This is a genomic window from Microbacterium sp. LWH7-1.2, assembly GCF_038397755.1.
Classification (GTDB): domain Bacteria; phylum Actinomycetota; class Actinomycetes; order Actinomycetales; family Microbacteriaceae; genus Microbacterium.
Genome location: NZ_CP151637.1, coordinates 3,575,934 through 3,633,604 on the forward strand (window position 1 = coordinate 3,575,934; position 57,671 = coordinate 3,633,604).

The 57,671-nt window shown below is 67.3% G+C and carries 50 protein-coding genes and 3 tRNA genes (2 of these 53 cut by a window edge); 43 read left to right on the forward strand and 10 right to left on the reverse strand.

The features are described from left to right. The 4 genes from MRBLWH7_RS16530 to MRBLWH7_RS16545 all read right to left on the reverse strand — a co-directional run. Positions 1-284: the 5' end (the start) of an LLM class flavin-dependent oxidoreductase gene (locus MRBLWH7_RS16530; RefSeq protein ID WP_341996440.1), read on the reverse strand. The gene continues 781 nt to the left of window position 1, outside the view; the window shows 284 of its 1,065 coding nt (coding positions 1-284); it begins with the start codon at positions 282-284; the stop codon falls past the left edge of the window. A 76-nt stretch (positions 285-360) separates the two neighbouring features. After that, positions 361-1,035 (reverse strand): NAD(P)-binding domain-containing protein, encoded by a 675-nt coding sequence (locus MRBLWH7_RS16535; RefSeq protein WP_341996442.1) that lies wholly within the window; start codon positions 1,033-1,035, stop codon positions 361-363. A gap of 35 nt (positions 1,036-1,070) precedes the next feature. Further along, the gene (locus MRBLWH7_RS16540; protein ID WP_341996444.1) at positions 1,071-2,426 is read right to left on the reverse strand and encodes a deoxyribodipyrimidine photo-lyase; all 1,356 of its coding nucleotides are present in this window, start codon (positions 2,424-2,426) and stop codon (positions 1,071-1,073) included. A 66-nt stretch (positions 2,427-2,492) separates the two neighbouring features. Next, positions 2,493-3,860 carry a diacylglycerol kinase family protein gene (locus tag MRBLWH7_RS16545; RefSeq protein ID WP_341996446.1) on the reverse strand — a complete coding sequence of 456 codons (1,368 nt, stop codon included), beginning with the start codon at positions 3,858-3,860 and terminating at the stop codon, positions 2,493-2,495. A gap of 97 nt (positions 3,861-3,957) precedes the next feature. Between MRBLWH7_RS16545 and serS the strand changes: the two genes are divergently transcribed. From serS to MRBLWH7_RS16580, 7 genes are all read left to right on the forward strand, one after another. Beyond that, positions 3,958-5,223, forward strand: a complete 1,266-nt coding sequence (gene serS, locus MRBLWH7_RS16550; protein ID WP_341996448.1) for a serine--tRNA ligase — start codon at positions 3,958-3,960, stop codon at positions 5,221-5,223. Next, positions 5,220-6,128 carry an HAD family hydrolase gene (locus MRBLWH7_RS16555; protein WP_341996449.1) on the forward strand — a complete coding sequence of 303 codons (909 nt, stop codon included), beginning with the start codon at positions 5,220-5,222 and terminating at the stop codon, positions 6,126-6,128. Before serS ends, MRBLWH7_RS16555 begins: the two co-directional genes overlap by 4 nt. Positions 6,129-6,278: 150 nt before the next feature. Beyond that, a tRNA-Ser gene (locus MRBLWH7_RS16560) sits at positions 6,279-6,363 on the forward strand. A gap of 48 nt (positions 6,364-6,411) precedes the next feature. Beyond that, positions 6,412-7,698 carry an LCP family protein gene (locus MRBLWH7_RS16565; RefSeq protein WP_341996451.1) on the forward strand — a complete coding sequence of 429 codons (1,287 nt, stop codon included), beginning with the start codon at positions 6,412-6,414 and terminating at the stop codon, positions 7,696-7,698. Positions 7,699-7,778: 80 nt separating this feature from the next. Beyond that, positions 7,779-9,014: an LCP family protein gene (locus MRBLWH7_RS16570; protein ID WP_341996453.1), complete on the forward strand. Its 1,236-nt coding sequence runs from the start codon at positions 7,779-7,781 to the stop codon at positions 9,012-9,014. Positions 9,015-9,172: 158 nt separating this feature from the next. Continuing rightward, on the forward strand, positions 9,173-10,462 hold the full coding sequence (locus MRBLWH7_RS16575; RefSeq protein WP_341996455.1) for a diguanylate cyclase: 1,290 nt from the start codon (positions 9,173-9,175) through the stop codon (positions 10,460-10,462). Positions 10,463-10,551: 89 nt separating this feature from the next. After that, positions 10,552-10,640: transfer RNA gene (locus tag MRBLWH7_RS16580), tRNA-Ser, on the forward strand. A gap of 310 nt (positions 10,641-10,950) precedes the next feature. Here MRBLWH7_RS16580 and MRBLWH7_RS16585 read toward each other — a convergent pair. Further along, on the reverse strand, positions 10,951-11,364 hold the full coding sequence (locus MRBLWH7_RS16585; RefSeq protein WP_341996459.1) for a hypothetical protein: 414 nt from the start codon (positions 11,362-11,364) through the stop codon (positions 10,951-10,953). A gap of 21 nt (positions 11,365-11,385) precedes the next feature. Here MRBLWH7_RS16585 and MRBLWH7_RS16590 point away from each other — a divergent pair, with 21 nt between their 5' ends. Then, a complete protein-coding gene (locus tag MRBLWH7_RS16590) occupies positions 11,386-11,724 on the forward strand; it encodes a hypothetical protein (protein ID WP_341996465.1) in 339 nt (112 codons plus the stop codon). A gap of 373 nt (positions 11,725-12,097) precedes the next feature. Here the strand turns inward: MRBLWH7_RS16590 and MRBLWH7_RS16595 are convergent, their stop codons facing one another. After that, positions 12,098-12,628, reverse strand: coding sequence for a TetR/AcrR family transcriptional regulator (locus MRBLWH7_RS16595; protein WP_341996467.1), 531 nt, complete (start codon positions 12,626-12,628; stop codon positions 12,098-12,100). A 219-nt stretch (positions 12,629-12,847) separates the two neighbouring features. Between MRBLWH7_RS16595 and MRBLWH7_RS16600 the strand changes: the two genes are divergently transcribed. The 15 genes from MRBLWH7_RS16600 (at position 12,848) to MRBLWH7_RS16670 (ending at position 28,531) form a co-directional block, all read left to right on the forward strand. Continuing rightward, positions 12,848-13,807, forward strand: coding sequence for a VOC family protein (locus MRBLWH7_RS16600; protein ID WP_341996469.1), 960 nt, complete (start codon positions 12,848-12,850; stop codon positions 13,805-13,807). After that, positions 13,804-14,811: an amidohydrolase family protein gene (locus MRBLWH7_RS16605; RefSeq protein WP_341996472.1), complete on the forward strand. Its 1,008-nt coding sequence runs from the start codon at positions 13,804-13,806 to the stop codon at positions 14,809-14,811. Before MRBLWH7_RS16600 ends, MRBLWH7_RS16605 begins: the two co-directional genes overlap by 4 nt. Then, positions 14,705-15,928: an FAD-dependent monooxygenase gene (locus MRBLWH7_RS16610; protein WP_341996475.1), complete on the forward strand. Its 1,224-nt coding sequence runs from the start codon at positions 14,705-14,707 to the stop codon at positions 15,926-15,928. The genes MRBLWH7_RS16605 and MRBLWH7_RS16610 overlap by 107 nt, the downstream gene beginning before the upstream one ends. A gap of 78 nt (positions 15,929-16,006) precedes the next feature. Beyond that, positions 16,007-16,945, forward strand: a complete 939-nt coding sequence (locus tag MRBLWH7_RS16615) for a LysR family transcriptional regulator (RefSeq protein WP_341996479.1) — start codon at positions 16,007-16,009, stop codon at positions 16,943-16,945. Positions 16,946-17,159: 214 nt separating this feature from the next. After that, a complete protein-coding gene (locus MRBLWH7_RS16620; protein ID WP_341996482.1) occupies positions 17,160-18,185 on the forward strand; it encodes a cyclase family protein in 1,026 nt (341 codons plus the stop codon). 27 nt (positions 18,186-18,212) lie between these two features. After that, positions 18,213-19,190: a fumarylacetoacetate hydrolase family protein gene (locus MRBLWH7_RS16625; RefSeq protein ID WP_341996484.1), complete on the forward strand. Its 978-nt coding sequence runs from the start codon at positions 18,213-18,215 to the stop codon at positions 19,188-19,190. Continuing rightward, positions 19,187-19,984 carry an SDR family oxidoreductase gene (locus MRBLWH7_RS16630; RefSeq protein ID WP_341996486.1) on the forward strand — a complete coding sequence of 266 codons (798 nt, stop codon included), beginning with the start codon at positions 19,187-19,189 and terminating at the stop codon, positions 19,982-19,984. Before MRBLWH7_RS16625 ends, MRBLWH7_RS16630 begins: the two co-directional genes overlap by 4 nt. Positions 19,985-20,008: 24 nt before the next feature. Further along, on the forward strand, positions 20,009-21,193 hold the full coding sequence (locus MRBLWH7_RS16635) for a prolyl oligopeptidase family serine peptidase (protein ID WP_341996488.1): 1,185 nt from the start codon (positions 20,009-20,011) through the stop codon (positions 21,191-21,193). A 265-nt stretch (positions 21,194-21,458) separates the two neighbouring features. After that, entirely contained in the window at positions 21,459-22,622 is a 1,164-nt protein-coding gene (locus MRBLWH7_RS16640) for a substrate-binding domain-containing protein (RefSeq protein ID WP_341996490.1), read from the forward strand. A gap of 5 nt (positions 22,623-22,627) precedes the next feature. Continuing rightward, complete coding sequence (locus MRBLWH7_RS16645) at positions 22,628-24,172, forward strand: sugar ABC transporter ATP-binding protein (RefSeq protein WP_341996492.1); 1,545 nt, start codon at positions 22,628-22,630, stop codon at positions 24,170-24,172. After that, entirely contained in the window at positions 24,169-25,167 is a 999-nt protein-coding gene (locus MRBLWH7_RS16650; RefSeq protein WP_341996494.1) for an ABC transporter permease, read from the forward strand. The genes MRBLWH7_RS16645 and MRBLWH7_RS16650 overlap by 4 nt, the downstream gene beginning before the upstream one ends. Positions 25,168-25,347: 180 nt before the next feature. Continuing rightward, positions 25,348-26,142: an amidohydrolase family protein gene (locus MRBLWH7_RS16655; RefSeq protein WP_341996496.1), complete on the forward strand. Its 795-nt coding sequence runs from the start codon at positions 25,348-25,350 to the stop codon at positions 26,140-26,142. A 58-nt stretch (positions 26,143-26,200) separates the two neighbouring features. Beyond that, on the forward strand, positions 26,201-27,193 hold the full coding sequence (locus MRBLWH7_RS16660; protein WP_341996498.1) for a zinc-binding alcohol dehydrogenase: 993 nt from the start codon (positions 26,201-26,203) through the stop codon (positions 27,191-27,193). Between the two features lie 9 nt (positions 27,194-27,202). Then, positions 27,203-28,162: an NADP-dependent oxidoreductase gene (locus MRBLWH7_RS16665; RefSeq protein WP_341996500.1), complete on the forward strand. Its 960-nt coding sequence runs from the start codon at positions 27,203-27,205 to the stop codon at positions 28,160-28,162. A 276-nt stretch (positions 28,163-28,438) separates the two neighbouring features. After that, positions 28,439-28,531, forward strand: a tRNA-Ser gene (locus MRBLWH7_RS16670). Between the two features lie 15 nt (positions 28,532-28,546). Here the strand turns inward: MRBLWH7_RS16670 and MRBLWH7_RS16675 are convergent. Together MRBLWH7_RS16675 and MRBLWH7_RS16680 are read right to left on the reverse strand one after the other, a co-directional pair. Next, positions 28,547-28,807 (reverse strand): acyl-CoA dehydrogenase family protein, encoded by a 261-nt coding sequence (locus tag MRBLWH7_RS16675; protein WP_341996501.1) that lies wholly within the window; start codon positions 28,805-28,807, stop codon positions 28,547-28,549. A 204-nt stretch (positions 28,808-29,011) separates the two neighbouring features. Next, entirely contained in the window at positions 29,012-30,010 is a 999-nt protein-coding gene (locus MRBLWH7_RS16680) for a PHB depolymerase family esterase (protein WP_341996504.1), read from the reverse strand. 701 nt (positions 30,011-30,711) lie between these two features. Between MRBLWH7_RS16680 and MRBLWH7_RS16685 the strand changes: the two genes are divergently transcribed. Further along, positions 30,712-31,125, forward strand: a complete 414-nt coding sequence (locus tag MRBLWH7_RS16685) for a hypothetical protein (protein ID WP_341996506.1) — start codon at positions 30,712-30,714, stop codon at positions 31,123-31,125. Between the two features lie 557 nt (positions 31,126-31,682). On the opposite strand, the gene MRBLWH7_RS16690 is transcribed toward MRBLWH7_RS16685, so the two are convergent. Next, a complete protein-coding gene (locus MRBLWH7_RS16690) occupies positions 31,683-32,234 on the reverse strand; it encodes a hypothetical protein (RefSeq protein WP_341996508.1) in 552 nt (183 codons plus the stop codon). A gap of 180 nt (positions 32,235-32,414) precedes the next feature. Further along, positions 32,415-33,566, reverse strand: a complete 1,152-nt coding sequence (locus tag MRBLWH7_RS16695; protein WP_341996510.1) for a flavin reductase — start codon at positions 33,564-33,566, stop codon at positions 32,415-32,417. A gap of 299 nt (positions 33,567-33,865) precedes the next feature. Between MRBLWH7_RS16695 and MRBLWH7_RS16700 the strand changes: the two genes are divergently transcribed. From MRBLWH7_RS16700 to MRBLWH7_RS16790, 19 genes are all read left to right on the forward strand, one after another. Then, a complete protein-coding gene (locus tag MRBLWH7_RS16700; RefSeq protein WP_341996512.1) occupies positions 33,866-34,447 on the forward strand; it encodes a nuclear transport factor 2 family protein in 582 nt (193 codons plus the stop codon). Continuing rightward, positions 34,411-35,769 carry an NtaA/DmoA family FMN-dependent monooxygenase gene (locus tag MRBLWH7_RS16705; protein ID WP_341996514.1) on the forward strand — a complete coding sequence of 453 codons (1,359 nt, stop codon included), beginning with the start codon at positions 34,411-34,413 and terminating at the stop codon, positions 35,767-35,769. Before MRBLWH7_RS16700 ends, MRBLWH7_RS16705 begins: the two co-directional genes overlap by 37 nt. A gap of 22 nt (positions 35,770-35,791) precedes the next feature. Then, complete coding sequence (locus MRBLWH7_RS16710; RefSeq protein WP_341996516.1) at positions 35,792-37,459, forward strand: CocE/NonD family hydrolase; 1,668 nt, start codon at positions 35,792-35,794, stop codon at positions 37,457-37,459. 108 nt (positions 37,460-37,567) lie between these two features. Then, a complete protein-coding gene (locus MRBLWH7_RS16715; protein WP_341996518.1) occupies positions 37,568-38,512 on the forward strand; it encodes an ABC transporter permease in 945 nt (314 codons plus the stop codon). Next, entirely contained in the window at positions 38,509-39,384 is an 876-nt protein-coding gene (locus MRBLWH7_RS16720) for an ABC transporter permease (RefSeq protein ID WP_341996520.1), read from the forward strand. The genes MRBLWH7_RS16715 and MRBLWH7_RS16720 overlap by 4 nt, the downstream gene beginning before the upstream one ends. After that, complete coding sequence (locus MRBLWH7_RS16725) at positions 39,381-40,385, forward strand: ABC transporter ATP-binding protein (RefSeq protein ID WP_341996522.1); 1,005 nt, start codon at positions 39,381-39,383, stop codon at positions 40,383-40,385. Before MRBLWH7_RS16720 ends, MRBLWH7_RS16725 begins: the two co-directional genes overlap by 4 nt. Continuing rightward, entirely contained in the window at positions 40,382-41,212 is an 831-nt protein-coding gene (locus tag MRBLWH7_RS16730) for an ATP-binding cassette domain-containing protein (protein ID WP_341996524.1), read from the forward strand. The genes MRBLWH7_RS16725 and MRBLWH7_RS16730 overlap by 4 nt, the downstream gene beginning before the upstream one ends. A gap of 142 nt (positions 41,213-41,354) precedes the next feature. Next, positions 41,355-42,992, forward strand: coding sequence for an ABC transporter substrate-binding protein (locus MRBLWH7_RS16735; RefSeq protein WP_341996526.1), 1,638 nt, complete (start codon positions 41,355-41,357; stop codon positions 42,990-42,992). 51 nt (positions 42,993-43,043) lie between these two features. Continuing rightward, the gene (locus tag MRBLWH7_RS16740) at positions 43,044-44,462 is read left to right on the forward strand and encodes an amidase (protein ID WP_341996528.1); all 1,419 of its coding nucleotides are present in this window, start codon (positions 43,044-43,046) and stop codon (positions 44,460-44,462) included. Between the two features lie 38 nt (positions 44,463-44,500). Beyond that, on the forward strand, positions 44,501-46,156 hold the full coding sequence (locus MRBLWH7_RS16745) for a CocE/NonD family hydrolase (protein ID WP_341996530.1): 1,656 nt from the start codon (positions 44,501-44,503) through the stop codon (positions 46,154-46,156). 51 nt (positions 46,157-46,207) lie between these two features. Continuing rightward, positions 46,208-48,283, forward strand: a complete 2,076-nt coding sequence (locus MRBLWH7_RS16750; RefSeq protein ID WP_341996532.1) for an FAD-dependent oxidoreductase — start codon at positions 46,208-46,210, stop codon at positions 48,281-48,283. 55 nt (positions 48,284-48,338) lie between these two features. Next, positions 48,339-49,865 (forward strand): o-succinylbenzoate--CoA ligase, encoded by a 1,527-nt coding sequence (gene menE / locus MRBLWH7_RS16755; protein WP_341996534.1) that lies wholly within the window; start codon positions 48,339-48,341, stop codon positions 49,863-49,865. After that, entirely contained in the window at positions 49,862-50,638 is a 777-nt protein-coding gene (locus tag MRBLWH7_RS16760; RefSeq protein WP_341996536.1) for an electron transfer flavoprotein subunit beta/FixA family protein, read from the forward strand. The genes menE and MRBLWH7_RS16760 overlap by 4 nt, the downstream gene beginning before the upstream one ends. 10 nt (positions 50,639-50,648) lie before the next feature. Further along, positions 50,649-51,614 carry an electron transfer flavoprotein subunit alpha/FixB family protein gene (locus MRBLWH7_RS16765; protein ID WP_341996538.1) on the forward strand — a complete coding sequence of 322 codons (966 nt, stop codon included), beginning with the start codon at positions 50,649-50,651 and terminating at the stop codon, positions 51,612-51,614. A gap of 6 nt (positions 51,615-51,620) precedes the next feature. Continuing rightward, complete coding sequence (locus MRBLWH7_RS16770; protein ID WP_341996540.1) at positions 51,621-53,330, forward strand: cytochrome b/b6 domain-containing protein; 1,710 nt, start codon at positions 51,621-51,623, stop codon at positions 53,328-53,330. Positions 53,331-53,377: 47 nt separating this feature from the next. Then, on the forward strand, positions 53,378-53,662 hold the full coding sequence (locus MRBLWH7_RS16775; RefSeq protein ID WP_341996542.1) for an SDR family oxidoreductase: 285 nt from the start codon (positions 53,378-53,380) through the stop codon (positions 53,660-53,662). Between the two features lie 413 nt (positions 53,663-54,075). After that, positions 54,076-55,128, forward strand: coding sequence for a substrate-binding domain-containing protein (locus MRBLWH7_RS16780; RefSeq protein WP_341996544.1), 1,053 nt, complete (start codon positions 54,076-54,078; stop codon positions 55,126-55,128). 332 nt (positions 55,129-55,460) lie between these two features. Continuing rightward, positions 55,461-57,656, forward strand: a complete 2,196-nt coding sequence (locus MRBLWH7_RS16785; RefSeq protein ID WP_341996546.1) for an alpha-galactosidase — start codon at positions 55,461-55,463, stop codon at positions 57,654-57,656. Further along, on the forward strand, positions 57,653-57,671 hold the 5' portion of the coding sequence (locus tag MRBLWH7_RS16790; protein WP_341996548.1) for a sugar ABC transporter permease. It continues 884 nt past the right edge of the window; the window shows 19 of its 903 coding nt (coding positions 1-19); the start codon lies at positions 57,653-57,655; its stop codon lies beyond the right edge, outside the window. Before MRBLWH7_RS16785 ends, MRBLWH7_RS16790 begins: the two co-directional genes overlap by 4 nt.

The window sequence follows — 57,671 nt, forward strand, 5'->3', positions numbered from 1 at the left end:
TCGGCGACCACCAGCGGGGAGTGGTTCGGCAGCATGACGCCGCCCGACCCCAGCCGGATGCGCGACGTCCGCGCGGCGGCCGCCGCCGCCAGCACCGGCGGCGTGGTCGAGGCGACGGCCGGCATGTTGTGGTGCTCGGCGAACCAGTACCGGCGATAGCCGAGCCGATCCGCCGCATCCACGACGGACAGGGATGCTGCGACCGCCTGCGCGCTCGTCTGCCCGGTGCGCACCGGAACGAGGTCGAGAACGGACAGGGCCGGGGCGGGGGTCGCAGTGCTCATCGTCGTCTGCAACCACGCGCCCCGGCGTCCGCATTCCGCATTCGGACTCATTCGCCGGATCCGCGGTGAGGGGGCGTCAGGGCAGGCGGTTCGCCTTCGCGAGGTTCTCGCGCAGTTCGTCGGCGGTCTGCGCGACGACGTAGGCGGGGCGGTCGCGCTCGAGACGCCACGATTCGCTCAGCGGACCCGCGCTCACGGTGTCGAAACCCAGCGCGTCGTAGACGCCGGTGACGAACTCGATGGCCTCGGGGTCGTCGCTCGCGGTGCCGAGCGCACGGCGCCGCGGGTCTCCCGCGGCGAGACCGCCCGCGTTGATGTCGGACGCGAAGAGGTGATTGAAGGCCTTGACGACCTTCGACCCCGGCAGGTGCTGCTGAAGGAGTCCGGAGGTCGTGGCCTCGCCGCGGTCGAGAGCGTCGACGTGGCCGTCGCGCTCGAAGTAGTAGTTGTTCGTGTCGAGGACGATCTTCCCGGCGAGCGGCTCGACGGGAACGTCCTTCAGCGCCTTGAGCGGCACCGTCACCACGGCGATGTCCGCCGCTGCGGCCGCTCCGACGGCGGTCGCCGCACGGACATTCGGGCCGAGGTCGTCGACGAGTCCGGCGAGGCTCTCCGGTCCGCGCGAGTTCGAGATCACGACGTCGTAGCCGAGTCCCGAGAAGGCGCGGGCGAGCGCGCTGCCGATGTGTCCTGCACCGATGATTCCGATCGTGGTCATGACGGGGCGCAACCGCGGGGCGCAGCATCCCATTCCGCACTTCCGTCACAGGACGACATCCGCCGGCCTCAGGAGCGGGCGGCCCGCTTGACATGCTCGTAGGCGGCCAGGGCGGCCTTGCGCGTATCACCGAGGTCGACGAGAGGCTCGGGAGCGTCCTCGCCCAGCGTGTCGGGAGCCCACTCGCGCACGTAGTGCCCGTCGCCGTCGAACTTCTTCGCCTGCAGGTCGGGATTGAAGATGCGGAAGTACGGCGCCGCGTCGGCGCCCGAGCCGGCGACCCACTGCCAGTTGAACGGGTTGCTGGCCTCGTCCGCGTCCACGAGCGTGTCCCAGAACCATTCCTCGCCACGCCGCCAGTCGATGAGCAGGTTCTTGACGAGGAAGGATGCCGTCACCATCCGCACGCGGTTGTGCATGTAGCCGGTCGTCCAGAGCTCCCGCATCCCCGCGTCGACGAACGGGACGCCCGTGCGGCCCCGCTGCCATGCCTCGAGGTGCGTCGGCTTCAGCCGAGGCCACGGGAACGCGTCGAACTCGGGCCGGAGGTTCTGCGTCGCGAGCTGCGGGAAGTGGAACAGCGTGTGCCACGCGAATTCGCGCCAGCCCAGCTCCGAGAGGAACCGGCCCCCGTGCCCGGCCTGGACCGTGTCGTGCCACACGGTGAAGGGGCTGACCTCGCCCCAGCGCAACCGCGGCGACAGCAGCGACGTCGCGCCGGCCGCGGGCTCGTCGCGCGCCCGGTCGTACGCGGCGAGGTCGTCGTCGAGGAACTCCCGCAGACGCCGCCGGGCCGCGGGTTCGCCCGGCTCCCACGCCTCGCGCAGCCCACCCGCCCAGTCCGGGTTGCGGGGGAGCAATCCCCAGTCGTCGAGGGAATCGGATGCTGCGCCCCGCCGCGCGCGGTCGACCTCACGCGGCTCGGGCAACGGTGCCCGGGGCGACTGCAGCGCGAGGCACGCGCGCCAGAACGGCGTGAACACCGAGAAGTGCGTGCCGCCACCCGTCTTCACCGTCCAGGGCTCGAACAGCAGCGACCCGGCGAAGGAGGCGACCTCGACGCCGTCGTCCCGCAGCCGCGCCTTGAGGGCCGCGTCGATCTCGCGCTCGGGCCCCCCGTACCGCCGGTTCCAGAAGACGGCGCCGGCTGCCGCATCCGTCACGAGATCGCTCACCACGCGCGCGGCCGGGCCGCGCCGCAGGACGAGGGCCGCGCCGCGCTCGCGCAGCCGATCGCCGAGGGAGGCGAGCGAGTGGTGCAGCCACCAGCGGGCGGCGCCGCCGAGAGGCCGGATTCCCGGCGACTGCTCGTCGAGCACGTAGAGCGCGATGATCGGCTCGCCACGGTCGATCGCTGCGCGCAGCGCGGGGTTGTCGGCGAGGCGGAGGTCATCGCGAAACCACACGATCGACGGGCTGGCCATGGGTTCATCCTCGCCCGTCGTCGCTGCGCGCGACCGGCATTGACAGGCGGGCGCGCACCTGCCTCGTCAGAGGCCGTCGGTGGTGTGACCCTTGGGGACGACGACACGGAGCGCCGAAGCCTCGACCCGGGTCTTGACCGAGAGGGCCTCGCCGAACTCGTCGCCGTCCAGCTGGACGGGACGCGCCTCGTGCGTCGCGAGCTCGATGCCCGCGCCGCGGGAGTAGACGACCGCGTTGTCCTTCGTGCGCAGCGACAGCACCCGGCGCCCGGCGCGGAAGCGGCGGAGGAAGCTGTTGTCCCACGCGACGCGACGCCACACGAAGAGCCAGCCGAACGGGCCTTTGGGCTGGAAGATCACGATGTCGAGCGCACCGTCGGCGACGGAGGCCTCCGGGATGAGGTCGAGGCCGGCCGGGAGCTTGCCGCAGTTCGCGAACAGCACGCTCTGCACCCGCGACGAGTGCAGCCGGTGCCCGGGCAGCTCGTACACGACGCGGAACGGCTTGGCGGCCGGAAGCGACCGGGCGGCCCCGTCGACGTAGGCGACCCAGCCCACGGTCTTCTTCAGCTGTGGGTTGGTGTTGGCGATCATCGCGGCGTCCAGGCCGATGCCGCCCATCACCACGAACGCGTGCTCGGCGGTGGTTCCGTCCGGGCGGGCGAGCTCCGTCCAGCCGACGTCGATCGACAGCTCATCGCCGTCGAAGACGGCGCGGATCATCGTCTCCGGCTCGGCGAGCGGCAGCTTGAGGTTGCGGGCGAGCAGGTTGCCGGTGCCGCTGGGCACGATGGCCAACGGCACCCCCGAGCCGCTCATCGCCTCCGACACCGCACGCACGGTGCCGTCGCCGCCGGCGACGAGCACCGTGTCGACGCCTTCTTCGAGCGCCTCGCGGGTCACGTCGTCGCCGAGGTCGTCGACGGTCGTCTCGTAGAAGAGAGGTTCCGACCAGCCGGCTTCGGCCGCGAGCCGGGTGACCGTGTCCCGCAGGGTCGCGGCATCGACCTTGATCGGGTTGTAGACGAGCGCGGCCTTCGGGGTGGGGCGGCCGCTGCTCTCCATGGGCCGCGTCTCGCCCTCGGGACCGACGCGGCGGGCGCGTCCGCCCTCGTCGTCGGTGGTGTCGGATCCGATGTCATCGGGTTCACGGATGATGTGGTCGGGCTCGGCGGCCTTCTGGGGATCCGGGGCTTCCGCCTCCCTGTCGGAGGCGGCGGGCGCGGGGTCATCCGCGGAGGAAGGGGCGGCAGCATCCGTCCCCTCCGCCGTCACGTCAGCGAGGTCGAGCTCGGAAGTCGATGGCCCATCGGCGTAGATGGCATCAGCCGGGTGCGGATTCAGGTCGGTCGGGATCTCGCCGGTGGGAACATCGTCGACAGGACCGTCGCCGCCGCTGGGAAGGTCTTCGCCCGATCCGGATGCCGCCGCCATGAGGTACAGATTAGGACCCGAATCGCCCGGCGGGAGCATCCGCCGTGGGGCTTGACAGTCCGGGTGTCCGCTTGCGGGCGCCGACTAAGCTTGCAGGGTGATCGATCCCCTGCTTCTTCGCGACAATCCCGAGCTGGTCAAGCGGTCGCAGGAGGCGCGGGGCGAATCACCCGGCACCGTCGACGCCGCCGTCGAGGCCGACCGCGCGCGACGCGCCGCCATCACGGCCTTCGAAGAGCTCCGCGCGGCGCAGAACGCGCACGGCAAGAAGGTCGCTCAGGCGCCGAAAGAGGAGAAGGCGGCCCTCGTCGCCGAGGCCAAGGAGCTCAGCGAGAGGGTGAAGCAGGCCCAGCACGCGGTCGCCGCGGCGGAGGAGGCGTCCGCCGAGGTCTTCGGTGCGCTCGAGAACATCGTGATCGACGGTGTGCCCGCGGGCGGCGAAGACGACTTCGTCACGCTGCGCACGCACGGCGAGGTCCCGGCGTTCGGCTTCGAGCCGCGCGACCACCTCGAGCTCGGCGAGAAGCTCGGCGCGATCGACATGGAGCGCGGCACCAAGGTGTCGGGCAGCCGCTTCTACTTCCTCACGGGGATCGGCGCGCGGCTCGAGATCGCCCTCATGAACCTTGCGCTCGACCGGGCGCTGCAGGCCGGCTTCACGCCCATCATCCCGCCGACGCTGGTGCGGCCCGAGGTGATGCAGGGCACCGGGTTCCTCGGCAAGCACTCGGCCGAGGTCTACCACCTCGAAGACGACGACCTCTACCTCGTCGGCACGAGCGAGGTGCCGCTGGCCGGCTACCACATGAACGAGATCCTCGACCTCTCGCGCGGGGCCAAGCGCTACGCGGGCTGGTCGACCTGCTACCGCAGCGAGGCCGGCTCGTACGGCAAGGACACCCGCGGCATCATCCGCGTGCACCAGTTCAACAAGCTCGAGATGTTCGTCTACACGACCCCTGAGGAGGCCGAGGCGGAGCACCTGCGCCTGGTCGCGATGCAGGAGGGGATGCTGCAGGACCTCGGCCTGTCGTATCGAGTGATCGACGTCGCCGCCGGCGACCTCGGCTCGAGCGCTGCCCGCAAGTACGACATCGAGGCCTGGGTCCCCACGCAGCACGCCTATCGCGAGCTCACCTCGACCTCGAACTGCACGACCTACCAGGCGCGCCGGCTCGACATCCGCTACCGGCCGGAGGGCGGCAAGACGCAGCCCGTCGCAACCCTCAACGGCACGCTCGCGACCACCCGTTGGATCGTCGCGCTGCTCGAGACGCACCAGCGGGCGGACGGCTCCGTGACGGTCCCCGAGGTGCTGCGACCATTCCTCGGCGGGCTCGAGGTGATGGAGCCGATCGCGTGAGCGAAGCGCACCTGCCGAAGACCGGGTCGATCAAGGTCGTCGCGCCGAAGAAGGCCGCGAAGATCGTCGAGCAGGTGGCGCGCGACACCGAGAACCCCGCGGTCGCGACCGAGCAGCTGCTGATCGCCCTCGACATCGACGGCACCGTCCTCCTCGAGGACGAATCGCTCAGCCCCGGTGTCGTCGACGCCGTCGAGCACGCCCACCGGTCCGGTCACGAGGTGATGGTCGCGACCGGACGCAGCTGGGAGGGCACACGCGGCATCCTGCGCGTCCTCGGCATCGCTCCCGAGTTCGTCGTGTGCTCGAACGGCGCCGTGGTGCTCAAGCGCGTCGAGGCCGACGAACTGCGCTACGACCGCTGGCACGTCGAGACCTTCGACTCGCGCGCGGTGCTCGAGCAGCTGCGCGTGCACCTGCCCGACGCGCGCTACCTCGTCGAGCTCGCCGACGGGCAGCGTCTGTACACCGAGTACCTCGAGGACTGGAACCTCACGCACGCGCGCCGAGTGCCGTTCGAAGAGCTCGGTGCCCAGCCGGTGTGCCGCGTGGTCGTCGTCGCGCCCGACAAGCGCGAGCAGGACTTCGTCGAGCTCGTGAAGCGCATCGGCCTCAACCACGTCTCGTACGCGGTCGGCTGGACGGCGTGGCTCGACATCGCCCCGAAGGGCGTCGACAAGAGCACCGGTCTGGAGCTCGTGCGCACCGAGCTCGGCATCGACCCCGCTCACGTGCTGGTGATGGGCGATGGCCGCAACGACGTCGGCATGTTCCGCTGGGCGCTCGACAACGGCGGCCGTGCCGTCGCGATGGCGCAGGGGCCGCCGGAGGTGCGCGACGCCGCCGGAGAGATCACCGACTCGGTGCACGAGGGCGGCGTGGCCGCGGTGCTCCGCCGCCTCTGACGCCTTCCGCTGGTCGCCGGTCCGGCTCGGAGGGAAAGCGCGCGTCCCTCAGATGATTGCCAGGCGCCGTTGGAAGAATGAGGCGACAGTGCTGTCGGCTAGACTCGACGCCTGTTCGACGGATGCCTCCTCTCGGGGCGGCATCGGTCGGGAGGGTTGTCCGAGCGGCCGATGGACCTGGTCTTGAAAACCAGTGGGCAGCAATGTCCCGTGGGTTCGAATCCCACACCCTCCGCAGTGATGATGTGCCGGGGGGCGAGAAGCAGTCCCCGAAAGGAACCGAGTGAGTCCGACGCACAAGCCCACGAGGCGCGGCCGCCGCACGGTGGCCCGTCACGGTGAGCTGTCGTCTCCGACCCCGCTCGGTTTCATCTTGAAGCTCGTCGGCATCGTCGCCGCCGTCGTGCTGGTGTCGGGTGCCGGCGTCGCCGCGTACGCCGCCGCCGACATCACGACGAGCTTCACCGAGGACGCCGTCGAACTCGAGGGCCAGGGTGCCGTCCCGCCGGACATCGGCGCGATCGAGGGCGGCGTCGACGTGCTCCTGGTCGGCACCGACGAGTGCGAAGAGGAGTTCGCCTACATCTTCGGCGAACGCTGCACCGGCGCCGACGCCGGCGGGCAGCTCAACGATGTCAACATGCTCGTGCACATCTCCGACGATCCACGTCGGGTGACGGTGGTGTCGTTCCCGCGCGACCTCATGGTGCCGATCCCGTCGTGCACCCGCGAGGACGGCTCGACCACGTCCGCGACGAGCAAGACGCAGATCAACGAAGCGTGGGGCTACGGCGGGCTCTCCTGCGTCGCGAAGACGATCAAGGAGCTGAGCGGCCAGAACATCCCGTTCGCCGCCAAGGTGAGCTTCGGCAACGTCATCAACATCACGGATGCGATCGGCGGCGTGGACGTCTGCATCGGCAACGGCGGCATCAAGGACAAGTACACGGCCATCAACTGGCCGGCGGGGCCTCGCACGATCCAGGGCGTCGAGGCGCTGCAGTTCCTGCGCACCCGCCACGGCCTGCAGAACGGCAGCGACCTGGCGCGCATCAGCAACCAGCAGCAGTACATGTCGAGCCTCGCACGCAAGCTCGTGAGCGACGAAGTGCTGTCGAACCCCGCGACGCTGTACAAGCTCGCGGCGACCGCCGTCGACAACATCACGCCGAGCAAGTCGCTGACCAACCCGATGACGCTCGTGCAGATCGCGCTCGCGGTCAAGAACGTGCCCTTCGAAGACATCGTGTTCGTGCAGTACCCCGTGCTGACCGACCCTGCCGACGCCAACCGTGTGGTGCCCGACGACGAGTCGGCGAAAGAGCTGTGGGCGGCGCTCGCGGCGAACGAGCCGATCGAGATCACGCACGACCAAGACCTCACCGGAGGAGTGATCGTGGCCGACCCGCAGCCGACTGAGGCGCCCGCCGACCCCGAACCCACGGCGACCGCCGATCCGTCGGCGACGCCCGCGCCCACCGAGACCGCGGTGGCGCTGCCCGACAACATCCCCGGCCAGAACGCCGCCCAGCAAACCTGCTCCGCCGGCAACGTCAGGTCCAACGGCTGATGGCATCGATGAAGCGGCCCTCGAGAGAGGGCCAGACGCCCCTTGCGCGTCACGGAGTGCTGAAGTCGCGGCATCCGTTCATGACTCTCGTCGCGATGCTCGGGGTCGTGCTCGGCGTGTTCGGCGTGAGCGCGGCCGGAATCGCCGCGTACAACCTGTTCGACGCGACGCAGACGATCACCGCGAACGCCGTCGTGCTCGACGAGGAGAAGCCGCTGCCGCCGTCGCTCGGCGCGATCGAGGGCGGCGTGAACATCCTCATGGTCGGCACCGACTCGTGCGAGGGTGCGAACGCCGCGCTCTCGATGGCATGCCAGGCCAAGGCGACCGAGGGTGAGCGCAACGACGTCACGATGCTCGTGCACATCTCGGACGAGCCTCGGCGCGTGACCGTCGTGTCGTTCCCGCGCGACATGCTCGTGCCGATCCCGTCGTGCCCGAAGGAGGACGGCAGCGGCAGCTACTCGGCGATGTCGTCGCAGATGCTCAACGCGTCCTACCAGTACGGCGGGCTCGCGTGCACCGTGCTCACGATCGAGTCGCTGATCGACGACCAGATCGACTTCGCCGCGGCCATCCGCTGGACCGGCGTCATCAACATGTCCGACGCCATCGGCGGCGTTGACGTGTGTGTCGCCGGCGACATCAGCGACTCGCATACGGGACTCAAGCTGACCGCCGGGACCCACACCCTGCAGGGTGTGCAGGCACTGCAGTTCCTGCGCATCCGTCACGGCATCGGCGACGGCTCCGACCTCGGCCGCATCTCGAACCAGCAGCAGTTCATGTCGTCGATGGTGCGCAAGCTCCAGTCCGATTCGGTGCTCGCCAACCCCGCGACGCTGCTGAACCTCGCGTCCACGGCCATCAACCAGGCGAAGGAGGGTCAGCTCGTGCTGAGCTCCGGCCTCACGAACGCGACCCTCATGGTGCAGATCGCGATGGCCGTGAAGGACGTGCCGTACGAGGACATCGTCTTCGTGCAGTACCCGACGCGCTACGCCTCGGGCGACGGCGCCAGCCGCGTGGTGCCGGTGAAGGACGCCGCGACGGTGCTCTTCGACGCCCTCAAGGCCAACCAGCCCCTGACGCTGACGGGCGACGCGAGCCAGGGCTACGGCGTCGAGGTCACCGGCGAGGCCGTCAAGCCCGAGGTGGCTCCGACGCCCGCCCCGACCGAGGCGGCCGGCGAGACGCCGGTGGCCGAGGCTCCGGTCACCGAGACCCCGGCGGCGGAGACGCGTGTCGAGCTGCCGTCGGCGATCGCGGGGCAGACCGCGGCGCAGACGACCTGCACGAAACCCGAAGGCCGGTAGGCCGCGAGCCGCTGACGGCGCCTGGTGCGGCTTCAGGCGTGGTGCAGGGCGGCGCACATCGGTGCGTTGTTCGCTTCTCGTGCCGTTCCTGTCGCTGCGGGAGCGGTGTGGGTTAGATTTCTCACGCGCCCTGGGCGCCCGACGCGGGGGAGGAACCGATGATCGGACCGGAGATCGACGCGCTCCCGGTCGTCGTCCTCCTGCTGGACGCCGATGACCGCGTCATCGAGTCGAACGACTGGTTCCGCCGATGGATCGGCGTGGAGCCGGTCGGGCGCGCGCTGGACGAGCTGCTCGTGGTCGTTCCCGACTTCCTCGACGAGACCGACACGGTCCTCATGGCGAGCGCGGCAGACCCCGAGCGCGTCCTGATGCTCGTCCGCGAGCGGCGGAGCGACGGGACGGCTCTGACCGGTATCGACGCGTCCGACCGCTACGCGGCCGGCAAACGCCTTCGGCGCCTCCATGCGCTCGCGGATCGCACACAGACACGTCTGCAGCTCATCATGGATGCGTCGATCGCGTTCGCGACCGCCACGACCGAGGAGCGGCTGAGCCAGATTCTCGCCATCACCGCCGCGCAGGCGTACCAGGCCGAGGAATCGGCTGTCGCCCTCTGCGGTGAGGACGGCGTGCTCCGCCGCACCGCGGGAACCAATCCCTTCCACGACCTCATTCCCGAGTCGCTCATCTCGACTGTGCCGATGCGGCTGCGTCAGGTCGTCAAAGTCAGCGGTCTCACCGAGGCCGAGCAGCTTTCACCCGTCATCGCATCGGCCATGCGGCAGGCCGGAGTCGACGCGTTCCTCGCCGCACCGCTTCAGCTGGACGAGGCGGCCACGGGCGTCTTCATCTGCTTCTTCCGGCACCCGCGCGTCTTCGACGATGAGGCGACACCGCTCGCCGAGGCGCTGGCCGGTCAGGCGGCACAGAAACTCGCGGCCGTCCGGCTGCAACGTCGCCTCGAGCACGCGGCGATGCACGACGAGACGACGGATCTGCCGAACCGGCGCAGCCTCGAGGATCTCGCCGCCTTGACGGATCTGTCGCACGCCACGGTGATCTTCATCGACCTGGACGGCTTCAAGGCCGTCAACGACCACCTCGGGCATGACTTCGGCGACGAGGTGCTCCGCGAAGTCGCACGGCGGCTCCAGGCGAACGTCCGCGAGGGAGACGTGGTCGCGCGCTACGGCGGTGACGAGTTCGTCGTCGTCCTCATCGCGGATCCCGACTCGGCTGTCGAGATCGCGGAGCGTCTGCGCCGAGCGGTGGAGGAGGACTACGCATTCCTGACGGAATCGCTCTCGATCCGTGCGAGCATCGGCGTCGCGCACGCTCGCGGCCCTTCCGACGCTGGCAACGTCGATCAGCTCATACGCCTCGCCGATCAGGCGATGTACATGGCGAAGGCCCGCGGCGGGAATCAGGTGGCGTCCGCCGGGTGAACCTCGGCTCGCGGATCGGCCGTGCAAGAAGCGGTCCCGGTCTCGGTTATGATTGCTGGGTGCATCCGCGCCTCCACGGCCGGATGCCTGGAGACGTCGCATAGTCAGGCCTAGTGCACCACCCTGCTAAGGTGGAGTCCTCGCAAGGGGACCGAGGGTTCAAATCCCTCCGTCTCCGCTGAAAAACCCCCGATCAACGGGGGTTTTCTTGTTCGTCGGTGGCGTGTGTCTCGTTCACAGTTTGGGCCCGGAGCGGCTCCAGGTGTCCCCCAGGCGTCCCCCGTCGCTGTCGGTGCCGTTCTCAGCGTCCTCGGCGGCCGCCAAGCGGGTCAGGTGTTCGCGACGCTGGCCTTCGCCGAGGATGTGGGCGTAGACCCTCAGCACTGTCCGGGGATCGTCTCCCAGATACTCGGCGACTTCGTTGATCGGCGTCCCGAGTCGCAGCCAGCTCGAGGCCGCGTGGTGACGAAGCGCGTGCGGGCGAAAGCCTAGGGGGGCTTGCGGATGAGGCCTACGGCGAACTGCCCACCGAGTCGATTGGTAAAGAGGTAGTCGTCGGGTGCCTCGCCAATAGCGTGCTTTCGATAGATCTCGACGGCGCGTGGCGAGAGCGGGACGACTCGAGTGCCGCGCCACGACTTGGGGTCTTTCTCGTCATACCCGTTGGAGTGCGACCGCCCCACCGCGAACTGCGGTAGCGGGACCTCGACGAACCATCCCACGCGGGCCGCGCGGATCTCGCCCCACCGCAGCGCAGTCAATGACTTGAACTCGTACAGATCGGCGACGTCTTCGCGCTTCTCGCGTACGGCGGAGAGTTTCGCCGCCAGCTGTTCTCGAGTTGGTGTATCCGCCGGGCCAACCGAGCGCTGAGTCGCTGCGAGCTCGGGGATCTTCTGCATGGTGCGCACAGGATGCGGCTGGTGCAGGAGTCCCTCTTGGTCGGCGTAGGTGAACAGCGCGCTCAACGTCGTCTTGGCTCGAGCTACGGTCGCGGGCTTCTTTCCCCGTCGGAGTTCGGCGACGAGGTGCGCGCGGATGTCGCCCGCGTGAATGGACGCGAGCGGGCGGGCGAGCAACGTCCTCGGAAGTGCAGCGAGATTGTTGTTGTCGGTGTCGATCGCATGCGGGTTGCCGTCCTCGCGCGCCGCCTTGAACAGCTCGACGAGATTTCTCAGCGTGAACGAGCGCTTTGGAGCCAGCGGCGTGGCGCCGCGATCTGCACGATGGCTTGCGTTCCCACCTTCGGCACGGTGGGGTAATTCACCTCAACGTCATCACGCAGGGCGACAGGGCTGACTTCCTTGATGACGTAGCGGCCGTGCTCCCGAGGCCATGTTGACCGTGAACGCCAAGTCCAGGCTGGTTGCCGTGACTGGGACGATTGCGGTGGCGAAGCTGCTGCCGGTGTAACTGGCGCTCTGTCCCGAGATGCTCCATCCGCTCTGTTGGCCGGCGATCGATCAGGCGCTCGGCCACTGTTGTGTTCCGCGGATCGTTGCGCCGACGTCGGTGGCGAGTTTGACTGTCAGGGTCCCGTCGCTGAGCGGCACGAGCTGACGAGGGAGGCTGAGGTGCCCGCCCCAGGCGTTTCCGTCGTGGTCTTGGGGGATCCACCCGTTGAAGAGATGCCGGTCAGGGAAGAGGGCCCCAGCTGCCTTCGGCGCTCGGAGAGCTCCCGTACAGGGAACGGAAGACGCACTCCTGGTGAAGCATCCGTGCGACATCCCGATTCACGGTCGGGTCAGAATGCGGTAGGAGATCGGCGACGATATCCACGAACTCCAGCGACTCTCTCGCGCCGCGCTCCAGGAGCGCCAGGTCGGAGGTGGTGCTCACGATCGGGTGAAGGAAGTCGACGTTGTTCTCCCAGGTGTCGCCCATTGCGCGCACCACGCGGTCCACACGTTCGCGCGTGCCGGCCGGAAGAGCCGCCGCCTCGTCAAGACCGGCACGGTACGTCTCGGCGACCTTCGCCATGCCGCGGTCATAGATCGCCCAGAACAGCCCGGCGAGCCCGTCCACTCGGCGATAGATCGCCGTCGGCGCGACGCCGGCCCGCTCGCACACCTCTGAGACGGTGAGCGCCTCGCGGCCTTCGTGCTCGAGGATCCAGGTCCCGGCGTCGAGGATCCGCTCCCAGGCCTTCTGGCTGCGGATCTGCATCGGCGGCCGCACGCGACCGCTCTGTGCAACGGACTCGGATATAGCGACCATCTTTGCAGGCACCGGTCACAGCTGGGCGATAGCGCCGGGTGCGGGCATCGGGCGGAGCCATGGCGGGCATCGCGGATTCGGGCTGTCTGACTGGTCTACGCCGTCCTTACGCTGAACGCTGTCGCGCGGCGGATGTCCGCGCCGACAGAAGCGTGAGGGAGAATTCCAATGGCGCAATTGCACAGCTTCGGCTACCTCGGGTTCACAACCCCAGCGATCCGTGAATGGCCCATGCTCGCTGAAGAGATCTTCGGACTCGAGGCGTACCCGCAGGAGGACGGCTCGCTCCGGCTGCGCTGGGACGACCGAGCGTTCCGGCTCCAGCTGTTCCCCGGCCATGAGGACCGCATCGCGTTCATCGGCTGGGAGGTGCGCGACGAGCAGGACCTGAAGGAGTTCGTCGCACACCTCGAGAGCCATGGCATCGAGGTGGAGCTGGCACCGGAGGAAGACCGATTGGCGCGTGGCGTTCAGCATCTCGTGCGTTTCGTCGACCCGTTCGGCGTTCCTCAGGAACTGTTCTCCGGGCAGGTGTACCTTGACCGCACGTTCAAGGGCGGCAGGGCCACCAGCGGGTTCATCACCGGGGCACAGGGCGCGGGGCACTTCGTCCTCGCGGTCCCCTCGCTGGAGGAGGCCTACGGCTTTTACCGCGACGTGCTGGGCTTCCGCGTGAGCGACGTCGTCGACATGGGATTCGGCACGATGTCTTTCCTGCGGCTCAACCCCCGCCACCACAGCCTTGCGCTCTGGGAAGTCCCCGGACGGGTCGGGCTGAACCACATCATGGTCGAGTCCAAGGACATCGACGACGTCGGCCGCGCATACGACCTGCTGCAGCGCTCGGACTACACGCTGAGCTCGACCCTCGGGCGCCACACCGGCGACGAGCAGCTGTCGTTCTACACGCGCACGCCCAGCGGCTTCGACCTCGAGTTCGGTGCGGACTCGCTGGTCATCGAGGAGGAGCAGGCGTGGACCGTCCGCTACTACGGCAAGGAGTTCGGCTCCCACAACGAGATCTGGGGACACAAGTGGCAGCCGTTGCCGCCGCAGTCCTCCATCCACCCGTACGGTGACGGCGCGGAGCTCGCACCGATGCCCGGCCCGACCGAGGGGGCACAGTGATCGACCTGCACGCGCACATCTTCTTCGACGAGCTGCTCGGCCAAGCCGGTGAGTTCGGGCCGGAGATTCGCCAGACCAGTTCGGGGCGCAACGAGGTCGTCACCGGCGCCTACTCATGGCCGATCGGTGAGAACACGTCCTTGGGCTTCTCCGCGGCAGCGCGGCTGGAGGCGCTGGACGTGGCCGGGATCGACATCCAGGCGCTCAGCCTCTCGCCGCTGTGGCTGTTCCATTCGGCCACCTCGGATGTGGCCGTCTCATTCCTGCGGCGCGCGAACGATCTCCTGCACGAGTGGACGAGCCACGCGCCGGAGCGGCTGCTGGCATATGCCGCGCTACCGACCCAGGACGTCGATCTGGCCGTGGAGGAATTGGAGCGCAATGTCGCCCGCGGCTTCATCGGGGGTTACATCGGTTCGAACGCCAGGCCGGCGCTCGATGACCCCGACTTGGATCCGCTGTACGCCGCGCACGCCCGACTGGGGGTCCCGCTATACATCCACTCCACCGTCCCCGGAGTGGACGGCCCCGCCGGAGATCCCCGACTGGACCGCTGGCTCGGACACGTCACGGTCGGCTACCCCAACGAAGAGACCCTGACCGTACTGTCGATGATCCTCGGCGGCGTATTGGACCGTCACCCCGGGCTCAACGTCGTCATCCCGCACGGCGGCGGCACCTTCCCGTTCATCGCCGGACGCGTACTCGACTCGCTGCGACTGCCCGCCGCGCCGGTCTCCCGCGACACAGCACGGGCCGCGCTGCAGCGCCTCTGGTTCGACACACACGTGCACTCCCGAGACTCCCTCGACCTACTCATCTCTGTCGTCGACACCGGCCGGCTCGTGTTCGGCTCGAACTACGGCGGCTGGGACAGCGGCCACACGAACGAGGTCAGTGGCATGGAGCCGCTGCTGGACGCCAACGCACGGCGTCTGCTGCGGCTGGATCAGCCGGAAGCTCGGAACGAGGAAATTGTGGAGGTGGGACATGGCGGCCGTTGAACGCGCTGCAGTGATCGGGGCCGGATTCGCGGGCCTCGCGGCCGCTATCGGCCTGGCCAGAGCCGGCGTCCACGTCGAGGTGATCGAGCGATTCCCGGACGTCAGCGCGCTCGGATCTGGGATCACGCTGCAGGGCAACGCGCTGCGCTGCCTCGAGAACCTCGGCGTCGGCGATCAGGTGAGAGAGGACTCCTGGAGCTTCAACAAGCTATCCTTCCGCGACCCCGACGACGGCCACATCATCGCCACGGTCGAGGGTCAGCGTGCTGGTGGTCCGGAGTTCCCCGCAACGGCCGGAATGTACCGGCCGAGCCTGGCGAAGATCCTCACCGACCGGGCTCGCGAGCTCGGTGTCAGGTTCCGATGGGACGCGAAGGTCGAACACATCGAACAGTCCGAGGACGAGGTGACAATCCTGACCGCTCGCGGCGAACGGATCAGCGCGGAGCTGGTCGTGGCCGCCGACGGACTCAACTCCACAGCCCGAGGTCTCCTGGGCATGCCTGAGAAGCCACAGGTGTTGGGGATGGGGATCTGGCGCGCGTTCGTTCCGCGCCTGCCCGAGATCACCCACAGCGAACTGACCTATGGCGGACCAGTGCACTACGCCGGCTACTGCCCGACGTCCCCGGACACGATGTATGTCTATCTCGTGGAGGACCTCGTCGATCGATCAGCGATGGACCACGAGTCGCAGGTCCGCACGGTGCGTGAGCTGGCCAGCGGCTACCCCGGCCCGTGGGCCCAGATCGCTGAGATGCTCGACGGGGAGGCGCAGGTCAACTACACCGCGATCACGCGGCTGCTGGTCCCGGCCCCGTGGAACCGCGGTCGGGTCGTCCTCATCGGCGACGCCGCACACTGCTGCCCGCCGACGCTCGCGCAGGGCGCTGCACAGTCGCTCGAGGACGCGGCCGTTCTGGAAGACGTGATCGCCCGCTATGACAAGCTCGAGCCGGCGCTGTGGGACGAGTTCCACGCGCGGCGCATCGAACGCGCGTCCAGCGTTGTGAACGGCTCGGTGCTGCTGAGCGAATGGCAACGGGAGCGGCGACCGGGTTCGGATGCGGCCGGGCTGATGCGCGACATCGCAACCATGCTCGCGGTGCCCGCGTAGGGCGACGGACGGCCACCGGAGGCATACTTGTCCCATAACGCGGCTGCTTCAGTTCGCGATTCGTCGGACGAGGGAGTCGTGAGGGAACTGAAGTCCATCGACCTCAACATGCTCCCGGCACTGGAGGCGCTCCTGGACGAGCGCCACGTCACGCGTGCGGGCGAGCGGGTCCGATTGACCCAGTCAGCGATGAGTGGCGTGCTGCGTCGGCTGCGGACCTACTTCGACGACGAGCTGCTCGTCAGGTCCGGCAACGACCTCGTCCTCACCCCGCTGGCTGAGAGTCTCATCCCGCTCGTCCGCGACGCCCGGCGCGCGACGGACAGGTTGTTCTCAGCGGCCGCGATCTTCGACCCGGCAGCGAGCGCCCGGCTTTTCACCCTGTCCGCGTCCGACTACGTACAGGCCACTCTTGCCCCTGCGCTGGCGCGCACGCTCGCACAGATCGAGTCAGGTGTCCGGGTGGACTTCGTCCCGCACCCGATGGACCTCCTCCGCGAGCCCCAGTCGGTTCTGCTGAAGTATGACCTGGTCGTCCTGCCGCCGAACTATCTCCCCGCGTACGAACGGACCTCCGAGGTGCTGTTCGAGGACGACTTCGTCTGCATCATCGCTGCCGACCATCCCGCCGTCGCGGGTCGGCTGCCGACGCTGGCCGAGCTCGCCGACATCCCGCTGGTCACTGCGTCGTTCGGCCTCAACCAGCAGCACCTGGTGCCCCTCGGCGGGCTCATGATCGCTCGCAGCGACGTTGAGCTGACGCGCCCGACCATGGAGGTGTCGTCGTATCTGTCCATTCCGTCGATCGTGCGGGAGGGACAGCACTGGGCGCTGATTCCCCGCCGCTTAGCTGAGCTGGAGTGCCCGCCGGACCGGTTTGCGGTGTTCGAGCCGCCGTTCCCGGCGGACTCGTTCACCGACTCGATGTTCTGGCACGTGTCCCGGACTCACGATCCCGCGCTCACGTGGTTGCGCGAGACGATCCGATCGGTGCTGTCGGCGGCGGACTCCGAGTAGCGACTACCGGTGTACCGATGACCGGCGGCGATGCCGGGCATGGCGACAAGCCATTTCCGTGGGCGCCGGTCCCGCTCATAGCCTCGAAGATGAGGCCTTCCGCCGCGACGTCGACCGCACGTCGCACACATGAGAACGCCTCCTGAGCCATCGGGCGATGAAGCGTGGGTGTGAGCCGTGACGTCTTCGCGCCCGCTATCCCGAGAGGAATGCCATGGAGTTGGCGTCAGCTGAGTACGGTCGCACCGCGCTGGAGGACTTCGCGTTCGGGTTCGACGCCGCGGACCCGGAGGGCACGATCCGACGCACCGTCGACGGCGTCAAGAACTGGTTCCGGTGGGGCGAGCACGACGTCATCGGCACGCTCAACTTCATCACCGACGAGAAGCGCCGCGAAGCCGCCGGCCTGGTGCGCCGCGGACGGGCGATCTCGCTCTCCCAGAGCTTCGATGCGAACGGCCCGCAGAAGGGCTGGCGTCGCCGGACGAACCCCGTGCACACGATGACCGACACGGGAACCGATGCCGAGCGCGGCATCCAGGGCTTCCCTCACGGGCTGGGCGGCGCTGACGACGTCATCGCCATGCCGCTCCAGTGCTCCACGCAATGGGACGGACTCGGGCACATCTTCGATCACGGCCACGCCTGGAACGGTCGACGCGCCGGTGACGTCGTCACAAGCGAAGGCGACCTCGTCACCGGCATCGAGCACGCAGCCTCCCTGCTCGTCTCACGTGGCGTGCTGCTGGATGTCGCACGCCACCTCCAGCCGGACACTGGGGAGCTTCCTGACGGCTACGCGATCACTACTGCCGACCTCGAGTCGTGCATTCTCGCCCAGGGGCCCACGAGCCAGGTGGGAACGGGGGACATCGTCCTCGTCCGCACCGGCCAGCTCACGCGTGCCCGGCGTGACGGCTGGGGCGACTATGCAGGGGGGTCGGCGCCCGGCCTGTCCTTCACCACCGCCGAATGGCTCCATCGCATGGAGCTCGCAGCCATCGCGACTGACACCTGGGGATTCGAGGTGCGCCCGAACGAGTTCACCGCACCTTCGTTCCAGCCCCTTCACCAGGTGGTCATCCCGAACATGGGGCTCACCGTCGGTGAGATGTGGGACCTCGACGAGCTGGCCTCGGCCTGTGCCGAGACCGGCGTCTGGGAGTTCCAGCTCGTGGCGCCACCCCTCTCCGTCACCGGCGCCGTCGGCGCACCGGTGCACCCGATGGCACTGCTCTAGCGCCTGGCCACTGGAAGGAACACATCGATGAAGATTGGGCGCTGGTCGCACCATGGCCACATCAGCGAAGGCTGGATCATCGGGGACGCTGTCGTGCCGTTTCCCTATGACCTCACGATCCGAGACATGCTCCGGCTGGGGCTGCGGCGTGCGTTGGAACTGCACACGGAACTCAAGGCGCTCAAGCGCTTACCGCTGCGCGACGTTCAGCTCCTTGCGCCACTCGCGCCCGCCTCCATCCGCGACTTCGTGGCGTTCGAGGAGCACGTCGAAGGCGTCAGCGCTGCCATCGACGGTGTGAGTGAAGTCGTGCCCGAGTGGTACGAGGCGCCCACCTTCTACTTCACCAACCCGCACACCGTCCTCGGCCCCGGCGAGCGTCTGACACCTCCGGTCACGGAACGACTGGACTTCGAGCTGGAGATCGCGGTGGTCCTCGGCGGCGAAGACGGCAAGAACCTCGCTGTGCCGGACGCTGCGACGCGGATCTTCGGCTACACGATCATGAACGACTGGTCGTCCCGCGATCTGCAGGGCCGGGAGATGAAAGTGCGGCTGGGCCCCGCCAAGGGCAAGGATTTCGGAACCAGCCTCGGTCCATGGATCGTGACCGCAGACGAGCTCGAGCCGTTCCTCGACGCCGATGGGTTCCTGACGATCCGTGCGGAAGTGTGGGTCAACGACGAGCTCATCGGTCATGACCTCGTCTCCAACATGGGCTGGCCGTTCCCCGAGCTGGTCGCCTACGCCTCCCGCGCCTCCCGCGTTGTCGCCGGCGACGTGCTGGGTTCCGGGACGATCGGCAACGGCGGGTGCCTCGGCGAGCTGTGGGGCCGACGCGGCGAGCTGAGCCCACCGCCGCTGCAGTCTGGCGACGTGGTCCGCATGGTGGTGGAAGGCATCGGTGAACTCACCGGCACCGTCGGCGACGCGATCCAGCCACCACTGATCCCGCCTGCGCGACCGCGCCAACGGCTGCGCAACCGGACTGGGGCAGCGGCATGAGCGAGATAATCCTTCCCGGCATCACTGGCAACGTGTTCGTCGTGACGGGTGCCGCGGGAGGTCAGGGCGCCGAGGAGGCGCTGCTGCTTGCCCGCCAAGGCGCCGAGGTGATCGCCGCCGACATCCGAGACGACGCGCCGGAGCTGACGGAGGCTGCGGTGGCTCTGCCCGGGACGGTCACATACCGCCGCTTGGACGCCACCGACGAGGCCGATTGGGCGGCTCTTGCGACCTCCCTCGAAGGCCGCACGGTGAAAGGTCTGGTGAACAACGCTGGGATCACCCATCGCATTCGCATCGGCGCGGTCGAGCGCGCCGATTGGGACCGTGTCCTCGCCGTCAACGTGACGGGCGCGATGCTCGGCATCCAGGCGCTCTTGCCGCTCATGACCGCCGGTTCGTCCATCGTCAACATCGGCTCCGCCGCAGGGGTCACCGGGCACTACACGGCCGCCTACACGACGAGCAAGTGGGCGCTGCGGGGCCTCACGCACGCGTGCGTCACCGAGCTCGGACCCCGGGGCATCCGCGTCAACATCGTCCACCCCGGCTACATCCGCACCGAGATGACCGCGAGCGCGCCCGCCGAGTTCCTCGACGCGAATATCGCCATCGCGCCGCTCCACCGGGGCGGCGAGCCCGACGAGGTGGCGGGTGTCGTCGTCTTCCTGCTCTCGGATGCCGCGTCCTATGTCACCGGCGCCGAGATCAGCGTCGACGGCGGCCAGTTCCTCTCGGGCGTCGCGACGTTCCTGTCGGACGCCGTGCGCCCGGCGCAGACCCCAGAGCCCTGACCCCATCGCATCGGAGGACTCCTCATGTTCATGTACTTCCCCACCAACTACGTGTGGAGCCTGTCGGTCGTCGCGACCCTCAACAACGGCGGCTACATCGACGAGGTCGACCGCGCGTGCAAGCCGGTGCTGCTGGCGTCGCAGAACGGCGACGACGCGGGAACCGAAGAGCTCTACGCATCATGGGCGGCCGTCGCCGACCGCCTGATCGCCAAGGCACAGGACGACGAAGCCCGCGGGCGCCGCATCGGCGCGGGGGAGACCTACTACCGCGCGTCGCTGTACACGTCGCAGGCCGAGCGGCTGCAGTCGCCGAAGTGGGAGGGTCGCAACGCGGCGTACCAGAAGTCGATCGATCTGCTCCTCACGCACGTCGAGCTGCTGGACGTGCCGCTGACCACGGTGGAGATCCCGTACACGCCGGCCGACGAGTCGCTGCCCGAGGGCACGTCGCTGCCCGGCTACTTCTACCGCGCACCCGGCGAGGGCCCGCACCCCGTCATGATCCAGTGGAACGGCCTGGATTCGACGAAGGAGATGATGTACTACTCGGGCTTCCCGCAGATGCTCGCACAGCGCGGCATCTCGACCCTCATGATCGACACCCCGGGCTCCGGTGAGGCGCTGCGGCTGCGCGGTCTGACGGCGCGGCACGACACCGAGGTGTGGGCGGGCGCCATCATCGACTGGATCGAAGCGAACGCCGACGAGCTCGGCGCCGACACGGCACGCCTGGGCATCGTCGGCTGGTCGTTGGGTGGGTACTACGCGCCCCGTGCACTCGCGTTCGAGAAGCGGCTCAAGCTCGGTGTCGCCTGGGGCGCGAACCACAACTGGTTCGAGGTGCAGGAAGGTCGCCGCCAGCGCGAGGGCGAGAACCCGGTGCCGCACTACTGGGACCACGTGTTCTGGGTGTGGGGCGCGAGCGACATGGACGACTTCATCGAGAAGACGAAGGGCATGCACCTCAACGGCGTGGTCGAGCAGATCACGGCGCCCTTCCTCATCACCCACGGTGCGGGCGACCGGCAGATCAACGTGAAGTACGCCCACCAGTCGTACGAGCAGGCGGTGAACTCTCCCAAGGTCGAGCTGCGCCTGTTCGACGACCCCGAGGGCGGCACCGAGCACATCTCGATCGACAACATGCCGTACGTGGCCGGCATCATCGCGGACTGGGTCGCCGAGACGTTCTCCGAGACCCGCTAACACCACGACATCGTCGCCTGGCCGGGTGACTGCGGCCGGCCAGGCGGCTTCGTCGCGCTCTCGTTCCGGACAGACGCCGCGGCAGGCCACGGGGTCCGAGCAGCCTGCGCGAGCACTGCGAATTCCAACTGGGACCTGGCAGCCCCGTCGGCACGGTATCGCTGCGACGCATGAACGGCATCGCGGATAACTGTTTCCGGCGCGCGGAGCCGTCTTCATACATTGAGTGTGATCCGCACCAAGTGATCGAGTCAAAGGAGATTCTGTGATCCGTCATTCCCGGAGAACCCGCCTGCTGGTTGGCGCGGTTCTCGCGACACTCCTCACCCTCACGGTCAGCGCCTGCTCCACGGGCACCGTCGGCGGGTCGAGCACCCCGGCCTCCACGGCATCCGGTTCCGCCTCCGGCGACTCTGCAGAGGCACTGCAGGCGGCCTATGACGGCGTGGTCGGGGCACCCCCCACCGAGACGGTCCCGGTCACGCCGGGCCTGACCGCGTGGGTCTCGTCCTGTGGCGAGCTCTCGCTCACTTGCTCCGTCCCGGCGCAGGCGGCTGTGGAAGCCGCGGAGACGGTCGGCTGGCAGGCCAGCGTCTGCGACGGCAAGCTGAACCCGGACGGGTGGGGCAACTGCATCCGCCAGGGTGTCGCCGCCAAGGCTGACGTGATCATCACGATCGGCCAGGACTGCGCCGCGATGAGCGGCGCGATGCAAGAGGCGAAGGCCGCCGGCATCACCACCGTCAACGTCGGCGGCCAGGACTGCGAGGACTCGCTCTACTCCGCGACCGTCCAGCTCCTCGACGGCTACAGCTACGACCAGTACTGGGAAGAGGTGGGCACCCTTCAGGCCGACTGGCTGATCGGAAAGACCGACGGCGCCGCGAAACTCCTCCAGGTCGAGTTCAACGACACGCAGTGGGGACCACTCGTCAACAAGGGCCTGACCGAGCGGCTCGCGGAGTGCAGCGGCTGCTCGATCGCCGGAACGGTCCAGCTGTCTAACTCCGACCTCGCGACCGGACAGCTCCCGCAGAAGTTCTCCACCGCGCTCCTCCAGGCCTCCGACGCGAACGCTGTCGCCGTGCCGATCGACGGATGGTTCCTGGCCGGACTCGCACAGGCAATCAAGGCTTCAGGCAAGAGCGACGACCTCAACGTGATCGGCAACTTCGGTTCCGTGCCGACCTGGGACGTCATCAGCTCCGACGGAGGCCAGGACGCGACCGTCGCGACCTCTCAGGAATGGCAGGGCTGGGCAGGCGTGGACGCCGCACTTCGCGTCCTCGCCGATCAGGAGGTGCTGCCTGCCGGCGTCGGCCTGCAGGTGGTGGACGCGGACACGAACCTGCCCGCTGCTGGTGAGCAGTTCACCTTCACCCCGCCGATCGACTTCCGCGCCGGCTACGAAGCCGTCTGGGAGAAGTAACTCCGATGTCCACCGAGCAGCGCGTGTCACCATCCACCGACGTCGCCCTCAGCGCACGCGACGCGTCCAAGACGTTCGGCCACTTCCGGGCACTCGTGGGCGCCGAGCTGACCGTCAGGCGAGGGACGGTGCACGCGCTGCTCGGTGGCAACGGCTCCGGGAAGTCCACCCTGATCAAGTCCCTTGCCGGTGTCTACACGGCGGACGCAGGCAGCCTGGCAATCGGGGAGAAGTCTCTCGAACTACCCGAGGTCTCCCCGTCGGTAGCCCGAACCCTCGGCCTACGTTTCGTTCATCAGGACCTCGGATTGTTCCCGCAGCTGAGCATCGCCGAGAACGTTGCGCTCAGCCGCGGTTACCCGACTCGCTGGAGCGCCGTGCAAGAGCGTCGGATGCGCTCAGAGGTACAGGATCTCCTCGACGAGTTCGACATCTCCGCCGATCCCCGCACCCGGGTCGCGGATCTCAGACCCAGCCAGCGCTCCATGGTGGCCATCGCCCGGGCGCTCAGCGACGCCGGCGGGTCGGACAGCATCCTGTTGCTGGACGAGCCGACCACCGCGCTGGGCGAGCACGACGCACGTGAGCTGATGACCGCCATCCGCGTCCGCGCAGAGCTCGGGCAGACCATCATCCTGGTCAGCCATCGATTCAACGAGATCTCCGCCGTCGCCGACGACGTGACGGTGTTCCGGGACGGCCGCACCGTCGGCAGCGACAGCCTCGCCCAGATGCCGCTACGCCGTGTGGTCAGCTTGATGACCGGCGGCGAAGGGCGAGAGCTCCCCGCCTCGTTCCTCACCCATGCCGCCGGCGCCACGGCGCTGCAGGTGCAAGGCCTCTCGACCGGAGCTGCCCGAGACGTGCAGCTCGAAGCCGGACGCGGCGAAGTCCTCGGACTCGCCGGGCTGGACGGTGCCGGCCACACCGACGTCGTCGCCAGTCTGTTCGGCGCAGCAGGACCGCTCGCCGGCCGGGTCACGCTCGACGGCGCGACGTACGCACCGAAGACACCAGCACAGGCCATGCGCCTCGGCGCGGCGTTCATCCCACCGGACCGGCACGCGGACGCCGCGTTCGCGGACATCTCCGTCGCCCACAACATCACCGTCTCGATCCTCGACCGCGTGTGGAACGGGTTCGCCCTGCTCACCGGCAAGGAGAAGCGGTTCGCGTCGACGGCGATTACGGATTTCGCTATCCGCGCGCCCCGGCCCGATGCACCCCTCGGAGTCCTCTCCGGCGGGAACCAGCAGAAGGTCGTCGTCGGCCGGTGGTTCCAGCGCTCACCCCAGCTGATCCTGCTGGTGGAGCCCACCCAGGGCGTCGACGTCGTCGCCCGCCACGACATCTACACGACGATCGCCGCTGCCGCAGAAGCCGGAGCCACCGTGCTGGTGGCATCCTCCGACCTCGACGAACTCCTCGCGATCACTCATCGGATCGCGGTGTTCCGAGCGGGCGGCGTCGCCGCCGTCCTATCCACCCCCGAGACGACTCGGGACGAAATCACCAACGCGATGATGGCAGAGGAGCCGGAAGCCGCATGACCTCCACGACCACCCGCACGATCCCCGTGCAGAGATCGAACTTCTCCGCGATCGGCGAGCAGTACGGACTACTGATCCTGCTCATCGGGATCGTCATCTTCTTCACCGTCCTGCCCGCCAGCGCGGCGACCTTCTTCACACCCGCCAACCTGTCGGTCGTCCTCGCAAACCAATCAGTGGTGATGGTCTGCGCGATCGCGGTGATGCTGCCCCTCATCACTGGCAACTTCGACTTCTCCATCGGAGCCAACGCCATGGCGGCCGCCATGGTCTGCGCGGCCGCACAGGCTCACCTGCACCTCCCGGTCTTCCTCGCCATCCTGTTCGCGGTGGCCTTCGGCACGCTCGTCGGGCTCCTCAATGGGTGGCTTGTGGCGATCGTCCAACTGGACGCGTTCATCACCACACTCGGCATCGCCACCGTGCTGGCAGGACTCATCGAGTGGTACTCGGGAGGGCTGCCGATCTATGGCATCGACCCGGCGATGATCGCCTTCGGCTCGACGACTTGGCTCGGGCTGCCGCAGGTGCTCTTCGTCGTCATCGTCGTCGCGATCATCGCTTGGTACGCCCTCACCTGGACCCCGTTCGGCAGACGCCTCTACGCCCTCGGCTCCAACCGGCGGGCTGCGAACCTCGTGGGCGTCAACACCACCGGACTCACGCTCGCGAGCTTCGTGCTCGCCGGCATGCTCGCCGGTATCGCAGGAGTTCTGCTCTCCGCCCGCACCGGCGGCGCCAATCCCGGCGGAGGGACAGAGCTCCTCTTCCCGGCGCTGGCTGCGGTCTTCCTCGGAGCCACAGCCATCCGTCCCGGACGTTTCAACGTCGTCGGCACCCTCATCGGCGTCCTGTTCGTCGCGGTGAGCGTCAGTGGACTGACCCTCGCCGGTTCGCAATCCTGGGTCGACGACGTCTTCAACGGTGTCGCGCTCGTCATCGCCGTCTTCGTCTCGACGTACCTTCGCCGCCGTCGGGAGGGAAAGGGTCGCTGACCGGAGATCGCCGACCGAGGGAGTACGCGTGACTGGCATCGTCGACTATCAGACGCATTGGCTCCACAGAGCTATCTGGAGCGCCTCCAGCAGCGGCATGACTATCCACGCGCAAGCCGGAATGCCGAACCACCAGAGGTCGAGCTTGGGCCTGATCAGCTGTGGCGTACGCCTCCCGGGTTGTTCGACATCGAACGCAGCCTCGAAGACATGGACCGGCACGGGATCTCGACCATGGTCTCCAGCCCCATCTTCTTCGGAGGGTACGCGGGGCTGAGCGAAGAGGAAGCTGCGGAGGCATCGCGTTTCCTCAACCGTGAAACAGCACGCATGCAAAGCGAGATCCCCGATCGATTCGTCGGCCTGGCGATGGTGCCTATGCAATACCCGCAGATCGCGGCCAACGCGCTGCGGCAAGCCGCCGACCTGGGTCTTCGAGGCGCCTGCGTGTTGACCAACTATGCAGACCGCGCGCCAGCGACCAGCGACCACCTTCAGATCTACCGGGCGATGAATGATGCCGGCCTGACCTGCGTGCTGCACCCTGCCATGCGCTCGCGTCTCTGGCAGCTGAACCCGAGCGACCCGATCGAACGCGGTCTGAACTGGATGTTCGATACCGCCCACCTGGCTCTCTCGCTCATCGAGAACGGCATCCTCGACGAATGCCCAACGCTGACCGCGCTGCACCCGCATCTCGGGGGCGTGCTGCCCTACGTCTCTGGCCGACTTCGAGTACTCGCGACGGGGAACATCGACAGCTACGCGCGTGAGCGCTTCTTCGTCGATGCCGCCTCCAGCACACCGGGCGCACTCGAGGTGGCCATCGACTTCTACGGAACGGACCGGATCGTGTTCGCAACAGACGACCCGTTTGTGCCGCGCACGGCGACGACGGGCTTCTTCCAACGCGAGATCGCCGAGCCGCTGCGCCGGTCCATTCTCGACAACCAGGTCCCGGGGCTCCTGCCCTGAACTCGACCCGCCCGATGCCCGAACGGCGGGCATCACCGCAAACGAGAGGAGAGGCGCCATGGAAGCGCAGGCCGTCGTATGGACCGGGCCCCGCGAGGTTCAGGTCCAGTCCATCGAGATCGAGCCACCGGAAAGCGGGGAGATCCTGATCGAACACGCGATCAGCCTGGTGAGCCCGGGGACCGAGGCGGAGTGGCTGGCCAGCCCCGAATCCCACATCGTGCTCGGCACGACGTTTCCGTTCGTGCCCGGGTACTCACGAGTGGGGCGAATCGTCGAGGTTGGAGAAGGCGTCAGCGGTTGGAATGTCGGCGACCGCGTGGTGGCACCGTTCGACAGGCTCGGCAGACCGCTGGGGGCGCACGCAACCCACTCCGTCGCGCGGGCCGCAGATGTGGATGAGATCCCCGAATCTGTCTCGTTCGAGCAGGCGGCGTTCTTCCTTCTCGGTCAGACCGCGGGTTTCGTCGTAGCCCTGGCGGACGTCCAGCCAGGAGACGCAGTCGCCATCGTGGGGCAGGGCCCGATCGGAAACCTCGCCGTGCAGTTCGCCCGCGAGGCACAGGCTGCCAGAATCGTCGCTCTCGACCTGGTGGAGTCACGTCGTGGGATGGCGAGAGCAGCGGGCGCGACCGATGCCCTGGATCCGACCGACGACGAGGCACTCTCGCACCTGTTGGAGGAATCGGGCGGTATCACCAAGACCATCGATCTGTCCGGCAGCCCACGCGGCACCGACCTCGCGATCCGCCTAGCGGGTCCACTTGGCACAGTGATCCTGTCCACGGGCTTCGGAGGCCGCATGGAACTGGACTACGGTGCCATCTTCGTGAAAGGCCTGCACCTGATCGGCGGGTTCGTCAACAGCCGCCCAGCGCTCGCACGCTCGGCCACACAGGACTATCTGCGCCTCCTTTCCGAAGGCCGTCTCAACGTCTCGTCACTGGTCAGCCCGGCGTTCCCGCCCGCCCAGGCCCCCGCCGTTTTCAGCCGTGTACTCGAACGCGACCGGTCGCTCGTCGCTCCGCTGTTCGACTGGCGTGAGGCGTAGGGCGCGAGCATGGCAGACGAGATGCTGGCTTACGCCCTCGCCGCGGTCGACACCGAGCCGGGCTTCCTGGAAGTGCCCACGCCTCAGGTCGATAAGGGTGAAGTCCTGGTCCGTGTCACGGCCGCGTCCGTGAATCCGCACGACGGTCAGGTCGCCACGGGCGAGGCCGCGAGGTACATGCAGTATCGCTATCCGGTCGTTCTCGGCAGCGACTTCGCAGGTGTGGTCGAGGCCGTCGGACGCGAGGTGGACGACCTCGCCGTGGGAGATCGCGTTTTCGGCCTCGTCCGCGAGCGGATCGCCGCCCGGGGCAGCCTGGCACCCCTGCTCGCGACACCCCGCGAGCACCTAGCGCCGACGCCAACAACCATCACCGATCAACAGGCAGGCGTGCTCGGGCTCGCCGCGATCACGGCTCTGCACTGCGTCGACGCAACCGGCGCTCTGACACGAGGCGACCTCGTTCTGGTGAACGGCGCGACCGGCGGTGTCGGCACATATGTCGTGCAGCTCCTTGCGGCACAGGGCGTTGCCGTGATCGCGACAGCGCGCCCGTCGGCGGCCGACTACATCCGAGAAGCTGGCGCGACTCATGCCGTCGACTGGACCGCGGGAGATCTGAAAGGCGCTGTCAGCGCCCTCGCACCCCACGGGGTGGCGGCCATCATCGACGTCATCACGTCCACCCCCGAAGTGCTGACCGCGCTCTCACACCGGCTCCTGGGCCCGGGCGGCCGTGTCGTGTCCACCCGACACGCGGTCGACCAGGCGCGCGTCAAGGCCGGCACCGGAGTCAATGTACTCAGTGAGGCGAGTGCCGATGTGCTTGATCGTGTTGCCCAGCTCGCGGACGCGCACGTTCTGCGCGCTCCGATCACGGCCTCAGTGCCCTTCGCTCGCGTTGCCGAAGCGTTCCAGTTTCTCGATAGGGGAGTGATCGGAAAAGTCGCTGTACAGATGCCTGGGTAAGAAGCTCGACGCTCCGTGCCGGCTTAGATCGGTGTTGCGCTGGCGGCCCGCACCGCAGCGCAGTTCTTGCAGTAGACGCCGACAGGTGAGGGCGCGGGCTGCGCAGGTGCTGGAGCGGGCTACGTCCACCAGGTGTCCCCCAGGTGTCCCCGAGCCTCCCGAGCATCCCGATTCTGGGTGAGTCAACAGTGTCTGGAGTGTTAGTCCGGACACGAATGCGGGTGGTGTATCCGGCCCAAGAATCGAACCTGATCAGGGTTTAATTGAGCGCGGCGCGAGATGACTGCGTGGCGCGGAATTTGCTCCTGGGCACCCTGCTAAGGTGGAGTCCTCGCAAGGGGACCGAGGGTTCAAATCCCTCCGTCTCCGCAGAAAAACCCCCGATCAAGCGGAGGTTTCTTCGATGAACGTGCGGAAGTTCGCGCCGTAGCCTCCCCACCGGCGCGGGATGGAGATGTGGAGAAGGCCCGCGTCCTTCATTGCGGAGATGACTTCTTCGGGGACGCGGCGGTCGGCTTCGCCCTGTGCGGCGAACTCCCGGATCAGCGGCTGCAGGGCCCGTGCCTTTGCCACAATCTCCGGGTCGGGACCGGGCGCACCAAAAAAGGCGTCCATGGTCGGGGCTTCCTGAACTGCACTGCTCACTTGACTCTCCTAACGTGGTCGCGACCGAATGCGCTGACTCCATCCTCACCGGGCGACACTCGTGTCGTCTTCAGCCCAGGTCGCCCCGGGGTCGCATCCCGGCTGGGACCGCTGGAGGTTGTCGTCATCTCGCGCGTTCTGCCTCTCCGTATGATCGGCAGCCTTTGGCCCGCGGCACGGCGCGGGCCAAAGGAAGCCTTTTGGCTACGTCGCAGGCAGCTGGTGGGTCTCGAAGAACCTCCACATCAGCTCGCTGGCATTGATGGACATGTCCGTCGCGCCGAACTGATCGGCTGGCAGAGGGAAACCGCTGCCGGGCCAGGTGTGGCCGCCGCCCTTGATCGTGTAGAACACGACCTCGCTGTCTTTCGCGCACCCGCCATAGGTCGCACTGTCCACCGTAGGCGTGACCTCCTCGACCTCGGGAGTGCTGTCGCAGCCGTCGATAGAGGCCCACTGTTCCACGCCAGCCTGAACGCCGTAGCCGAAGTTGGTCATGGTGCCCGTGCCGCCTTCGAACTTGTTGACCGGATCGGCATCGCCGTGGAACGCGATGACGGGCACCGGTCGGGACGGGTGGCAATCGGCGATATCGGGCTCGGATCCGGCTCGGAGTCCACCGACGGCTCCGACCGCCGCGACGAGGTCCGCGTTCGAGCACGCGAGACGTGAGGCCATCCGGCCGCCGGCGGAGAAACCGGTCGCGTAGATGCGGGTCTGGTCTGCGCAGATCGCTTGGGGTAGCTCGGCGATGAGGTCGCGAATCATCAGGTCGTCGTCGGGGGTGCCCTCCGGAGCCAGCTCGCTGCCGCCGAAGAGCGGGAATCCCGGAAAGTTCCAGATGTGTCCCCGGGTGTATTCGACGGCACCCGTCGGTGCGACGATCGCGAAGCCATGCTCGTCGGCGACCGGGATCATCGCGCTGTAGGACAGGTGTTCTTCCCCGTCGCTGGTGCTGCCGTGTCCGTTGATGACGACCGGGATGGGGGTGTGCCCGTCATAGCTGGCTGGCACATAGAGCAGGAACGGCCGGGAGACGCCACCAGACTTCAGGGGGATCTCGTTGATGCCCGGTTCCACCGCGATCGAGCACTCCTCGGTCGGCGCGGTGGACGCGGCGTCGGGCGGGGGAGTTCCGGGAGCGGCGCACGAGACGAGGCTCGCGCTCAGCAGCACCGCGCTCAGTAGGCCGGCGGTTCTCACGACGCCCTGCAGTGGAATCGGTCCGCGTCGTGTTGAGGAAGGCGTCCTTGGCATTGCTGGTTCTCCATCTCCTGTGGGGTGTGAGCGACGACTGCGACGGGCGCAGGAGCGATCAGCCTCACCAGCCGGAAGCCCGCGCACCCGGCACTGGCCTCAGTGGTCGCCCCCAAGAGGGGACGGCAGTGATCTCTCCGCTGAGAATCAATCATTTGTCTGCAATCGTTTGCGCAAGATTAGAGTCCGTCAAGTGATGGCGTCAAGACCGAAATGTCCGATCGTTAGGGGCTGTGACTATCTCCGGTTGCGCGAATCCCGGGCGACACGTCAGCCGCCGGCCTGGAAATCGCGTGATTGTCTCGGAACTCCTTAAAAGCCTGGTCAAGAATGTATTTCGGTAACAGACACGACCTCCGTACCCCGGATCCGAGACGCCGGCGCGCCGCCAAGTCCTGGCTGAATGAAGTGGTGAGTGATGTGCCGCGTGCGTGCCGCCCAGGACGTTTGCCGGATGGTGCACCGCCCCCGACAGCACCCCGGGCTGGGAACTCCATTGGGACTGAATGGTCAATGAAACAATCGTTTGCATTCACTACTGAGCCCGTCCCGCAGTATCGCTCGCTGCGGTCGCCGAGCGCGTCGGCATCTCCCAGTCCGGTCTGCTGCACCACTTCGCATCGAAGGAGCTGCTCCTGGACGCCGTCGTGCAGCGCCGGTTCGCGGAGGACGCCGAGCTGGTCGACCGGCTCGGCCTCGGAGAGGCGTCGCCGCTGGCAGGCTACGACCAGCTCATCCACTGGAACATGGACGACCAGGTGTGGATGCAGTTCCTCACGGTGATCCAGGCCGGGGGCCTGACCGACGACAATCCGGCGTTCGACCTCATCCGCAACCGCTATTCCGTGGTTCGTGAGCGCATCGACGCGCACGACGGCGACGAGTTCGATCTGCCCCATCACCTCGGCAGGCACGACGTCGCCGCACTGATCCTCGCCGCGATGGACGGTCTGCAGCTGCAGTGGCTGTACGACCCCTCGATCGACATGCGCCGGGTCCACCGCCTCCTCATCTCACTCATCGAGTCAGCCGAACGCGGACCTGACGCTTCGGCGTCCTGACCCGACTCCTCCCGCTCATCCGTCGACGCTCGTCCTCGGCGGTGCGCGCTGCCCCAGAAAGCCCGGCGTGAAGCCCACCTACTCGACGCACTCCGACGGCACCCGAGCCTCACGAGCGAGGAGATGGCGGATGCCGGCGCAGCCCGTCTCGTCGATCAGCTCCCGTGGTGGCGGCCCGGTGCGGCGTTCGGGTACCACGGGCTCACGATCGGCACTCTCGCCTCAGAGCTGGTGCGTCGGATCACGGGACTCACGCTGCATACGGAGTCGTCTTCCAGAAGCCGAGCCCGAATCTCGCCTTCGGTAGTTTCCGCGCCTTCGGGCACGACGGCGCATTCGGCGCGCTCGGATTTCATGACCCCGCGACCTGCATCAGCTTCGGGTATACCGTGCGGCGCACGCCGCCTCCCGGTGGAGCGGACGCGCGGGCGCTGTCGGTCGCTACCCTGCTCCAGCACATCACGTCGGAGCGCGAAGCGTAGCGACGTACAGCAGGCAGGCGTGATCGCAATCGATCATCGCGTCCAAGACTCGCGGAGAACTGCGATGGAGCCGGATCACATCGTCGAGAAGTCGTCTGGCGAGGAGGGCGACGCACTGCTGCTGTCGGCCACCTTTCCAAGAAGACCCACGAGGACATGCTGTTCCGAGGGGGACAGCACCGCCAAGTACTGCTCCGTTATCGCGAGATTCTTTGCGTGAATCTCCTCGGTCAGCGCGACGCCCTTCGGGGTCAGCGAGAGCACGATGGACCGTTGATCGGCCGCTGAGGTCTCCGCAGTGACCAATTGGTGCGCCTCCAGCATTTTCCGAGCCGCGGAAACGGCAGCACGGCTCATCAACGATGCCTGAGCGACGCGGTGGGGCTCGAGCGGGCCTGCCACCCAGAGCGTGAAGCACACGCGGAAGTTAGCCATGCTGAGGCCATCAGGAAGCAGTCGCTCGCTGTCGGCGGCCATACGACGATTGAGTCGTCGAATGAGCAGGCTGATCGGGGTGGCCAGCCCTGACCCGTCCTTTCCGAGACTCGCTCGGGACCGTTCTGACGCCATATCCACAAACGTCAGGAAGTTCTCGTCGGGCCTGCCCGATTGGGGTACCTGGTTCACGGGGTTTGCACCTCTCACTGAGACGGACTTGGAGCGACAGCCCGTGGCGTGGCTTCGGCACCTCGCGGCGTTAGAAGCTCAGGCTAGTACGGGGCGGGGGCGTACCTCTCCGCGCGGACCAGAGGCGACCTCCGCGTTCGAGCGCCTGGAGGCAAGCGCCCCGCGGCGGCGTCCAAGGCCTTACATGGCACCGCCGCGCTGTTCGATGACCGCACGTGCAGCGTTCCGGATGAACTCGGCCTGCGACTGGATGATGCTGCGGGATTCCGCCGCATCGCGTGCGGATAGCGCTTCGGTGAGGCGCTGGATCAGGGGGTGTCCCATCTGCTTCTTCCACATCTCGGAGGTGTATGTGTCGCGCCAGAGCGGTGCGATCGAGAGCTGACGGAACTGCACTGCGAGCTGGCGGGACCCGGCCAATCCGATGATCGCGCAATGGAAGTCGAGGTTGGCTTCGAGGAAGGCGTCGAGTTCCGCCGACGTGTCCGTCGGCGACTCGGCAAGCGCGACCCCCCGCTCAGTGATCTGTTCGAGCGCGTCATCCGGCGCGTGTTCGAGGTACCCCTCGATGACTCCGATCTCGATTGCCTGTCGAGCTGCGTAGAGATTGTCCACGAAATCGGCGGTGATGGCAGTGGGAGTGAAGGCGCCGGTTCGATCACGCGTGACAAGACCCTGCGCGCCGAGCCGTACGAGAGCGTTGTATACGAAGGAAGGCTCCGCGTCGAGCGTCGCCGCGAGCAGCGAAACTTCGATTGCCTCGCCCGCCGGCACCGCCCTGCGCAAGATCCAGTTGCGAACGGCGACGTCGGTTTCGGCCTCGACAGTCCGCTCGAGGCGGTCCATCCGTCCCCGGTAGTACGCCAACGGATCCCCAGCACGGGCGCTGGCTTGAAGAGCCTTACCGATGAAAATCGTGTGGGTGCCACCTGTGGCGGTGTCGGATATCTCGCACTCGATCGTTGCGAGTGCGCCGTCGATGAGGGGCAGCCCGTTCGAACTCATTCGATACGGCGTCCCGATGAACTTGTCGGCGCCCTTCCGCCCGAAGCGCGCGGCGACGTCTGCTTGCTCCGCAGCCAAGATGTTGATCGCATAGCGCTTGGCCCGGACCAGAGCGTCGTGTGTCGAGCTCGACCGGTTCAAACAGACCAGCATCATCGGCGGATCGAGGGACAACGACGATACCGCGGATGCCGTCGTTCCGAACGGCTGTCCCTCGAGTTGGGTCGTAATGACGGTCACTCCCGAAGCAAAGTGGCCGAAGACGGTTCTGAAGTCCTCGTTCCCAAGGACGGTCGACTGCTCGGGTGGGGTTGGTGCGGTGCTCACCTGTCGCTCCTTTGGTCGAGGCGTTTGAGTTCGCTGGGCTGCCCCCTGGCACCATAGCTGGAATCGAGTAGTTAGTGAAGTCCTGCATTAGATACGCTGACGAACCTGCAGCCTTGCGGTCAACACGCGCGCAAAACTAGTTCAGCTATGGACTATCTTCATGAAATCATCTACCGTGGCTCCATCACCCGTTGGATCGCGGTTGAACGGCCCACGAACGACGATGACCGCCGTTCGATTCGCTGACGAAGCCGTTGGACGCGCCGCTCATCCGAGCTGAAGGCGACAGATTGGAAAACATGCCCACGCTGCACACGAGCCTGTCGCTCGAGGAACTCTCGAGGCGGATAGAACGCCTCGAGTCCGCCGAGGCCATCAGTCGGCTCCATCAGAACTATGTCCGCGACCTCGCCTCGCGGAACTGGGATGCCGTGGCGGCCGCTTACACAGACGATGCCGTCTGTGACATCCGGCACCACGGCGTGCACGTCGGTCGGCAGGCGATTCGAGAGATGTTCGGCGCCGAACTGGAAGGTGTCGTGCTGGCGAAGGACGGGTACATCCTCTCGTCCCCCGACATCACCGTCTCAGAGGACGGCGAGTCCGCATCCGGCGTGTGGACCTGGCATCGGCTGCAGGCGGACTTCCGCACGACGTGGGGCCTGATGCGTGTGTGGGGCCCGTGGTCCGAGGGCACCTACGTGACCGAGTACCGCCGCGTGGACGGGCAGTGGAAGATCTCCAAGCTGTGGTTCCGTGTGCACGCCCCTGACCACGATGAGGAGTTCGTCGCAGCGGGCGAGCAGGGTCGTGTGCTGGGCGGGGCCGGCCGTCCCGGGGCCAGTTGGCAGGCGACACCCCAGCTTTCGGAGGGAGTCTGACGATGAGAAAGATGATCCTCACCACTTTTGTGGTGCCGCTGGGGTACCACCGCAACAGCTGGCGCCGCGACGGCAGCCGCGCCGAGGAAGTGCCCGGCCTCGCCTACGTCCGCGATCTCGGACGCATGGCAGAAGAGGCGAAGCTCGACGCAGTCTTTTTCGGCGACATCGTTCATGCCGGCCCCACGATGCGCGGCGACACCATGATGAACGGGTTCTACGAACCGATGACCACGCTCGCGGCACTCGCGGCCACCACGACGAACATCGGTCTGATCGGGACCCTGTCCACCTCGCTCTCCGAGCCGTACAACGTCGCCCGACAGCTGTCCTCGCTCGATCACCTCTCGGCGGGCAGAGCGGGATGGAATATCGTCACGTCCTCCGACGGATTCCGCAACTTCGGCATCGCCGAAGCCCCGGCTGCGGCCGATCGCTATCGCCGAGCCACCGAGTTCGTGCGCGTGGTCGAGCGACTTTGGGACAGCTGGTCGGACGACGCCGTCATCGCTGACCGAGCCGCCAGCAAGTGGCTGGAGACCGACAAGCTTCGACAGATCAACCACACGGGCGAGTTCTTCGCGGTCGAGGGACCGATCAACATTCCGCGGCCGCCTCAGGGGCGCCCCGTGCTCGTCCAGGCGGGCTCATCCGGGCCTGGTCTCGAACTGGGAACCAGTGTGGCCGACGCGATCTACACCGCACAGCCGGACTTCGATGAGGCCGTCAAGTTCTACGCTGACGTGCGTCGGCAGGCGAATCGTGCACAGGCGGCAGGGCTGCGGCGATCGGCGCTGCCGCCCAAGGTGATCCCCGGCATCGTTCCGGTGGTTGCGGACACGTCGAAGGAAGCAGACGAGATCGCGGCCGAGCTGGCTTCCTTCCTCGACATCGAGCAGGGCCGACTCCAACTCGCTGGAGACCTCGGGGTGGACCTCTCCGACATCGACCTGAACGAGCCGGTTCCGCAAGAGCGGTTCGACCAGATCGCCCAGATGACCAGCCGGCAGGCGATCTACCGGCGGATGTCCGTGGAGCAGGGCCTCGACCTGCGCGATCTCATTGTGAAACGAGCACGTTCCACGGGCCACCAGTGGATCGCCGGCACCGCCTCCAGCATCGCCGATCAGATGCAAGCATGGTTCGAGGCGCCCGCGTGCGATGGATTCAACCTCAACTCGCCCTATAACCCCGAAGGGTTCGAACGGATCTGTACCAAGCTCGTGCCCGAACTGCAGCACCGGGGCCTCTTCCGCACCGAGTACGAAGGGAGCACGCTTCGTGACCACCTCGGCATCCCGCGTCCGACCGTCCTCTTCTGAAGCGCCGGACGAGCTTCGCACCATGACTGGCACGCAACTGCAGTTCAAGATCATGCGCCTCGGCGTGGACCCGACCCAGGTGGTCGGCAAGCCCGCACCTCCGCCCGTCGACAGCAGGACCATCGAGCTGAGAGGGATGGTCGTCGACTACGACACCGCCGTGCCGATGCGTGATGGCGCACGAATCTACGTCGATGTCTATCGGCCACGAGAGACCGCTGGTGGGGCGCCGATGCTGCTCGCGTGGGGTCCGTACGGAAAGCACTGGCTGACCAACCACATGTACCCCGGGTCCGGGGTGGATCCCGCGTGGATCTCCGATCTGACTGCGTTCGAGGCACCCGATCCGATCTATTGGACCTCGCATGGCTACGCCGTTGTGGTCGCGGATCCGCGCGGGCTCTGGAACTCCGAGGGCGATTTCTCTCACAACGGTCCTCAGGAACGTGAGGATCTCTACGACACCATCGAGTGGCTCGCAGCCCAGCCGTGGTCCAGTGGAAACGTGGGGATGCTGGGCGTGTCGTACCTTGCAGGCAGCCAGTATCAGGCAGCCTCCGCGGCTCCGCCCTCGCTCAAGGCGATCAGTCCGTGGGAGTGCTTCTCGGACTGGTATCGCGAGTTCGCGACCCACGGCGGAATCCCCGAGACCGGCTTCAGACCGCGCGTCTCAACCAACGTGTCCTATAGCCGCGGGCGTACCGAGGACCCGGCCGCCAACATGTGGGCGCACCCCTTTGACGACTGGTACTACGCCGAGAAGTACGGCGCGATCGACCAGATCACGATCCCGACCTACATGGTCGCTTCATGGAGTGACCATGGTCTGCACACGCGAGGCACGCTGAACGCCTTCGATCAGATCAGTTCGGCCGACAAGTGGTTGGAAGTGCACGGGCAGAAGAAGTGGATGTACTTCTACCACCCCGACAGCGTCGAACGGCAACGCCAGTTCTTCGACACCTACCTGAAGGGCATGGAGGTCGGACTGGAGCACTGGCCCCGCGTATCGGCAGAGATCCGCGATACCGGACGAAGCGACGACTCGATCTGGAAGAACTTCGAGGACGCGAAGTTCGCGCAGGAGGTGTTGCCGTTGCACCTGGACCTTTCCACGAAGGCTCTTCACCGCAGCGGCGTGGAGACACCGCACAGTGACAGCTTCGACGCGACCAGCGACAGCATCAGCCTCGAGTACACGTTCGACCGTGAGACCGACATCGTCGGCCCTGCATCCCTCACGCTCTGGCTTGCTGCCGATCATTCGACCGACGCGGACATCTTCGTCATCCTCCGGAAGATCGATCGTGCGGGAGCCGAGGTGGCGTTCCCGACGGGTTCGATCTTCAGCGATGGCCCCGTGGCGCTCGGATGGCTGCGCGCCAGTCATCGGGAGACGGACGATCAGTCCACGCTCCTCGTGCCACATCACCCGCACACGAATGAGGAGCCCCTCGTGCCGGGAGAGCCGGTCAAGCTGGACATCGAGATCTGGGCGAGTGGAACCGTCTTTCACGCCGGGGAGACTCTGAGACTGACAATTCAAGGCCGCGACTTCCAGAAGCGAGTCACGGAGTCCGGCGTGCCGCCGCTGCAGATCCTCCACGAATCGCTGCGGAACAGCGGAACCTGGACCATCTTGTCCGGCGGCTCGTTCGAGAGCGTCCTTCGCCTACCGCGATCCCAGTGAGTTCGGCTGAACCCGCACTCACCACGACCTCGACGTCGCTACACGAGAAAGGAGCGTCGCGATGAAGATGTTCTGTCTACCCGCCCGTGGCGGCTCCCGGGGCCGGACATGAAGCAGATCCGCGTTCTCATCAAGGGCCTGGTTGCGCTCGGCGTAACCCTGCTCATCTCATCGTTTGCGATCTTCGCCGCAGTGCATGTCGCTCCCGGTGACGCGGCGGAGCTGTTGGCAGGGCGGAATCCGGACCCCGAGACTTTGGCGCTCATCCGAGCTGAGTACCACCTCGATCAGCCGTTCCTCGTCCAGTACTGGCTGTGGCTGGTCGGTGCGGTGCAAGGAGATCTCGGTCGCTCGACTGCTTTCCGGACGGACGTGGTGTCGCTGATTCTTGATCGTGGCCTGACGACGGTGATGCTCGTCGGTTATGCGTCTGTCCTCATCTCCGTGTTCGGAGTGGGACTCGGGATCATCGCAGCGCTTCGCGGACGGTGGGCCGCGACATGGATCAACACCGGGACGACGATCGCGATGGGAGCGCCCGCCTTCGCCGTCGCAGTGCTGCTCATCTGGCTGTTCTCGACGCAGCTCGATTGGTTCCCCATCTACGGCACCGGCACGGGATTCTTCGACAGGCTGTGGCACCTCACGCTGCCCGCGGTCTCGCTGTCGCTGATGTACGTCGCGTACGTGGCGCGCGTGACGCAGTCGGCCATTCGCTCGGAGCTGCACTCGGAGCATGTCGCGGTCGCCCGCAGCCGCGGCATCCCTTCCTCGTTGGTGGTCAGGCGACATGTGCTGAGAAACGCGGCCCCTCCCGTGATCACGCTTGTCGGGCTCACCGTCGCGGGCTTGGTCGCGGGAACCGCTGTCGCCGAGCAGGCGTTCGGCGTGAGCGGAATCGGTTCCCTGCTGGTCACTGCCGCGTCGCAACAGGACATTCCTGTCGTGCTGGGCGTCTCCATGATCGTGGTCACGGTGTTCGTTGTCGTCAACACCATCGTCGACGTCATCGTGGCGGGCATCGACCCGCGGACGGAGGGTTCACTCTCGTGACAAGCCCCAGCAGCAGCACTCAGCACATCGCCCTGCGCCAGGGGATGAAGTCCCGCGTGTCCCCGGGCGGGTGGTTCTTCGGTGCGGCAGGGCTGGCGTGTGCGTCGATCGTGCTCGCAGCGGTTCTCGCACCGTGGCTGGCACCCTACGACCCCTTGGCGCTGGACCCCCTCGATGCCTATGCCGGCTCGTCGTGGGCGCACCCTCTGGGGACGGACGAGTTCGGGCGCGACATCTACTCGCGCCTGCTTTACGGCGCGCGCCTGACGCTTTCGGCACCCGCGATCGTCGTCGTCATCGCAGTCGTCGCCGGCGTTGCGCTGGCGCTGGTCGCCTCCTGGTACGGGGGAGCCCTCGATGTTGCGGTCGGGCGCTGCGTCGATGTGATGCTTTCGTTTCCGGGCCTGGTTCTCGCGATCGCCGTCGTCGCGATCTTCGGCGCCGGCTATTTTCCGCCCGTGCTGGCTCTCGCCGTCAGCTACACCCCGAGCGTTGCCCGGGTGATCCGTCCCGTGATCCGCCGGGAGCGGGCGCTGGCATATGTGGGGGCGCTGGAGACCCAGGGGGCGCCCACGCTGCGCATCTGGATCGCTCACCTGCTCCCGAATGTCGCCCCGCTCATCGTGGTGCAGGCGGCGATCCTCTACGGCTACGCGATGCTAGACCTGGCGGCGATCTCCTTCCTCGGTCTCGGGGTTCAGCCTCCGACCCCGGAGTGGGGAGCTATGGCCGCCGATGGGCAAGCCTCCATCATCGCGGGCTACCCGCAGCAGTCGCTCTACGCCGCTCTCGCCGTGATAGGCACCGTCGTCGCCTTCAATGCACTCGGCGACAGGATTGCGCGCCGCTTCCAGATTGATGAGTTCGCATGACCCTCCTCGAGATGGACTCGATCGGCATCTCCGTCACCGTCGGCGGCGAGGACCGGGTGATCGTGCGTGACGTGTCCCTCGCTCTGGGCCAAGGCGAATCTCTCGGCCTCGTCGGAGAATCGGGCTCCGGGAAGTCCATGACCCTCAAGGCCATCCTCAGGCTCCTGCCCTCCGCCGCGAGCGTTGTCGGCACGATCCGTTTCGACGGAATCGACGTGCTCAACCTCCGTGGTCGCGCGCTTCGGGCGTTCCTCTCCCGCGATGTGGCATCGGTGTTCCAGAATCCGCAGGCCTCCATCAACCCGTTGGCACGGATCGGGGACTTCGTGTGCGAGTCGCTGATCGCCGCCGGGGGGCTCAGTCGCCGGGCCGCATACGACCGTGCAGTGGCCACGCTGGAGTCGGTGGGTGTGAGCGACGCTGCTCGCCGCATGAATCAGTACCCGCACGAATTGTCGGGCGGCCTGCTTCAGCGCGTGATGATCTCCCAGGCGCTCGTGTCGGAGCCGCGTCTCCTCCTCGCAGATGAGCCCACGACGGCGCTGGACGTGACGACCCAGGAGGAGGTCATGGCGATCCTCAACGAACAGCGTCAACGTCGAGGATTGGCGATGGTCTTCGTGACGCATGATCTCGATCTGGCAGCAGCGGGCTGCGATCGCATCGCCGTCATGTATGCCGGATCCATCGTGGAGGCTCTCCCCGCCCGGGCCCTCCACACCTCCGCCACCCATCCCTACACCGGGGCGCTGCTGGCCGCGAGACCCGGGCTCGGCATCACAGGAGCGCGTTCTCAACCCATTCCCGGACACCCAGTCGCGGCTTTCCAGGCTCCGTCCGGCTGCCCGTTCCATCCACGGTGCCCGCGCGCCACGGAGGTTTGCCGCGCCGAGCGTCCCGCCCTGCGAGGTCAAGGAATTTCCGCCGCAGCCTGCCATCATCCCCTCTTGTCGATCGAGAAGACCCCGCTAGACCTGGGACGAGGGAAGGGGGAGGCATGAACAAGTCGACAGTGCTCGCCGTCAGTCACCTGCGCAAGGAGTTCCGCGTCCTCTCATCACACCGCATCGGCAAAGAGCGGTTCGTCGCGGTCGACGACGTGTCGTTCGAGCTCGCCGCCGGCGGATCGCTCGCGATTGTGGGGGAGTCCGGGTCGGGAAAGTCCACGTGCGCACGCATGGTGATGGGTCTGGAACGGCCAACGGCCGGAACGATCGATCTGGCCGGTGCGCCGGCTGGCGAAAGTCGCGGGCGGCGACGTAGGGCGCGGCAGATCCAGATGGTGTTCCAAGACCCGTACAGTTCCCTGGATCCCAGGCAGACCGTAGAGTCGGCGCTTTCAGAGTGCGTGAAGCTGCACTTCGGCCTCAGCAAGAAGGAACTGCACGCGCGGGTGAGGTCGCTTGTTCGCGATGTCGGACTGGATGAACGGCATCTGGGGGTGACTCCGCGCGGGATGTCCGGCGGTGAGCGCCAACGTGTCGCGATCGCCAAGGCTCTGGCAGCCCAGCCGGCAGTGCTGGTGCTGGACGAGGCAGTCGCAGCACTCGACGTCTCGATTCAGGCACAGATCCTCAACCTGCTGGTGCGAATCCGCGCGGAGCAAGGAATCGCCCTGCTGTTCATCAGCCACGATCTCGCCGTCGTCGAAGAGGTATGCGATGACGTCGTGGTCATGCTCCGAGGCTCCATCGTCGAGCGAGGCCCCGTCCATACGGTGCTCCGCGATCCGCAGCACTCCTATACCAAGCGGCTCATCGATTCCGTTCCCCGTCCCGGTTGGATTCCGCGCAGACACGTCATCGCGGCGTCGCGAGAGGGGGTGTGACGCGATCCTTACACATCGCGTCGGCCTCAGGGTCGCGCGAACCCGATTGGTCCGACGTCCGTGCAGCGCCGCACGGCAGCAGCAAAGAAGCACAGCATTCGCTATCCGCCTGGCGGCTAGCCGACGCCCATCAGGAGAGTTCATGAACCGTCACACCTACCGCGCCGCGGTGCCCATCGCGATCCTCGCGGTCGTCCTCACCGGCTGCACATCATCGCCCCAGCCCTCACCGACCTTCACCTCCACCGACCTGACCGTGCTCACCCCCGAGGCGACAGGCAACGTGGACTCGGTCACCTGGGGGCTCTCCGGCAATGAACCCACGACTCTCGACCCGATCTTGGTGGGCACCATTGCGCAGAACACGGTGGTGAGCAACCTCTGCGAAGGACTCATGCAAGTCCAGCCTGACTTCTCGGTCGATCTGGGACTCGCCGAGTCCTACGACCAGCCGTCCCCGGAGGTCTATGTCTTCCACGTCCGCCCCGACGTCCAGTTCTGGAACGGCCAGTCGCTGACGGCCGATGACGTCGCCTTCAGCCTCAACAGAAACCTCGATCCGGCCTCAGGCGCCGTGAACGGCTACCAGTACGCTCCGGTTCAATCGATCGAAGCGACCGGCCCGCTGGATGTCACGGTGACCCTGAGCGAACCGAACGCTGATGTGCTTGCCATCCTGGCTGGGATGAGTGGAGCGATCAGCCAGCGAAGTGCGGTCGAGGCCGCAGGAGCGGACTACGGCACCCCGGCTGGAGGGCTCCAGTGCACGGGGCCGTACACGCTCGGCCAGTGGACATCCGGGCAGGGAATCGAGATCGTCGCCAACGACAACTACTGGAACCCAGATCTCACTCCGCGCACCCGCACCGTCCACTTCGATGCGATCGTCAACAACAACACGTTGACCAGCGCCCTCCTGAGCGGAGACCTGGACGGCGCATACGCGGTGCCCGCGGCGGGCATCAGCGCGCTCTCCAAGGGGAAGGGCGCGCTGTACTTCGGAGACAGCACGCAATACTTCCTCTTCGGACCCGTGGACCCCAGCGGTCCTGCGAGCGATGCACGTGTCCGTGAGGCACTGAGTCTCGCGATCGACCGCGAGAGCTTCGTCGACCGTGTGCTCGGCGGCGCAGGCGCGCCGATGAAGGGGTTCGTCCCCCCGTTCGCCTACGCAGGAAACCCCGCCAGCGCTGCGCTCCTGTCCGCCTACGACGAACTGCCCGGGAGCGCCGCCCCCGACATCGAGGCCGCCACGAAGCTGATCGAGGAGGCGAACCTCTCGGACACATCGCTCACGATCGCGATCACCGCGGGGGATCAGACCGCACTGGCCGCTGCGACCCTGATGCAAGGGGCGGGCACGGAGATCGGGCTGGACATGACCATCGAGCAACTGCAGGACACGCAGGTCTTCGATCTCTTCTTCACCCCGGAGGCGCGTGAGGATGTCGACCTTCTCGCCACCTCCGGCTACTACGAGACGCCGATCTTCCGGAGCTACACCGGCACGTTCGTCAATCCCGACGGTCTCGTCAACTTCATCGGCTACGACGACCCGGATGCTACGGCGAACCTCCGCGACTCGCTGACGGCAACCGATCCCGAGCAGTCTGCGCAGAGCTACATCGCGGGGCAGGACATCTGGCAGGACGCGTACCTCACCGTGCCGGTGGCCACCCAGTACGAGCGTCTGTACTTGCGTGACGGTCTGACCGGTGTCCCCGCAACCCAGGCCTATGTGAGCTACCCCTGGGCAGCCCTGCTCGGGGCAACCTCCTGACCCCCACCTCGCCAGCAAACCCCGCCACATTTAGTGCCAGAAGGAAATCCGATGTCGACAGACGAACTTTGGCGCCTGGACGCAACCGATCAGGCCGCGGCTATCCGCGAACGGCGCGTTACTGCACGCGACGTCGTGCAATCACACCTGGACCGCATCAGAGCGGTGAACCCCATCACCAACGCCGTGGTGCGGGAGCTGGAGGACGAGGCGCTGCAAGCTGCGGATGCCGCTGACGCGGCGTTGGCTGCCGGGGAGCCCGTTGGCCCGTTGCACGGTGTTCCCGTCACGGTGAAGACGAACCTCGGTGTGCGCGGCCAGGTGACAGACGAAAGCAACGCGGCGTTCTCCGACAACCTCGCCGAGGAAGACTCACCGCCGGTGGGCCTGCTTCGACGGGCAGGTGCGATCTTCCACGGGCGCACCAACATGCCCGATCTGGGAATGCGCTGGAACACGGACAATCCGCTCTACGGTCCTACGCGAAACCCGTGGGACCCCAACAGAACCCCTGGCGGGTCCAGCGGGGGAGATGCCGCCGCTGTCGCTACGGGGATGACGCCCATCGGATTGGGCAATGATTTCGGCGGGTCCATCCGGCTTCCGGCCGCTTACAACGGTGTCGTGGGTTTGCGTCCGACGCCCGGCCGAATCCCCTACGCCCCGGAGTCGCCGGAGGATCGCGGCATGGGCGTGATGTTCTTCTACACCGATGGGCCGATCGCACGCTCCGTTCGCGATGTCCGCCTGGCGTTCGACGTGCTCCGTCAAGAAGATGCCCGCGACCCGTTCTGGGAGGACGCACCCACAGGCCCGGTGGGTCCCTGCGACGTCGTGATGTTGCGCGACACCGCGGGCGCGGAACTCGATCCGGAAGTCCTCCAGGGTCTGGAAGTGGCTGCCGACGCGCTTCGCGATGCCGGCTACACGGTGCGTGAGGGTGAAATGCCCTCTCTTCAGCGCGCGGCGGAGCTGTGGAGAGACATCGTCGCGACCGAACTCAGCTCGTTGCTCACTTCTGACTTCCTCGAGCTGTTCAGCGAAGACGCGCAGCGGTGGGTGAAGGCCAGCATCGGCACCAGCAACGTGCTCGACACTCGCGGCTATGTGCTCGCCACCGCGGAGCGCGCGTGGATTGCCGCCGAGTGGTCGCAGAGGATGTCGTCGACCCCGCTCATCCTCGGACCCGTCGATACCGGGGTTGCGTGGGATGTGTCCTACGACCGCACTGGCGACGTGGACGCTGCCGTCGTCGCTCTGCGCGACCGTTATACCCTCAACCTCGCCGGAAGCCTGCTGGGGCTCGCCACTGCCACCCTCCCAGCCGGGGTGGGCGCCAGCGGCATGCCGAACGCCGTGCAGATAGCTGGATGGCGATTCCAGGAGGGCCGCGCGCTGGCCGCGGCCGCCGCAGTCGAGTCGCGCGTCGGCGTCTTCACCCCGCGGGATCCTGTCGCGGAGGCATCCTGATGCTACGCGTAGGCGAACCTATCGCCACATCCGTCCGCATGCGCGACGGCGTCAGGCTCGCAACGGACCTGTACCTGCCGGACGGCCGGGACCGAGGCCCGGCGGTCCTGGTCAGACTTCCTTATGGGAAGCGCGACCGGTACACCTTCATGCCGCAGTGCGCGCCGTGGTTCAACGACCGCGGCTACGCCTTCGTGGTCCAAGACGTCAGAGGCAAGGGGGAATCCGAAGGATCCACCGACCACATCGTCCACGAGGTGCCCGACGGCTACGACACGCTCGAGTGGATCGTCCGCTCAGGTTGGTCCAACGGCGCGGTCGGCATGTTCGGTGACTCGTATTACGCCTACACCCAATGGGCTGCCCTCGCCAGCGGACATCAAGCGCTGCGCGCCATCGTTCCAAGGATGTCCTCGCTGAGGATTCCGGCCACGACAGGCGATGCCGCCGGCGCGCAGCAGACGGGCACCGGTGCGAGCGGACCGAACCCCGCGCGGGATGACGGGGTCGGTCGTCCGCCTTCCGCTGCCTGGGCCCGGTATCTGGCCGGGTACTGGCTCGACAATGACGAGCACATGCCGCCCATGGAGCTCTCGGACCCGCCCATGGCAGCGTTCGAGGACTTCTTCGCCAGCATCGGCAAGCGGTCGTCCGCTTTCGATTCGGTCTTCCCGCGTGCCGTGCCTCGGTTCCCGTTTCCGGATGGTCATCCCGTTCACCATCCGGCGGTGCCGACATTGCACGTTCTGGGATGGTTCGACCCGGTTGCAAAGGCCGGAATGGATACCTATCTGAAGCTCTCGGAGCACCCGGCCTGGGCCCAGTTCCAGTATTTGAACGCGGACGCCACCGACCATGAGAACTACCAGCTCTCGGACGCGCCAGCCTGCGAAGGCAACGAGCACGGGAGTGATGATGAAGCGCTGGAGCGATTGCTGCCGAGATACCTCGGCCCGGCCCTCGACTTCTTCGACGTCTACCTTGCCGGCACGGCGTCACCAGCTGTGCTGCCGCGGGTGCGATGGACGCTCGGCCACGTCGGCGACTTCCACGGCGACCAGTGGCCGCCGCGCGAGGCGGTCAAGGCGGAACTCTTCCTCCACGACCTCGACCGGGCCCGCGAAGACAGCGGGCGGCTGCTGCCGCAACCGCCCCTGCAGGCGTCGGTTGCGCGCTGGAATCACGACCCGCGTAAACCCGTCCCCGACATCGGGGACTCGCTCGCCATCCTCGAGACGTGGCCTGACGAATCGGACATCGGACGGCGACAGGACGTGCTGACTTTCGACGGCCCGGCCGCCGAAAACCCCGTGGACATCGTGGGCCCCGTCGCGTTGGAGCTCGCGGTCGCTTCGTCCCGACCCTCGATGGACCTCTTCGTCAAGCTCTTCGACGTAGAACCCGATGGAACCGCGCACCGGCTACTGAGCGATCAGATCACCGTATTCGCCGTCAACGAATCGACCGTGACAACCTCCATGGATCTCGGCCATATCGGCTATCGGCTGCGACCGGGCCACCGGCTTCGCATGCATGTCGCGAGCAGTGAAAGCCCGACCTACCTCCATGATCCAGGTGTCGACGGCAACAGGTGGCTGACGGAGACCTCCGCAGTCAGCCGTCAGCAGCTGCACACCTCACCCGAACGTCCATCGCGACTCGTGTACATGCAGCTACCGCGCCCGACCTCCTGACGACCAAGGCTGCTTCCCGCGGATCCGCGGCACTGAAAGAAAGACGAACTGATGACTCGCGACCCTCGACACGACGTACTCTTCGAGCCGGTCCGGATCGGACCCAAGACGGCCCCGAACCGCTTCTACGCCGTACCGCACAGCGCAGGGATGGGTTCAGACAAACCGCTGTCCCAGGCAGCCTTCAGGGGAATGAAGGCTGAAGGAGGGTGGGGGGTCGTGTGTACCGAGTACGCACCTGTCAGCCCGGACGCAGACGAATCGCCATCAGCATCGGCACGGATCTGGGACACCGACGATGGTCGCGCGCTCTCGCTGATGGTGGACGCCGTTCACAAGAACGGGTCGCTCGCGGGCATCGAACTCACCCACCTCGGCGGGTACGCCTGGCGTCACGAGTCCAGATGGCCGGCGATCGCGCCTTCGCAGTTCCCGAGCGACTTCGACATTCTTGCGACCGCGAAAGCCATGGAGGAATCGGACATCCGCCGCGTGCAGGACGACTGGGTCAGAGCCGCACGCAACGCTCGAGACGTCGGCTTCGACATCGTCTATGTCTACGGCGGCTCCGACCTCACGCTGCAGTTCCTCTCGTCGTTCTACAACCACCGCACCGACCGATACGGTGGCTCGTTGGAGAACCGAGCACGGTTCTGGATCGAAACCCTCGAAGCCGTCAACGGTGCCGTCGGGTCCGACTGCGCGATAGCGGTGCGGCTGAGCATGGAAGCGTTGCGCGGCCGGGGACTCTCCGACGATCAGATCCTGGAGTTCGTCTCACTTGCCGACCCTCTGGTCGATGTCTGGGACGTCAACATGGAGTCGACCGAGGACGGAACGAAAGACTCTGGGACATCGCGGTTCTTCAAAGAGGGATATCAATTGGAGCCGACGGCGCTGATGCGCCAGGCCACCCGCAAGCCGCTGGTCGGCGTCGGCAGATATACGAACCCCGACACGATGGCCTCCCTCGTGTCCTCCGGCCGGCTGGACTTCATCGGAGGAGCGCGGCCGTCTATCGCAGACCCGTTCCTCCCCTCGAAGATCTCGGATGGCCGATACAGCGAAGTGCGTGAGTGCATCGGCTGCAACGTGTGCGTGCTGAAGTCCGAGACCGGCCGACACCTCGGTTGCACCCAGAACGCGACGGCGGGGGAAGAGTTCAGGCGCGGTTGGCACCCGGAGCGGTTCGACACGTCGCCCCGCGAGGGGACCGCGGCCCTCGTCGTCGGCGCCGGCCCGGCCGGCATGGAATGCGCACTGACGCTTGCCAAGCGCGGCTTCCTCGTGCACCTCATCGACGCAGCCGATGAGCTGGGCGGGCACGTGCGGTGGGTTTCGCAGCTCCCCGGGCTCTCCGAATGGGGCCGGCTCATCGAATGGCGGCAGCTGCAGCTGCAGAACCACCCCGACGTCGAGGTCCTCCTCCAGCGATCGATGACGGCGGATGATGTTCTCGCCTACGGCGCCGAGGTCGTGGTGCTGGCCACCGGTGCGCGTTGGGCGCGGGACGGGATGACCGGCTTCAACCACACCGCCATCCCGGGCAGCGACAGCCCCCACGTGCTGACACCGGAGGACATCATGGTCGGGGGCGCAAAGCCGGAAGGGCGGCGCGTCACGGTCTTCGATGTCGAGGGGTACGTCGTCGCGTCTGGTCTCGCCGAGCGCTTGGTCCGCGAGGGGTACGAGGTGCAGATCGTCACGCCCTTCCCTCAGGTTGCGGTCGTCAGCGACCAGACGATCGAGGGCCCCCTCGTGAGGCAAAATCTCCACAAGCTCGGCGTGACGTTCCTCACCGGCAGCGTGGTGACGAAGATCGACACGAACGAGGTCAGTGTCACGAACGAGTTCGGCGAGGAGCGCACGATGCCGTGCGACACCGTCGTTCTTGTCACGAGGCGCGTATCGGAGGATCGCCTCTATCGCGAGCTGCTCGAACGCCAGGGGGACTGGAGCGAGGCTGAGATCTCGGCTGTTCATCGCATCGGAGACGCCGTAGCTCCACGACTGGCGGCCGACTCCATCTTCGACGGACAGCGATTGGCCCGTGAGATCGATGGCCCCGATCCCAACGTGCCCCTGGCCTACCGGCGGGAGCGGGTCGCGCTTCCGTTGCTGGATTGACGATCTCCACGTCATTCCACAGTGAGACCCGCTTACACCAGAAAGGACCCGGGCGATGTGCGTGGGCAGCATCGGCGACTGGCTCGTCAAACGAAGACTGAAATCTCCAGAGAAGACCGCGATCATCAGCGCAGGCCATGCGTTGACCTATCGCGAGTTCGCCGACTCGGCCGATGGAGTGGCGTCGCTTCTCGCTGAGCAGGGAATCGTGAAGGGCGATCGGGTTGCGGTCCTGGGTAACAACAGCGCCGAGTTCCTCGTCCTGATGTTCGGGGTTCTGCGCATCGGAGCGGTCCTCGTTCCCGTGAACGTGCGACTTGCAGCACCCGAGATCTCGCACGTTCTCCGCGACTCCGGCGCGCGGATGCTGCTGCATGACGCCGAGTTCACGACCACGGTAGGAGCGCTTGAGGCTTCGGCAGTCGAGCACGTCATGGAACTCGGGCAAGGAACGCTCGACCGACCAGGATTGGGGCGTCTGATCGTTCCCGTGGCGGGCGGGGCCGACGCGGCGGCGGGCGGCGACGATCCCGCCGTCATCCTCTATACCTCCGGCACCACCGGTAAGCCCAAGGGCGCGGTCCTGTCGCATGCGAACCTGACATGGAACTCGCTCAACTGCGTCGTCGACTACGACATCGTCACTTCCGACGTGACGCTTCTGATCTCCCCGCTGTTTCACGCAGCGGCCCTCGGGATGGGTGCGCTTCCCGCGATCCTCAAGGGTGCAACACTCGTCGTCGAGCGAGCATTCGACGCAGGGCGAGTTCTGAACCTGATCGAATCGCTCAGCGTGACGATGGTGAGCGGAGTTCCCACGACCTTCCAACTTCTGGCGGAGCACCCGCGATGGGCGGATACGAATCTGACGTCGCTGCGAACGATCACGTGTGGAGGTTCGGCGGTGCCCTCCCGCGTGCTCGACGCATTCGAGGAGCGAGGTCTGTCGTTCTCGCAGGGCTACGGGCTGACTGAGACCGCACCGGGAGCGACTTCTCTCGCCCCCACCATGACGCACGTGAAGCAGGGAAGCGTCGGGCTGCCTCACTTCTTCGCCGATGTCCGAGTAGTAGACGACGCCGGTGGTCTCGTCCCCATCGGAGCATTGGGCGAAATCCAGATTGCAGGCCCGAACGTGTTCCTCGGGTACCACAACCTCGCAGAAGCTTCCGCTGCGGCGTTCACGACCGACGGATGGTTCCGCTCGGGGGACATCGGCTACTTCGACGAGGACGGGTACCTGTTCATAGCTGACCGTTTGAAGGACTTGATCATCTCCGGCGGCGAGAACATCTACCCGGCAGAGATCGAGGACCTTCTCTACAGCATGGATGGCGTCACCGGCGCAGCAGTCGTCGGCGCGGGGGATGACCGCTGGGGGGAGGTGCCGGTCGCTGTACTCACCGTGCGGGAGGGGACCGCGGTGACTCTCGACGACGTCCGCGCACACCTGCAGGGACATCTCGCGCGCTACAAGCTGCCCAAGGCGGTGATGGTCGTCGAGGAGCTGCCACGCACCGCCTCGGGCAAAGTGCGCAAAGCCGAGCTTCGGGCGCGAGTCGCTGAGGAGGAGATCGTATGAAGATCGTCGTCCTGGTCAAGGAAGTCCCGGATACGTATGGGGATCGCAGGCTGTCGTTGGAGACGGGTCTGGCCGATCGCGCCGCGAGCGAGACCGTGCTCGACGAGATCGGTGAGCGGGCGTTGGAGGTGGCGCTCTCGTACGCCGACATGATGCCGGGTACGGAGGTCGTCGTGCTGTCGATGACGCCGGAGTCCTCGGCGGCGTCGGTGCGCAAGGGGCTCGCGATGGGCGCCTCGTCGGCCGTGCAGGTGGTGGATGAGGGCCTCCTGGGTGCCGATCTGGGGTTGACGGCGGAGGTGCTGGCGGCGGCGCTGCAGCGCACCGGTTTCGATCTGGTGATCGGCGGCAACCTGTCGACGGACGGGGTGGGCGGGGTGGTCCCGGCGATGGTGGCCGAGATCCTCGATGTGCCGTCGGCGACGTATTTGAGCGCGGTCGAGATCCGCGAGGGCGAGGTGCTGGGCACGCGGGCATCGGACGGGGCGACGCTGCAGGTGACGGCGGCGCTGCCGGCGGTGATCTCGATCACCGAGGCGTTGCCGGACGCGCGGTTCCCGAATTTCAAGGGCATCATGGCGGCGAAGAAGAAGCCGTTCGAGACGCTCTCGCTGGCGGAGCTCGAGATCGACCCGCACACCCCCGACGCATCGCGGTCGATCGTGATCGCGCTCAGCGAGAAGCCGCCGCGGGAGGCCGGTGTGAAGATCGTCGACGAGGGTGACGCGGGTCAGAAGCTCGCGGACTTCCTCATCCAGAACCGGCTCGCGTGAGGAACCGCACATGACGTTCGCAGATGACTCGATCCTGGTCCTTCTCGACACCACGCCGTCGGGCGCGCTCGCCAAGACGGCGGCCGAGCTGCTGGGGGCTGCCGCATCGGTGGGCACCCCGGTCGCGGTGATCGTCGGCGACCCCGCTCTGGCGACGGATGCTGCGGCCCTCGGCGCCGCGTCGGTGCTGGTCGCGCCGGCCGGCGACGGGCTGACTGTCCCGCGGGTGGACGCGCTGACGGAGGCTGCCGACCTGGTCCGGCCCGACGCGATCCTGGTGGCCAACTCGGTGGAGGGCCGTGAGGTCGCCGGCCGGTACGCCGCGCGTACCCGGTCGGGCGTCGCGGTCGACGCGGTCGGCGTCTCGCGGGACGCGGAGGGCGTCGTCGCGCATCATTCGGTGTACGGCGGTGCGTACAACGTCGACTCGGCCGTCACGTGGGGCGCTCCGGTCATCACGATCCGCCAGGGATCGATCGACGCCCGCGCCGAGGCGGTGACGGGCGTCGAGGCCGAGCCGCTCGAGGTGCGTGCGTCCGGCCGCAAGGCGGCGACCGTGACCTCGGTGGACGAGGCCGTGGTGTCGTCGTCGCGTCCCGAGCTGCGCGGCGCGGCGAAGGTGGTGTCGGGCGGACGCGGGCTCGGGTCGGGCGACAAGTTCGCCCTCGTCGAGCAGCTGGCCGACGCGCTCGGCGCCGCCGTGGGCGCGTCGCGCGCCGCGGTCGACGCCGGCTACGTGCCGTACTCGTACCAGGTCGGGCAGACCGGTGTGTCGGTGTCGCCCCAGCTGTACGTGGCCCTCGGCATCTCTGGCGCGATCCAGCACAAGGCCGGAATGCAGACCGCGAAGACGATCGTGGCGATCAACAAGGACGCGGACGCCCCCATCTTCGAGATCGCGGACTTCGGCGTCGTCGGCGACCTGTTCACGGTCGTACCGCAGCTGATCGCCGCGCTCGAGGCGAAGAAGGCGTAACCCGGGATGGCGACGTTCGGTTCCTCGGTGCGGCGCGGTCTGCCGCGCGTGCCCGGCGGCGAGCCCTGGCCCCCTGCCGGCGCCGCGCCCGGCGCGAACGGCAACGGCACCGCGCCCTCGGAGGCGACGCCGCGTGTCGCGACCCCCGAGGTCGGCGCGGCTGCTCCGGCTGAGGTTCAGGTGGCGGAACAAGCCGGAGCGGATGCTGCCACCTCGCGCGCCGCGACCGCCGTGGCGTCGGCGCCCGGGGCGCGGGCCGTGCGTCGCGGGCTTCCGCGTGTGCCGGGCGGCGAGCCGTGGCCGCCGGCGGGTGCCGCAGCCGCCGCCCCGTCCCCGGTCGTTGAGCGAGCGAGGAACGCGGTCGTTGAGCGAGCCGGCGAGTCGAAACGCAGAGTCGAAACGCCAGCTGCCGACGACGAGCTCCAGGTTCGCGACGTCGATTCGGCCGTCGAGCCGCCGGTTGCGGCGGTCACCACGACCGCGGCCGGGGTGGGGGCGAAGACCCTCCGACGCGGGCTTCCCCGCGTCGCCGGCGGTGAGCCGTGGCCGCCGGCGGGTCTTGCGCCGATCGCCGCGCCTGCAGCGGTGACGGATGCCGCGCCCGCGCCGGTTGCGGAAGCACCGGCGGAGGCAGCCGCCGAGGTGGCAGCATCCGTCCCCATCGAAACCGTGGCGCCCGCGGCGCCCGCCACCGCCACCGGCACCCCGCTGTCTCAGCCGCTGCCGTTCCGCCGCACGGTGTGGGCGGGCAGGGCCGCGGGCACCCGCCCGGCGGCCAGGCCCGAGCCGAAGCGCATCGGGCCGTTCACCCGCGGCCAGTGGGCCGGCGCGGTGATCGTGGGCGGCGCCGGGCTGCTGTACGCGGCGGGCATGGCGGTGTTCGCGGTCCGCTGGCTGCTCTCGACGCAGTGGGGCGTGGACTTCCTCGCGGCCTATCCCGGCGAGTATCACCTGCCCGAAGGGGCGCCGGTCGGCATCCCCGCGTGGCTGGGGTGGCAGCACTTCTTCAACGTGTTCCTGATGGTGCTGATCATCCGCAGCGGTCTGCAGGTGCGCACCGACAAGAGACCGAGCGTGTTCTGGTCACCGCGCAACAACGGCCGCCGCAAGATGAGCCTGAACCTGTGGTTCCACCAGTCGCTCGACATCCTGTGGATCGTGAACGGCGTGATCTTCGTGGCGCTGCTGGTCGTGACCGGGCAGTGGATGAAGATCGTGCCCACGTCGTGGGAGGTGTTCCCCAACGCGGTCTCGGCGGCGCTGCAGTACGTGTCGCTGGACTGGCCCACCGAGAACGGGTGGGTGAACTACAACTCGCTGCAGCAGCTCGCGTACTTCGCCACCGTGTTCCTCGCCGCACCGCTCGCGATCGCCACGGGAGTGCGGATGAGCCACGTCTGGCCGAAGAACGCGACCGGGCTGAACAGGGCGTACCCGGTCGAGTGGGCCCGCGCGGTGCACTTCCCGGTGATGCTCTACTTCGTGGCGTTCATCGCCGTGCACGTGTTCCTCGTCTTCGCGACCGGCGCGCTGCGCAACCTCAACCACATGTACGCGGCGCAGGGCTCGGTCGACCCGAACGCCTACGCCGACAACTGGACCGGTTTCTGGTTCTTCGTCGCCTCACTCGTCGTCATCGCCGCCGCCTGGGTAGCCGCCCGGCCGCTCGTGCTCGCCCCGATCGCCCGCCTCTTCGGCAAAGTCTCGGGCCGCTGACACGACCGTCGCGCCGTCGGCGATGACGACGTTCAAGTTTATGATTTATGGCGGCGGATCACGTCGGTGAGGGGATCCGGGCGAACTGCGTGCGACCCGGCACCGTCGACACTCCGTTCCTCGCCAACATGCTCCGCGGGTTCGACGACCCCGAAGCGGAGCGGCGTGCGCTCGACGCGCGCCAGGCGACGGGGCGGATGGTGACGCCGGAAGAGGTTGCGGACGCGATCCTCTACCATGCGTCGCGTGCATCGGGCTCGACGACCGGCATCGCCCTCGACGTGGACGGTGGTGTCACGCACCTCCGCGTGCGACCTTCGCCCGGCGCCTGAGCTCCAGACTCGCGCGAGCACCGCCGGTAGCCCAAGAGTGCCCTGCGCAGTTTGTGTGAATCCGAGACCGGGTGGGCCATCCGCCAGCGCCGATGCCCTCGTCGTCCCGGCGGGAACCATCGAGGTCGAAGTCCGCAACGACGGACGTCGCATCAACGGCAGGTTGCTGGTGGAGATCAGCGAGGCGTGTTCGTAGCGAGACGAGGGCGAACACGATCCGTCCGATCCAGCAGGAAGTGGGGTGGCCGAGACGGCTCCGCTACCGGGCAGGTCCGCTTTCGGCGGACCAGGCGGGGAGGCATCCTCGGTGGTCCCGGGCTGGTCTTGAGCGCGACGGCAGTCGGGATCGATGTCGCAGGGAGGGCCTTGCACACCTTGACCGTCGTTGGTCAGGATCGCGGTACTCTTCCAGGATGGTCATCGGTACGGGAGGGTCCGGAGGGGGCTCGGTGTTGCCAGTGCTGTCCGATGTCGCCAATCTTGCTGGCGTGAGCGTTTCGACGGTCTCTCGGGTGCTCACCGGAAGGACGCCGGTCAGCATCGCTCTGCGCGCGCGCGTCTTGGATGCCGTCGCCGAACTCGGCTACCGGCCCAACGCAGCCGCGCAAGCGCTGGTGAGTGGCCGCCGCTCCACTGTGGCGGTGCTCGCACGCAACACTTTTCGTTTCGGCTACGCGGCGACCCTCCACGGGATCGAGGAGGCAGCGCGCGCAGCGGGCATGGTGGTGAATATCGCGGTGGTCGAGACCGACAGCCCTGCGGAGATCAGCCGCACGGTCGACCTCGTGATGGGACAGCCGCTCGTCGGAGCGATCGTCATCGAGTTCGACTCGGTGGGGGTGAGCACCCTGGAGGCGTTCCCGGAATCCTTGCCCGTGGTCGCTGCGGCGGGTGCGCGCCGTCGACGAGGCAGTCGCCCGCACGCCTTCCTCGACGATGCCGAAGGCGGGCGCCTGGCCACTGAGTACCTCCTATCTCTGGGGCATCGCACGGTGCATCATCTGGCGATCCCGAACACGCGGGTGCGCAGCGGTCGCACGCAGGGCTGGCGGAAGGCGCTTCAGGATGCCGGCGCACCGGTGCCTGAAATCACACAGGCGGGATACTCGCCGACGTCGGGGTATGACGCCGCGCAGGCGTTGCTCGATCGACCGGACGTCACCGCCATACTGTGCGGCAATGACGAGATCGCCATCGGCGCGGCACGCGCTCTCCAGGAGCGGGGGATCCGCGTTCCGGAAGACGTCAGCCTCGTCGGATTCGACGATCAACCGTTCGCTCAGATGTGGGTTCCCGCTCTGACGACGGTGGCGCAGGACTTCGCCGACCTGGGTCGCCGCACGTTCGGACTGCTCGATGAGTGGGTGCGCACGGGCGAGCGGCCCGATGATTCTGCGGCCGCCCCCACGCTCGTCATCCGCGACAGCGCGGCGCCCCCGCGCGCGAGGAGACTGCTGAACGAGTGAGGGTGGGCGCGGACCGACAGCCACGGATCGCGGTCTCGTGGCCTGTTCAGGTCACGACTCGAAGTGCGACACGGGGGTTACTCCGCCCGCTCTGGTCATCTGCGACGAGTCGGGTCCGGTGTCCGGGGACGCCAGCGCACGTGCGGGTTCCGACGGGGGTCAGGTCAGCGCCTGGCTCAGGATCGTGGAGTCCACCGCCGCCGCTGCTTCCGTGATCGCGCGCCCTTCGACACACGATTTCTGACCAACGTTTGCAGAGTGTCAGATTCCCGGCTATGGTTTGACCAACGTTTGCAGAGGCCGCGCCGTTGCGGGGAGAGCTTGGTTTTCGGGTGAGAACAACACTGGTCGACGTCGACGGTCGTCAGGGCAGCACCGCGCATCACGTAGGTCGCGTGCGCCTCGCTGCATCGGGGGTGGCGCTGATCATCGAGGTGCCCGAGGATGCTCTTCCCACCGTCGTGCACTGGGGAGCCGACCCCGGCCCGCTGAGCGGCGAGGACCTGTCGGCTGCCACGAGGTCGAACCGGCCGCCCTTCGCCTCCAACGGCGTCGATGCCCCGCTTCCCGTCGCCCTTCTTCCCGAGGGATGGACCGGGTGGACCGGCACTCCCGGGATCTCTGGCCACCGCCGGGGAGCCGACTGGTCGCCGCGCTTCCAACCCACGTCCGTGATCGTCGAAACGAGGGAGGACGTGCCCGGTGGTCACCTCGAGATCCACGCGGCCGACGCGCTCACCTGCCTCAAGCTGTCGGTGCGCATCGAGATGCTTCCGTCCGGTCTCGTGCGGCTGCGAGCCACTCTCGAGAACACCGGTGCCACCCCGTACACGCTCGATGCGTTACAGCTTGCCCTTCCTGTTCCCACCCGCGCCGATGAGGTGCTGGACCTCGCGGGCCGCTGGTCGAAGGAACGGGTGCCGCAGTGCCGAGCGTTCACCGTCGGTGCGCATACGAGGGAGGGACGACATGGACGAACCGGTGCCGACGCGGCGACGCTGCTGATCGCAGCCGAGGCGGGGGTCGACTTCGACCGCGGCGACGCATGGGGCATGCATGTCGCCTTCAGCGGCAACCACCGCAGCATCGCCGAGCGGGCTTTCACGGGCGAGCGGCTGCTCTACGGCGGCGAGCTGCTGCTGCCCGGCGAGGTGGAGCTCGAACCGAGTGAGTCCTACGAGAGCCCGTGGGTGTACGGCGCGTATGGCCACGGCCTGGACGAGGTGGCCGTCCGGTTCCACGACTACCTTCGCGCACGCCCCGCGCATCCCCGCACGGCCCGACCCGTCGTGATGAACGTGTGGGAGGCGCTGTACTTCGAGCACGATCTTGCCCGTGTCGTCCCACTGGTCGAACTGGCCTCGCGCGTGGGTGTCGAACGCTTCGTCCTCGACGACGGCTGGTTCGGATCCCGGCGTGACGATCGCAGCGGCCTCGGCGACTGGACGATCGCCGAGGAGATCTGGGGTGATGGACGCTTCGAGCGACTCGTCTCGGCCGTGAAAGACCACGGGATGGATTTCGGTCTGTGGTTCGAACCCGAGATGGTCAATCTCGACTCCGACATCGCACGTGCCCATCCCGAATGGCTGCTGCAGGTGCCGGGACGCCTCCCCGTCGAGGCGCGGCACCAACAGGTCCTCGATCTCACCCATCCCGAGGCATTCGAGCACATCCGCAGCAGCATCGTGGCGCTGGTGCAGCGATACGACATCGACTTCATCAAGTGGGACCACAATCGCGATCTCGTCGACGCGGGATCCACTCGCACGGGCCGCGCCGGCGTGCATGCGCAGACCATGGCTGCGTACCGGCTCCTCGACGAGATCAGACTCGCATGCCCGGGGTTGGAGATCGAATCGTGCTCGTCGGGCGGTGCACGTGTGGATCTCGGCATCCTCGAACGCACCGACCGGGTCTGGGCGTCGGACTGCATCGACCCGCATGAGCGTCAGCAGATCCAGCGGTGGACGGCGCAACTGCTTCCGCCGGAGCTCGTCGGCAGTCACATCGGCGCCGAACGTGCGCACACGACCGGACGCAAGAACGATCTGAGCTTCCGCGCAGCGACCGCATTGTTCGGCAGTCTCGGCGTGGAGTGGGACCTGTCGATCGCCACCGCCGCCGAACTCGATGAGCTGAGCTCGTGGATCGCCTTCTACAAGCAGACCCGGCAACTTGTGCACACCGGCCGCGTCGTTCGCCGTTCGCTCGAGGGTGGTGACGTATGGATGACCGCGGCCATCGCCCCGGACCAGTCGGAGGCTCTCTACCAGGTGGTCTTGCGTGAGCGGCCTGTGACCTGGCCGCTCGGTGCTGTGCGCCTGCCGGGACTGCGCCCCACCGCGCGCTACCGCGTGCGCCCGGCGGGTCCAGACGCCGAGTCGCAGATCGACCCGCGCATCCACCCCGGTTGGTGGGGCGAGGGCCTCATCGCCACCGGCGCGATGCTCGGCGAGATCGGGGTGCAGATCCCGGCGTTGGCCGTCGACCACGCCGTGCACCTCCGCGTGGAGGAACTGTCATGACCCGGACCTCGACAT

Coding starts and splice junctions, on each gene's coding strand:
- MRBLWH7_RS16535 (WP_341996442.1), bottom strand. CDS start 1,035: ATGGGATGCTGCGCCCCGCGGTTGCGCCCCGTCATGACCACGATCGGA.
- MRBLWH7_RS16540 (WP_341996444.1), bottom strand. CDS start 2,426: ATGGCCAGCCCGTCGATCGTGTGGTTTCGCGATGACCTCCGCCTCGCC.
- MRBLWH7_RS16545 (WP_341996446.1), bottom strand. CDS start 3,860: ATGGCGGCGGCATCCGGATCGGGCGAAGACCTTCCCAGCGGCGGCGAC.
- MRBLWH7_RS16570 (WP_341996453.1), top strand. CDS start 7,779: ATGACTCTCGTCGCGATGCTCGGGGTCGTGCTCGGCGTGTTCGGCGTG.
- MRBLWH7_RS16575 (WP_341996455.1), top strand. CDS start 9,173: ATGATCGGACCGGAGATCGACGCGCTCCCGGTCGTCGTCCTCCTGCTG.
- MRBLWH7_RS16585 (WP_341996459.1), bottom strand. CDS start 11,364: ATGCAGAAGATCCCCGAGCTCGCAGCGACTCAGCGCTCGGTTGGCCCG.
- MRBLWH7_RS16595 (WP_341996467.1), bottom strand. CDS start 12,628: ATGCAGATCCGCAGCCAGAAGGCCTGGGAGCGGATCCTCGACGCCGGG.
- MRBLWH7_RS16600 (WP_341996469.1), top strand. CDS start 12,848: ATGGCGCAATTGCACAGCTTCGGCTACCTCGGGTTCACAACCCCAGCG.
- MRBLWH7_RS16620 (WP_341996482.1), top strand. CDS start 17,160: ATGGAGTTGGCGTCAGCTGAGTACGGTCGCACCGCGCTGGAGGACTTC.
- MRBLWH7_RS16625 (WP_341996484.1), top strand. CDS start 18,213: ATGAAGATTGGGCGCTGGTCGCACCATGGCCACATCAGCGAAGGCTGG.
- MRBLWH7_RS16630 (WP_341996486.1), top strand. CDS start 19,187: ATGAGCGAGATAATCCTTCCCGGCATCACTGGCAACGTGTTCGTCGTG.
- MRBLWH7_RS16635 (WP_341996488.1), top strand. CDS start 20,009: ATGTTCATGTACTTCCCCACCAACTACGTGTGGAGCCTGTCGGTCGTC.
- MRBLWH7_RS16645 (WP_341996492.1), top strand. CDS start 22,628: ATGTCCACCGAGCAGCGCGTGTCACCATCCACCGACGTCGCCCTCAGC.
- MRBLWH7_RS16650 (WP_341996494.1), top strand. CDS start 24,169: ATGACCTCCACGACCACCCGCACGATCCCCGTGCAGAGATCGAACTTC.
- MRBLWH7_RS16660 (WP_341996498.1), top strand. CDS start 26,201: ATGGAAGCGCAGGCCGTCGTATGGACCGGGCCCCGCGAGGTTCAGGTC.
- MRBLWH7_RS16665 (WP_341996500.1), top strand. CDS start 27,203: ATGGCAGACGAGATGCTGGCTTACGCCCTCGCCGCGGTCGACACCGAG.
- MRBLWH7_RS16700 (WP_341996512.1), top strand. CDS start 33,866: ATGCCCACGCTGCACACGAGCCTGTCGCTCGAGGAACTCTCGAGGCGG.
- MRBLWH7_RS16710 (WP_341996516.1), top strand. CDS start 35,792: ATGACTGGCACGCAACTGCAGTTCAAGATCATGCGCCTCGGCGTGGAC.
- MRBLWH7_RS16715 (WP_341996518.1), top strand. CDS start 37,568: ATGAAGCAGATCCGCGTTCTCATCAAGGGCCTGGTTGCGCTCGGCGTA.
- MRBLWH7_RS16725 (WP_341996522.1), top strand. CDS start 39,381: ATGACCCTCCTCGAGATGGACTCGATCGGCATCTCCGTCACCGTCGGC.
- MRBLWH7_RS16730 (WP_341996524.1), top strand. CDS start 40,382: ATGAACAAGTCGACAGTGCTCGCCGTCAGTCACCTGCGCAAGGAGTTC.
- MRBLWH7_RS16735 (WP_341996526.1), top strand. CDS start 41,355: ATGAACCGTCACACCTACCGCGCCGCGGTGCCCATCGCGATCCTCGCG.
- MRBLWH7_RS16740 (WP_341996528.1), top strand. CDS start 43,044: ATGTCGACAGACGAACTTTGGCGCCTGGACGCAACCGATCAGGCCGCG.
- MRBLWH7_RS16745 (WP_341996530.1), top strand. CDS start 44,501: ATGCGCGACGGCGTCAGGCTCGCAACGGACCTGTACCTGCCGGACGGC.
- MRBLWH7_RS16750 (WP_341996532.1), top strand. CDS start 46,208: ATGACTCGCGACCCTCGACACGACGTACTCTTCGAGCCGGTCCGGATC.
- menE (WP_341996534.1), top strand. CDS start 48,339: ATGTGCGTGGGCAGCATCGGCGACTGGCTCGTCAAACGAAGACTGAAA.
- MRBLWH7_RS16760 (WP_341996536.1), top strand. CDS start 49,862: ATGAAGATCGTCGTCCTGGTCAAGGAAGTCCCGGATACGTATGGGGAT.
- MRBLWH7_RS16765 (WP_341996538.1), top strand. CDS start 50,649: ATGACGTTCGCAGATGACTCGATCCTGGTCCTTCTCGACACCACGCCG.
- MRBLWH7_RS16770 (WP_341996540.1), top strand. CDS start 51,621: ATGGCGACGTTCGGTTCCTCGGTGCGGCGCGGTCTGCCGCGCGTGCCC.
- MRBLWH7_RS16775 (WP_341996542.1), top strand. CDS start 53,378: ATGGCGGCGGATCACGTCGGTGAGGGGATCCGGGCGAACTGCGTGCGA.
- MRBLWH7_RS16780 (WP_341996544.1), top strand. CDS start 54,076: ATGGTCATCGGTACGGGAGGGTCCGGAGGGGGCTCGGTGTTGCCAGTG.